At 71.5% G+C, this 56,491-nt stretch carries 53 protein-coding genes and 3 pseudogenes (1 of these 56 running past the window's edge); 32 read left to right on the top strand and 24 right to left on the bottom strand.

What is annotated here, in order from left to right; genetic code table 11:
* Window positions 1-199: 199 nt before the first annotated feature.
* Window positions 200-1,042, top strand: coding sequence for a mycothiol conjugate amidase Mca (mca, locus tag ABZW17_RS15075; protein WP_354813554.1), 843 nt, complete (start codon window positions 200-202; stop codon window positions 1,040-1,042).
* An 87-nt stretch (window positions 1,043-1,129) separates the two neighbouring features.
* On the opposite strand, the gene ABZW17_RS15070 is transcribed toward mca, so the two are convergent.
* From ABZW17_RS15070 to ABZW17_RS15060, 3 genes and pseudogenes are all read right to left on the bottom strand, one after another.
* Window positions 1,130-2,011 carry an IS3 family transposase gene (locus ABZW17_RS15070; protein ID WP_354813552.1) on the bottom strand — a complete coding sequence of 294 codons (882 nt, stop codon included), beginning with the start codon at window positions 2,009-2,011 and terminating at the stop codon, window positions 1,130-1,132.
* Window positions 2,008-2,265, bottom strand: a pseudogene (locus ABZW17_RS15065) (transposase); the annotation flags it as partial. The pseudogene ABZW17_RS15065 and the gene ABZW17_RS15070, both read right to left, overlap by 4 nt.
* A 159-nt stretch (window positions 2,266-2,424) precedes the next feature.
* Window positions 2,425-3,591: a cytochrome P450 gene (locus ABZW17_RS15060; protein ID WP_354813550.1), complete on the bottom strand. Its 1,167-nt coding sequence runs from the start codon at window positions 3,589-3,591 to the stop codon at window positions 2,425-2,427.
* Window positions 3,592-3,644: 53 nt separating this feature from the next.
* Here ABZW17_RS15060 and ABZW17_RS15055 point away from each other — a divergent pair, with 53 nt between their 5' ends.
* The 4 genes from ABZW17_RS15055 (at window position 3,645) to ABZW17_RS15040 (ending at window position 6,769) form a co-directional block, all read left to right on the top strand.
* Window positions 3,645-4,526 carry a DUF5926 family protein gene (locus tag ABZW17_RS15055; protein WP_354813548.1) on the top strand — a complete coding sequence of 294 codons (882 nt, stop codon included), beginning with the start codon at window positions 3,645-3,647 and terminating at the stop codon, window positions 4,524-4,526.
* Window positions 4,527-4,883: 357 nt separating this feature from the next.
* The gene (locus tag ABZW17_RS15050) at window positions 4,884-5,237 is read left to right on the top strand and encodes a DUF952 domain-containing protein (RefSeq protein WP_354813803.1); all 354 of its coding nucleotides are present in this window, start codon (window positions 4,884-4,886) and stop codon (window positions 5,235-5,237) included.
* Between the two features lie 198 nt (window positions 5,238-5,435).
* Window positions 5,436-5,948 carry a SigE family RNA polymerase sigma factor gene (locus ABZW17_RS15045; RefSeq protein WP_354813546.1) on the top strand — a complete coding sequence of 171 codons (513 nt, stop codon included), beginning with the start codon at window positions 5,436-5,438 and terminating at the stop codon, window positions 5,946-5,948.
* Window positions 5,945-6,769, top strand: a complete 825-nt coding sequence (locus ABZW17_RS15040; RefSeq protein WP_354813544.1) for a hypothetical protein — start codon at window positions 5,945-5,947, stop codon at window positions 6,767-6,769. The genes ABZW17_RS15045 and ABZW17_RS15040 overlap by 4 nt, the downstream gene beginning before the upstream one ends.
* Before the next feature lie 73 nt (window positions 6,770-6,842).
* Here ABZW17_RS15040 and ABZW17_RS15035 read toward each other — a convergent pair whose 3' ends face one another.
* The 3 genes from ABZW17_RS15035 to ABZW17_RS15025 form a co-directional block, all read right to left on the bottom strand.
* The gene (locus tag ABZW17_RS15035) at window positions 6,843-7,397 is read right to left on the bottom strand and encodes a ferritin (protein ID WP_354813542.1); all 555 of its coding nucleotides are present in this window, start codon (window positions 7,395-7,397) and stop codon (window positions 6,843-6,845) included.
* 144 nt (window positions 7,398-7,541) lie between these two features.
* On the bottom strand, window positions 7,542-8,729 hold the full coding sequence (locus ABZW17_RS15030; protein WP_354813801.1) for an arginine deiminase: 1,188 nt from the start codon (window positions 8,727-8,729) through the stop codon (window positions 7,542-7,544).
* 41 nt (window positions 8,730-8,770) lie between these two features.
* Complete coding sequence (locus ABZW17_RS15025; protein WP_354813540.1) at window positions 8,771-9,583, bottom strand: CPBP family intramembrane glutamic endopeptidase; 813 nt, start codon at window positions 9,581-9,583, stop codon at window positions 8,771-8,773.
* A gap of 22 nt (window positions 9,584-9,605) precedes the next feature.
* On the opposite strand from ABZW17_RS15025, the gene ABZW17_RS15020 reads away from it, so the two are divergent.
* On the top strand, window positions 9,606-10,067 hold the full coding sequence (locus ABZW17_RS15020; protein ID WP_354813538.1) for a PPOX class F420-dependent oxidoreductase: 462 nt from the start codon (window positions 9,606-9,608) through the stop codon (window positions 10,065-10,067).
* On the opposite strand, the gene ABZW17_RS15015 is transcribed toward ABZW17_RS15020, so the two are convergent.
* A complete protein-coding gene (locus tag ABZW17_RS15015; protein ID WP_354813536.1) occupies window positions 10,059-10,853 on the bottom strand; it encodes a DUF2470 domain-containing protein in 795 nt (264 codons plus the stop codon). The genes ABZW17_RS15020 and ABZW17_RS15015 overlap by 9 nt on opposite strands.
* Window positions 10,854-11,004: 151 nt before the next feature.
* On the opposite strand from ABZW17_RS15015, the gene ABZW17_RS15010 reads away from it, so the two are divergent.
* Window positions 11,005-12,030, top strand: coding sequence for a hypothetical protein (locus ABZW17_RS15010; RefSeq protein ID WP_354813534.1), 1,026 nt, complete (start codon window positions 11,005-11,007; stop codon window positions 12,028-12,030).
* 113 nt (window positions 12,031-12,143) lie between these two features.
* Window positions 12,144-13,358 carry an MFS transporter gene (locus ABZW17_RS15005; protein WP_354813532.1) on the top strand — a complete coding sequence of 405 codons (1,215 nt, stop codon included), beginning with the start codon at window positions 12,144-12,146 and terminating at the stop codon, window positions 13,356-13,358.
* Here the strand turns inward: ABZW17_RS15005 and ABZW17_RS15000 are convergent.
* The 3 genes from ABZW17_RS15000 to ABZW17_RS14990 all read right to left on the bottom strand — a co-directional run bounded on the left by ABZW17_RS15000 (window position 13,355) and on the right by ABZW17_RS14990 (window position 17,167).
* Window positions 13,355-14,092 (bottom strand): hypothetical protein, encoded by a 738-nt coding sequence (locus ABZW17_RS15000; protein WP_354813530.1) that lies wholly within the window; start codon window positions 14,090-14,092, stop codon window positions 13,355-13,357. The genes ABZW17_RS15005 and ABZW17_RS15000 overlap by 4 nt on opposite strands.
* A gap of 13 nt (window positions 14,093-14,105) precedes the next feature.
* The gene (locus ABZW17_RS14995) at window positions 14,106-15,914 is read right to left on the bottom strand and encodes a substrate-binding and VWA domain-containing protein (protein ID WP_354813528.1); all 1,809 of its coding nucleotides are present in this window, start codon (window positions 15,912-15,914) and stop codon (window positions 14,106-14,108) included.
* A gap of 80 nt (window positions 15,915-15,994) precedes the next feature.
* Complete coding sequence (locus tag ABZW17_RS14990; RefSeq protein ID WP_354813526.1) at window positions 15,995-17,167, bottom strand: homogentisate 1,2-dioxygenase domain-containing protein; 1,173 nt, start codon at window positions 17,165-17,167, stop codon at window positions 15,995-15,997.
* Window positions 17,168-17,252: 85 nt separating this feature from the next.
* Between ABZW17_RS14990 and ABZW17_RS14985 the strand changes: the two genes are divergently transcribed.
* Window positions 17,253-18,107, top strand: a complete 855-nt coding sequence (locus tag ABZW17_RS14985) for a hypothetical protein (protein WP_354813799.1) — start codon at window positions 17,253-17,255, stop codon at window positions 18,105-18,107.
* The gene (locus ABZW17_RS14980) at window positions 18,104-18,742 is read left to right on the top strand and encodes a helix-turn-helix domain-containing protein (protein ID WP_354813524.1); all 639 of its coding nucleotides are present in this window, start codon (window positions 18,104-18,106) and stop codon (window positions 18,740-18,742) included. The genes ABZW17_RS14985 and ABZW17_RS14980 overlap by 4 nt, the downstream gene beginning before the upstream one ends.
* Here the strand turns inward: ABZW17_RS14980 and ABZW17_RS14975 are convergent.
* Window positions 18,739-19,404 carry a DUF998 domain-containing protein gene (locus tag ABZW17_RS14975; RefSeq protein ID WP_354813522.1) on the bottom strand — a complete coding sequence of 222 codons (666 nt, stop codon included), beginning with the start codon at window positions 19,402-19,404 and terminating at the stop codon, window positions 18,739-18,741. The genes ABZW17_RS14980 and ABZW17_RS14975 overlap by 4 nt on opposite strands.
* Window positions 19,405-19,460: 56 nt before the next feature.
* Complete coding sequence (locus ABZW17_RS14970) at window positions 19,461-20,048, bottom strand: TMEM165/GDT1 family protein (protein WP_354813797.1); 588 nt, start codon at window positions 20,046-20,048, stop codon at window positions 19,461-19,463.
* A 187-nt stretch (window positions 20,049-20,235) separates the two neighbouring features.
* Here ABZW17_RS14970 and ABZW17_RS14965 point away from each other — a divergent pair, with 187 nt between their 5' ends.
* The 6 genes and pseudogenes from ABZW17_RS14965 to ABZW17_RS14940 form a co-directional block, all read left to right on the top strand.
* Window positions 20,236-21,228, top strand: a complete 993-nt coding sequence (locus ABZW17_RS14965; protein WP_354813520.1) for a S41 family peptidase — start codon at window positions 20,236-20,238, stop codon at window positions 21,226-21,228.
* Window positions 21,229-21,266: 38 nt separating this feature from the next.
* The gene (locus tag ABZW17_RS14960; RefSeq protein ID WP_354813518.1) at window positions 21,267-22,739 is read left to right on the top strand and encodes a cytochrome ubiquinol oxidase subunit I; all 1,473 of its coding nucleotides are present in this window, start codon (window positions 21,267-21,269) and stop codon (window positions 22,737-22,739) included.
* 660 nt (window positions 22,740-23,399) lie between these two features.
* Complete coding sequence (cydB, locus tag ABZW17_RS14955; RefSeq protein ID WP_354813516.1) at window positions 23,400-24,407, top strand: cytochrome d ubiquinol oxidase subunit II; 1,008 nt, start codon at window positions 23,400-23,402, stop codon at window positions 24,405-24,407.
* Window positions 24,404-27,625 (top strand): thiol reductant ABC exporter subunit CydD, encoded by a 3,222-nt coding sequence (gene cydD, locus ABZW17_RS14950; RefSeq protein WP_354813514.1) that lies wholly within the window; start codon window positions 24,404-24,406, stop codon window positions 27,623-27,625. The genes cydB and cydD overlap by 4 nt, the downstream gene beginning before the upstream one ends.
* A gap of 59 nt (window positions 27,626-27,684) precedes the next feature.
* A pseudogene (locus tag ABZW17_RS14945) lies at window positions 27,685-27,873 on the top strand (sensor histidine kinase); the annotation flags it as partial.
* Between the two features lie 408 nt (window positions 27,874-28,281).
* Window positions 28,282-29,211, top strand: a pseudogene (locus ABZW17_RS14940) (histidine kinase); the annotation flags it as partial.
* A 220-nt stretch (window positions 29,212-29,431) separates the two neighbouring features.
* Here the strand turns inward: ABZW17_RS14940 and ABZW17_RS14935 are convergent.
* Window positions 29,432-30,058: a response regulator transcription factor gene (locus ABZW17_RS14935; RefSeq protein ID WP_354813512.1), complete on the bottom strand. Its 627-nt coding sequence runs from the start codon at window positions 30,056-30,058 to the stop codon at window positions 29,432-29,434.
* A gap of 284 nt (window positions 30,059-30,342) precedes the next feature.
* On the opposite strand from ABZW17_RS14935, the gene ABZW17_RS14930 reads away from it, so the two are divergent.
* Window positions 30,343-30,813 carry an excalibur calcium-binding domain-containing protein gene (locus ABZW17_RS14930; protein ID WP_354813510.1) on the top strand — a complete coding sequence of 157 codons (471 nt, stop codon included), beginning with the start codon at window positions 30,343-30,345 and terminating at the stop codon, window positions 30,811-30,813.
* The gene (locus tag ABZW17_RS14925; RefSeq protein ID WP_354813508.1) at window positions 30,810-31,460 is read left to right on the top strand and encodes a class F sortase; all 651 of its coding nucleotides are present in this window, start codon (window positions 30,810-30,812) and stop codon (window positions 31,458-31,460) included. The genes ABZW17_RS14930 and ABZW17_RS14925 overlap by 4 nt, the downstream gene beginning before the upstream one ends.
* On the opposite strand, the gene ABZW17_RS14920 is transcribed toward ABZW17_RS14925, so the two are convergent.
* Together ABZW17_RS14920 and ABZW17_RS14915 are read right to left on the bottom strand one after the other, a co-directional pair.
* On the bottom strand, window positions 31,430-33,706 hold the full coding sequence (locus ABZW17_RS14920) for a helicase-associated domain-containing protein (protein ID WP_354813506.1): 2,277 nt from the start codon (window positions 33,704-33,706) through the stop codon (window positions 31,430-31,432). The genes ABZW17_RS14925 and ABZW17_RS14920 overlap by 31 nt on opposite strands.
* A 14-nt stretch (window positions 33,707-33,720) precedes the next feature.
* Window positions 33,721-34,545 (bottom strand): excalibur calcium-binding domain-containing protein, encoded by an 825-nt coding sequence (locus ABZW17_RS14915; protein WP_354813504.1) that lies wholly within the window; start codon window positions 34,543-34,545, stop codon window positions 33,721-33,723.
* 195 nt (window positions 34,546-34,740) lie between these two features.
* Here ABZW17_RS14915 and ABZW17_RS14910 point away from each other — a divergent pair, with 195 nt between their 5' ends.
* Entirely contained in the window at window positions 34,741-36,105 is a 1,365-nt protein-coding gene (locus ABZW17_RS14910) for a 3'-5' exonuclease (RefSeq protein ID WP_354813502.1), read from the top strand.
* A gap of 225 nt (window positions 36,106-36,330) precedes the next feature.
* On the top strand, window positions 36,331-36,666 hold the full coding sequence (locus ABZW17_RS14905) for a DUF3024 domain-containing protein (protein WP_354813500.1): 336 nt from the start codon (window positions 36,331-36,333) through the stop codon (window positions 36,664-36,666).
* Between the two features lie 4 nt (window positions 36,667-36,670).
* Here ABZW17_RS14905 and ABZW17_RS14900 read toward each other — a convergent pair whose 3' ends face one another.
* Window positions 36,671-36,988, bottom strand: coding sequence for a nucleotide pyrophosphohydrolase (locus ABZW17_RS14900; protein WP_354813498.1), 318 nt, complete (start codon window positions 36,986-36,988; stop codon window positions 36,671-36,673).
* 134 nt (window positions 36,989-37,122) lie between these two features.
* Here ABZW17_RS14900 and ABZW17_RS14895 point away from each other — a divergent pair, with 134 nt between their 5' ends.
* The 3 genes from ABZW17_RS14895 to ABZW17_RS14885 all read left to right on the top strand — a co-directional run bounded on the left by ABZW17_RS14895 (window position 37,123) and on the right by ABZW17_RS14885 (window position 41,128).
* Window positions 37,123-38,043 (top strand): nitrate- and nitrite sensing domain-containing protein, encoded by a 921-nt coding sequence (locus ABZW17_RS14895; protein WP_354813496.1) that lies wholly within the window; start codon window positions 37,123-37,125, stop codon window positions 38,041-38,043.
* Between the two features lie 88 nt (window positions 38,044-38,131).
* On the top strand, window positions 38,132-39,454 hold the full coding sequence (locus ABZW17_RS14890; protein ID WP_354813494.1) for a DUF6880 family protein: 1,323 nt from the start codon (window positions 38,132-38,134) through the stop codon (window positions 39,452-39,454).
* Window positions 39,455-39,619: 165 nt separating this feature from the next.
* Window positions 39,620-41,128 (top strand): hypothetical protein, encoded by a 1,509-nt coding sequence (locus tag ABZW17_RS14885; protein WP_354813492.1) that lies wholly within the window; start codon window positions 39,620-39,622, stop codon window positions 41,126-41,128.
* Between the two features lie 3 nt (window positions 41,129-41,131).
* Here ABZW17_RS14885 and ABZW17_RS14880 read toward each other — a convergent pair whose 3' ends face one another.
* From ABZW17_RS14880 to ABZW17_RS14870, 3 genes are all read right to left on the bottom strand, one after another.
* Window positions 41,132-41,278, bottom strand: a complete 147-nt coding sequence (locus ABZW17_RS14880; protein ID WP_004558578.1) for a hypothetical protein — start codon at window positions 41,276-41,278, stop codon at window positions 41,132-41,134.
* A gap of 269 nt (window positions 41,279-41,547) precedes the next feature.
* Window positions 41,548-42,480 (bottom strand): type I pantothenate kinase, encoded by a 933-nt coding sequence (gene coaA, locus ABZW17_RS14875; protein WP_354813490.1) that lies wholly within the window; start codon window positions 42,478-42,480, stop codon window positions 41,548-41,550.
* A gap of 114 nt (window positions 42,481-42,594) precedes the next feature.
* Window positions 42,595-43,215, bottom strand: coding sequence for a macro domain-containing protein (locus tag ABZW17_RS14870; protein WP_354813488.1), 621 nt, complete (start codon window positions 43,213-43,215; stop codon window positions 42,595-42,597).
* A gap of 98 nt (window positions 43,216-43,313) precedes the next feature.
* Between ABZW17_RS14870 and pheA the strand changes: the two genes are divergently transcribed.
* From pheA to ABZW17_RS14850, 4 genes are all read left to right on the top strand, one after another.
* On the top strand, window positions 43,314-44,225 hold the full coding sequence (gene pheA, locus ABZW17_RS14865) for a prephenate dehydratase (protein ID WP_354813486.1): 912 nt from the start codon (window positions 43,314-43,316) through the stop codon (window positions 44,223-44,225).
* Window positions 44,222-44,839 (top strand): histidine phosphatase family protein, encoded by a 618-nt coding sequence (locus ABZW17_RS14860; RefSeq protein ID WP_354813484.1) that lies wholly within the window; start codon window positions 44,222-44,224, stop codon window positions 44,837-44,839. Before pheA ends, ABZW17_RS14860 begins: the two co-directional genes overlap by 4 nt.
* A gap of 118 nt (window positions 44,840-44,957) precedes the next feature.
* Window positions 44,958-45,605 (top strand): DUF4232 domain-containing protein, encoded by a 648-nt coding sequence (locus ABZW17_RS14855; RefSeq protein ID WP_354813795.1) that lies wholly within the window; start codon window positions 44,958-44,960, stop codon window positions 45,603-45,605.
* 103 nt (window positions 45,606-45,708) lie between these two features.
* Window positions 45,709-46,656: a cold shock domain-containing protein gene (locus tag ABZW17_RS14850; protein WP_354813482.1), complete on the top strand. Its 948-nt coding sequence runs from the start codon at window positions 45,709-45,711 to the stop codon at window positions 46,654-46,656.
* A gap of 48 nt (window positions 46,657-46,704) precedes the next feature.
* On the opposite strand, the gene ABZW17_RS14845 is transcribed toward ABZW17_RS14850, so the two are convergent.
* From ABZW17_RS14845 to ABZW17_RS14830, 4 genes are all read right to left on the bottom strand, one after another.
* Window positions 46,705-47,175, bottom strand: coding sequence for a hypothetical protein (locus ABZW17_RS14845; RefSeq protein WP_354813480.1), 471 nt, complete (start codon window positions 47,173-47,175; stop codon window positions 46,705-46,707).
* Between the two features lie 39 nt (window positions 47,176-47,214).
* Window positions 47,215-48,474 carry an MFS transporter gene (locus ABZW17_RS14840; RefSeq protein ID WP_354813478.1) on the bottom strand — a complete coding sequence of 420 codons (1,260 nt, stop codon included), beginning with the start codon at window positions 48,472-48,474 and terminating at the stop codon, window positions 47,215-47,217.
* A 153-nt stretch (window positions 48,475-48,627) separates the two neighbouring features.
* The gene (locus tag ABZW17_RS14835) at window positions 48,628-48,978 is read right to left on the bottom strand and encodes a metallopeptidase family protein (protein ID WP_354813476.1); all 351 of its coding nucleotides are present in this window, start codon (window positions 48,976-48,978) and stop codon (window positions 48,628-48,630) included.
* On the bottom strand, window positions 48,978-50,006 hold the full coding sequence (locus tag ABZW17_RS14830; protein ID WP_354813474.1) for a septum formation family protein: 1,029 nt from the start codon (window positions 50,004-50,006) through the stop codon (window positions 48,978-48,980). Before ABZW17_RS14830 ends, ABZW17_RS14835 begins: the two co-directional genes overlap by 1 nt.
* Before the next feature lie 94 nt (window positions 50,007-50,100).
* Here ABZW17_RS14830 and ABZW17_RS14825 point away from each other — a divergent pair, with 94 nt between their 5' ends.
* From ABZW17_RS14825 to ABZW17_RS14810, 4 genes are read left to right on the top strand one after another with little or no spacing between them, the layout of a single operon-like run.
* Entirely contained in the window at window positions 50,101-50,700 is a 600-nt protein-coding gene (locus ABZW17_RS14825) for a hypothetical protein (RefSeq protein ID WP_354813472.1), read from the top strand.
* Entirely contained in the window at window positions 50,701-51,867 is a 1,167-nt protein-coding gene (locus ABZW17_RS14820; protein WP_354813470.1) for a glutathionylspermidine synthase family protein, read from the top strand.
* A 45-nt stretch (window positions 51,868-51,912) separates the two neighbouring features.
* Window positions 51,913-52,365: a DUF350 domain-containing protein gene (locus ABZW17_RS14815; RefSeq protein WP_004558566.1), complete on the top strand. Its 453-nt coding sequence runs from the start codon at window positions 51,913-51,915 to the stop codon at window positions 52,363-52,365.
* 23 nt (window positions 52,366-52,388) lie between these two features.
* Window positions 52,389-53,294 (top strand): haloalkane dehalogenase, encoded by a 906-nt coding sequence (locus tag ABZW17_RS14810; RefSeq protein WP_354813468.1) that lies wholly within the window; start codon window positions 52,389-52,391, stop codon window positions 53,292-53,294.
* 640 nt (window positions 53,295-53,934) lie between these two features.
* Here the strand turns inward: ABZW17_RS14810 and ABZW17_RS14805 are convergent.
* On the bottom strand, window positions 53,935-55,227 hold the full coding sequence (locus tag ABZW17_RS14805) for an aspartate aminotransferase family protein (RefSeq protein WP_354813466.1): 1,293 nt from the start codon (window positions 55,225-55,227) through the stop codon (window positions 53,935-53,937).
* 120 nt (window positions 55,228-55,347) lie between these two features.
* Here ABZW17_RS14805 and serS point away from each other — a divergent pair, with 120 nt between their 5' ends.
* Window positions 55,348-56,491 carry the 5' portion of a serine--tRNA ligase gene (gene serS / locus ABZW17_RS14800; RefSeq protein ID WP_354813464.1) on the top strand. 119 nt of this gene lie beyond the right edge of the window, so 1,144 of the gene's 1,263 nt are visible here — the first part of the coding sequence; its start codon is at window positions 55,348-55,350; its stop codon lies beyond the right edge, outside the window.

Below are 56,491 nucleotides of genomic sequence, written 5' to 3'. Positions count from 1 at the left end.
GCGGCCCCGGCTACCGGTCGGCGAGTGTCCCGTCGGCGCTGATGTGGGCCCCCAACCCGCTTTCCCGTGAGGCCTCTGATCACCTCCGCCTCCCGTCCGCGGGCGCCGGTTTGCCGGAGCGGCCCCACTTCCCGGCCAGCGAGGGCTCTGTCGGCACTGGCGCCGACCCCCACGCACTCCTTCCCACGAAAGGCACCCCATGACCCTCCGCCTCTTGAGCGTCCACGCCCACCCGGACGACGAGTCCAGCAAAGGCGCAGCCACCCTGGCGCGCTACGCAGCCGAAGGCGTCGAAGTCCTGGTCGCCACCTGCACCGGCGGCGAACGCGGCGACATCTTGAACCCGGCCATGGACACGGAAGAGACATGGGCGAACCTGCCGTCGATCCGCCGTCGCGAGATGGCCGAGGCCGCAGCGATCCTCGGCGTCCGACAGCGCTTCCTCGGCCTGACCGACTCCGGCCTCCCCGCCGACGGCGACCCACCACCCGACGGCAGTTTCGCGGCCATCCCGCTCCCCGAAGCGGCGGCCCCGCTGGTGGCCCTGATCCGCGAGTTCCGCCCCCACGTGGTGATCACGTACGACGAAACCGGCGGCTACCCCCACCCGGACCACATCCGCACCCACGAGGTGACGGTCGAAGCCTTTTCCGCGGCCGCCGACCCGGCCCGCTACCCCGGCACCGGCGCACCCTGGCGTCCCCAGAAGCTGTACTACCAGGCGGTCCTGAGCCGCGCCTGGTTCGAGGCCCTGCACGAGGCCACCCTCGCCGCCGGGCTGGAGTCGTCCATGGGCGAGGTCCTGACCGAACTCCCACCGGACAAGCTCCCGGTCACCACCCGAATCCGCTGCGAGTCGTTCTTCACCACCCGAGACCAAGCCCTCCTGGCCCACAAAACCCAGGTAGACCCCGCCCACCCGTTTTTCGCCCACTCACGCGAAATCGAGCGCCAGATCTGGCCCCACGAGGACTACCACCTGGCCCACCCCACCCCCGGCCCCACCACCGAAGACAACCTCTTCACCGGAGTAACCCCATGACCCACCCACGTGATGCCCGCCCAATCACGCGAGATGCCCGCGCAATAACGGGTGTGGAGTTGCCCCGGTGGGGCGGACACGGGGTTGTCAGGCAGCCAGGGCCTGACGATAGTGGGTCCGGGCCTCGGCTGGGGTGTTCTGGCCGATGGTTGAGTGCAGCCTCTCGTGGTTGTCGTAGCGCAGCCAGCTGAACACGTCCTGGCGGGCTTGGGCTCTGGTGCGCCAGATGGTGGTGCCGATCTCGGTTTTGAGGGTGGCGAAGAAGGCTTCGGCGACGGCGTTGTCATAGCAGGACCCGACCCGCCCGACCGACCGGCGGATCCGGTGTCCGGCCAGCGCGGTGCGGAACTGGCCGGAGGTGTACTGGACCCCGCGGTCGGAGTGGAACACCGCATCATCGTCGATGAGGCCGCGGGCGGTGGCGAGGTCGATGGCCTGGCAGACCAGGTCGGTGCGCATGTGCTCGGCCATGGCGTGGCCGACGACTTCGCGGGTGTGCAGGTCGATGACGGTGGCCAGGTAGAGCCAGCCTTGGCAGGTGGGCGGGCAGGTGATGTCCCCGACCATCCGCAGTCCCGGCGCCGACGCGGTGAAGTCCCGGCGGATCAAATCGGTCACCGGCGTGGCTGGGCCGGCCGCAGGCCGGGTCAACGCTCGGCGTTTGCGTCGGGTGATCCCGGCCAGGCCGTGTGCGCGCATGAGCCGCTCGACCCGCTTGTGATTCACCATGATCCCGCGGCGGTGCAGCTCCGCGGTCACCCGCGGCACTCCGTAGGCACCGCGGTGCTCGGCATGAATCGAGGCGATCAGCCTGACCAGGTCGTCTTCGGCTTCCGCCCGCCGGGCACGGCCGGCTTCGGCCGCGACCCACTCGTGGAAGCCCTGCCGGCGCAAGCCCAGGAGCTGGCACAACCGCTGCACACCGAACTCGGTGCGGTGTTCGGAGATGAACCGGTAGCGGTAGCTCATCGATCCATCTCGCGCGCAAAATAGGCGGCCGCTTTCCGCAGGATCTCCTTCTCTTTCTGCAGCTCAGCGTCCTGTTTGCGTAACCGCGTCACCTCATCGGTCACCGCCGGATCCTCGACCGGCGGTCCGGTCTCGGCGGTCTGTTTGGCGGTGTTGACCCACGACCGCAGGGTCTCGTGGTTGACCCCGAGTTCGCGGGCGATTTGCCGCAACGGCCGATCACTCGAGTTCACCAGCTCGATCGCGTCGCGACGGAACTGCTCCGGTTACTTCGACCTGCGAGACACCAGGACATCCTCCCTCCAGACCACTGTCTGGAATCAAGGTGTCCGGCCCCAGGGGGCAACTCCACGAGATGCCCGCCCAAGCACACGTGATGCCCCGCCAGTCACGCGAGATCCGTGAGCGACCCCTCAAACGGTGACCCGCAGCTCCCGCAACCCCCGAATAACAAACTCCGGCCGCCGCCGCGGAGTCTCCGCCAACCGCAGGCCCGGCAACTTCTCCGCCAACGCACTCAACGCAGCCCCGATCTCCACCCGAGCGAGAGGAGCACCCACGCAGTAATGAATCCCGAGGCCGAACCCCAAATGAGCGTTGGGCGTGCGCCCGATGTCCAGCCGGTCCGGGGCCTCGAACACTTCCGGGTCGCGGGCTGCCGCACCCAGCAGCGCGCCGATCTTCTGGCCGCGGGAAACCACATATCCACCTATCGACACGTCCTCGGTCGCCGTCCGCTCGAACAGCTGCAGGGGCGCGTCGAACCGGATCAGCTCCTCGACACACGAATCCAGAAGGGCAGGTGAGGCCAGCAGCCGCTCCCACTGGTCCCGGTGCGTGAGCAACGCCGTGATGCCGTTGCCGAGCACGTTGACCGTCGCCTCGTGGCCGGCCATCAGCAGCAGCACCGCGGTGGCCACCAGCTCGTCCGGCGTCAGCTCGCTGCGCAACAGGTCGCTGATGATGTCGTCGCCCAGAGCGTCCGCGCGGGCCGAAGCCACCGAACGGACGTACGAGACGAACTCGGCCGCGGCCCGCTCGGCTGCGTCGCGTCCCTCCGGCGGCAGGCCGTACTCGTACATCTTCACGATCGCGTTGGACAGCTCCACCATCCGCGGCCCGTCGGTGCCCGGGACGCCCAGCAGCTCGGCGATCACCGCGACCGGCAGCGGCTGGGCGAGGTGCTCGAGGAGGTCGGCGCTGCCGTCCGCGGCGATCGCCGCCGCCAGGTTGTCGACCATGTCGGCCGCCAAGGTGGCGACCATCGGGCGCAGCCGCTGGACGTGGCCGCGGCCGAACGCGCCCGCGATCAGGCGGCGGAGGCGCGTGTGGGCCGGTGGCTCGTTCTCCAGGAGCGAGTTGCGGTGCAGCAGGTTGAACGACGCGAACCGCTCCAGCGGCTGGGCGTCCTGCCAGATGCGGCCCAGGCCGCGGTGGCGCAGCACCGCCGACGACGCGGCGTGCGACACCGCGATGGCGATGCCGAGCCCGTCGTGGAAGTGGACTTCGCCTTGGGAACGCAGCGCGGCGAACGCCGGGTACGGGTCGTCCAGGAACACTGGATCGCGGGGGTCGAACACGTCGCGAGACTAACCCTTCGATAGCGTCTGAAGCCGAGCCAGAGGAGGCAGCAGTGGGCAAGGGCGCGCGCAAGAAGGGTCCCAAGCAGGCATCGGACCGCAAGCCGAAGGTGCGCGACGTCTTCGTCGGCCAGCCGTTCGAAGGCCTGGCGGCGGAGCCCGAGCTCATCGCGCTGCGCGAGTTCGTGCCGTCCGCGACGGCCGAGCTCACCCTCGCCGACGGCGGCGAGGTCACCCTCGGGACCGTGCTGCCGATGGCGGCCGCCGCGTTCGTGCGCTCGGACGGCCGGCGCTACCTCGGCCTGCAGGTGCAGACCCGCTCCTCCGACATCAGCCGTGACCTCGGCCGGTCGCTGAAGTGGCTGCTGGATGCCAAGGAGGGTGACGTCCTCGGCGTGCCGGACACGACCACTCCGCCGTCCGCCGACGAGCACGCGCGCCTCCAGGACCTGCTGACCCCCGGCGCCGAACTCGACGTCACGCTGCACCAGGACTTCGGCTGGTGGCTGCCCGAGGACGCGGACGCCACCGGGGACGTCGCCGTCTCGCTCGAGCGCGCGAACGCCGCGATCATGCCCACCGAGCGGCTCGGCGCGGGCGCCTACTGGGTCCTCGCCGGCGAGAAGGCGCACCTGCGCTGGGTCCGGCCGGAGCCGGAGAACCTGCTGCTCCAGGCGCTCGCACGGCTGTCCGCGGCCGGCGAGCTCAGCCTCGGCGAGGGCTCGCGGTACGCGGGTTCGTTCCGGGCGCACGGCCTGCTCGTCCCGGTCTGGGACCTCGACACCGAGGCCCACGCCCGCGAGTGGACGGAGGCGAAGGACGCCCTCGGCACCCGTCTCGAGACGGCCCTGAAGTCCCTCGACGACGAGCCGCTGAACGCCACCGAGCGCCGGGCGCGGGACGGCCTCATCGGCCGCCAGCTCACCCTGCGCTGACCCGGCAGCGCCCCGGCGCCCGCCAGCTGGCCCTGCGCTGAGGCGGGTGCGCTCGGCGGCCCCACCTCGCCGTGCGCTGACCCGGCGTCGCGCTGGCGCCCGCCGGTTCATCGTGCGTTGGCCTCGGCGGCGCTCCGGCGCCCGTCGGCTGACCCTGTGCTGACCGGGAGCGCCTCGGCGCCCCCACCTCGCCGTGCGCTGAGCAGCGCCTCGCCGTCCGGCCGCAGCTGGCGTCGGCGGGCGCCGGACCGTTGGTACGCGCCGGTGGTCCCTCACTCGCTCGATGAGCGTTCAACCAGGCATTATGTGGCGCACGAGACACCGCCGCCGGATCGTGGCGGTGGGACCATTCTCGGCGTGATACTTCACATCTGTGGGGCGGCCGAGTGGGCCGAAGTGCGCGAAGGTGGCGAATACCGGCCGTCTTCGCTGGGGGAAGCCGGGTTCGTTCACTGTTCCGACTTCGGCACGGCGACCCTGCCGGCCAACATCCGCTACCGGGGGCGCACCGATCTGGTGCTGCTCGAAATCGACCCGGCGAAGGTCGGGGCGCCGGTCCGCTGGGAAGACGGTGCGCCGCCGCATCCGGAGGGGATCTGGTTCCCGCACGTCTACGGGCCGATCCCGCACGCTGCCGTTGTCGGCGTGCACGAATTCCGAGAGTCCGAAGGCGGCGGTTTCCGCCTGCCCGACTCGCTCGCCCACCGCTGACGTGGGCAGATCACTACCCGGCCGGGCGATCGCGGATCCGGCCGGGAACGCGGGCAACCTGAGGGGGCTGTGATGCGTGTTGGGGAGGAAGGCAGTTACCCGACCCCGATGGGAGGCGATACGGTGACCGCTGCGGCACCCGTCTACCCCGGGGGAGATACGTGGGTGACCAGCGCAGGCCGAGGGAGGGCCGCGACGTTGCCTGGCGAATTCGTCGACTTCGGCGACTTCGTGCAGGCCACCTTGCCGGGGCTGCTTCGGTACGGTCACGCGCTCACCGGTAACCCGCACGACGCGGCCGACCTGGTGCAGACCGTCCTCGAAAAGATCGGTTCGCGCTGGGCGTACGTCCACGACAAGACCGGCGACCCGCTGGCCTACGTCCGCCGGTCGATGGCGAACGCGCACGTGAGCCGCTGGCGCCGGACGCGTCGCGAGAACCTCGTCGCGGACCTGCCGGACACCAGCCCGCACGTGCCGGACGACCCGTTCGAGCACGAGCCGCTGTGGCGTGCGTTACGAACGCTGCCGCCGAGACAACGGGCCGTCATGGTGCTGCGTTACTACGAAGGTCTCTCGGAAGCCGAGATCGCCGGTGCGCTCGGCGTCACCCAGGGGACCGTGAAGAGCCAGGCCAGCAAGGCGATCGCGTCGCTTCGGATGAAACTGAGGCAGGCCGACGGCGAGGGCGAAGGGAGCGGTGCGGGTTGAACATCTCCGAGGACGAACTGGAGCAGCGCCTGCGCGCGCTCTTCGCCGACGAGCGGCTGGACTTGCCCCCGCCGCCGGACGCCGGCACGGTCATCGTCGACGGTGCGCGGCGGCGTCGCCGCCGTCGCCACGTCGTGCAGGCCGTGGCCGGGGTCGCGGCGGCCGTGGTCGCCGTCTCGGGTGGGCTGACCATGGTCCGGCTCCACACCGAGGACGGCACCGCGGTGATCACCGCCGACGGGACCGGAAGCAGCGTCAAGCCGCCCGAAAACCTCACGCAGGGCCGGCTGCCGGAGCCGTCCACGCCCGGGCCGACCAGCACCCAGAGCATCCAGGTCTCCGCGCCGCCGGGGGCCCCGACGTCACCGCCGCCGCGGCCGTCGGCTTCTTCGTCGCCGTCCGCCCTGGCCGCCGTGACCAGCGGGCCGCTGCTGGCGGCCGACGGCTTCGGCAAGCTCAAGCTCGGCATGTCCGAGGCCGACGTGATCGCGCAGACCGTGACGCTCAGCGACGCGCAGGCCGGCGCGAGCTGCACCGTTTACAAAGCGCAGGGCAACGGCGTCCCGGCGTCCGCGAGCGTCGTCATTTCGAAGGCGGCCGGGCTCGTCGTCGTCACGCCGGACGTGACCGCGCACACCGCCGAAGGCGTCGGCGCCGGGTCGACGAAGGACCAGATCCTCGCGGTCTACCCCGCGGCCAAGGCGGAGCCCGGCGGCGTGGCCGCCCCGGCGAACGCCGCCGCCGACTACCACTTCCGGCTCGGTGAGACCGGGGTCGTGCAGACGAGCCTGATGAGCGTCACCCAGGACTGCGCCGGCTGAAAGCCGGGCGCATGCGGAAACCCGGGCCGTCCACAGGGGGAGGGCCCGGGTTTCCGGCATTCACGTCACGGAGTCAGAGCTTGCCGCCGGCCACCGGGGGCATCTGCGAGTCGGTGCCGTCGTCGCCGACGGACTCGCGGTACAGGTGGTTTTCGACCTCGAACAGGTTGCCGTTCGCGCGCTTGACGACGTTCAGCAGCGTGCTCATCTGCGAGATCTCTTCGACCTGCTCCTTGAGGAACCACTGCGTGAACTGCTCGCCGATGTAGTCCTCTTCGGCCCGCGCGGCCTTCGCCATCGCGGAGATGTCGGCGGCGACCTCCTTCTCCTGCTCGAGCGCGAGCTCGATGAGCTCGGTGACGCCGGAGAAGTCGTTGCGCACCTCCCCGGTGCCGGGGATCTCGACGTGGTGGTCGCGGTCGAGCATGTACTGCACGAGCGCCATCGCGTGGTTGCGCTCTTCGACGGACTGCTTGTAGAAGTGCTTCGCCAGCTGCGGCAGGTCCTCGGCGTCGAACCACACCGCGAGCGCGATGTACTGCTGGGACGCGTTGAACTCGTTGTGGATCTGCGCCTGCAGCAGTTCGTAGAACTTCGAGCGCGGTTCTTTCCTGGTGATGAGGGCCATGCAGACCAGAATAGATCAAGATTGGCGGAATTACCACTCGGCTCTGGTGATCCGCCCCCTATTAGGGTTACCATTCCTAAAGAAGACGAACCTTATTTAAGTAAGCCTTCCCTAAATGCATGTGCAATTTAGGGAAGGCTTAATTCACTTCAGGGGATCGCGCCGCACCGGGCAGGATATGCACCGCGGGCCACCGCGGCCGGAGCCCAGCTCGGAGCCCGCGATCGGCAGCACCTCGATGCCCGCCGCCTCCAGCCGCTCGTTCGTTTCGACGTTCCGCTCGTAGCCGACGACGACGCCCGGCGCCAGGGCGAGCGTGTTGTTGCCGTCGTCCCACTGCTCGCGTTCGGCCGTCACCGGGTCGAGGCCGGTGTCGATGACCCGCAGCCGGTCGATCTCCATCGCCTCGGCCGCGGCCGTCAGGAACGGCGCCGGGCCGGCCACCTTCACACCGCCGTCGCCGGTCGGGCGCAGCGTGAACGCCGTCAGCGAGTCGCGCGCCAGCGGGTACATCACCACGGCGTCGGCGTCGACCATCGTGCACACCGTGTCCAGGTGCATGGTCGCGCGGGACTGCTCGATCGGCACCGCGAGCACGGTGTGCGCGATGCCGTCGGCGAACACCGACCGCGCCAGCGACTCCGCACCCGCCGCCGTCGTCCGCTCGCCGACGCCGATGGCGAGCACGCCCGGCGCCAGCAGCATCACGTCGCCGCCTTCGATCGGCGCCGAATGGGCGCCGTACGCGCGGGCCGCGTGCCGGAAGTACGGGTGGTAGGCGTAGATCAGGTCCAGCACCGCGGTTTCACGGCGGCGCGCGGGCATGGTCAGCGACGAAATCGCCACCCGGTCGGCGATCCACGCCGAGGAATCGCGGGTGAACAGCAGGTTCGGCAGCGGATCGACGGCGAAGTCGTGCGGGTGGTTCATCATCCGCACCAGCGACGCGCCCTCCGCCGACGGCAGCTCCTCGAACGTCATCCCGGCCATCAGCACCTCGGCCAGCCCGGCCGGGGAAACGCCGGAGAGGTGCGACCGCAGGGAGTCGGCCAGGTCGCCGCCGAGCCGCCGGTCGTCGACCGCCGCGTGCACGCCCGCCGCGTGGGCGCGGTCGTCCTCCAGGGCCGTCCGGAGCGCGTCGGCCAGCAGCAGGACGTCGACCCCGCGGCCGCGCAGCACCTCGGCGAACGCGTCGTGCTCGTCCTGGGCCCGGTCGACCCACGGGATCGAGTCGAACAGGAGCTGGTCGTTGTTGCGGGGCGTCAGCCTTTTGAGCTCGTCGCCGGGCCGGTGCAGCAGCACCGCGCGCAGGGGTCCGACTTCGCTGTCCACCCGGGGAGGTGCCGTTTCGTCGATCACCCCCCCAAGCTTAGTCAGGGGAGCCAGGAAACGTGCCCCTTCAGCAGGGCGTATCCGACGAACGACACGAAGTCGAACAGTGTGTGCGCAGCGACCAGTGGCCACAGCCGGTTCGTCTTCTGCCACAGCCGCCCGAACACCAGTCCCATGACGAAGTTCCCGACGAACCCGCCGAACCCCTGGTAGAGGTGGTACGACCCGCGCAGCACCGCGGCGCCGAACACCGCGCTGTTCTCCCGGACACCGAGCTGCCGCAGCCGCGTCAGCAGGTAGCCGATGACCAGGACTTCCTCGGCGAAGGCGTTGCCGAACGCCGAGAGCGTGAGCGAGATCGGCCGCCACCAGGTATCGCCCAAAGTGGACGGTTGCACCGCCAGGCTGAACCCCAGGTGGTAGGAGACGAAGTAGAGCGCCAGGCCGGGGACGCCGATCAGCGCGGCGAGCGCGACGGTCAGCAGCGCGTCACGGCCCGGTGACCGGCGGTCCAGTCCCAGCTGCGCGACCTTGATCCCGGCGCGCCACAGCAGGTACAGCCCGAGCGCGCCCCAGCCGACCAGCTGCGCCGCCGACAGCAGCTGCTTGAGCAGGTCGATCAGGCTCGCCGCGGCCTGCGGGACGTTGAGCTGGGTCTGCTGCTGCGCCAGCGGCACCGGCTGCAGCAGCGAGTCCACAAGGGACAGCAGGCTGCGCACGCCGGACATGCCCAGCGTGATCCCGAAGACGAGCAGCAGCTCGAGCTTGACCGCGCGGCGCTCGGCGGGGTCCTCGATCGTCCCGGGGAACTCGGGGCGGGCCGGGGCCAGCCACGATCGCGCGGTGAACGTCATGTCCGCACGCTACCTTCGGGGTATGCCGAGGAGCATCGCCACCAACGAAACCGTCGACCGCGCCGCGCTCGTCGAGTTCCTGTCCACCCGCCACCGAGCGATCCTGCTGACCACGAAGGCCGACGGCGGCCCGCAGCTCTCGCCGGTCACCTGCGGCGTCGACGCCGAGGGCCGGCTGGTCATCTCGACCTACCCGAAGCGCGCGAAGATCGTGAACATCAAGCGCAACCCGAACGTCTCCGCCTGCATCCTGTCCGACGAGTGGAACGACCAGTGGGTGCAGCTCAACGGCACCGCCGAGGTGCTCGACATCCCGGACTCGGTCGAGCCGCTCGTCGAGTACTTCCGCGCCATCTCCGGCGAACACCCGGACTGGGACGAGTACCGCGAGGCCATGGTCAAGCAGGGCAAGAGCATCATCCGCGTGACGATCGAAAGCTGGGGGCCGATCGCGAAGGGCGGCTTCCCCGCCGAACTAGCCTGACCGCCCGCGCAGGAACGGGCAGCCGACCAGCCGGCGCAGCTCCGACGCGAGCTGCGCCGGGCTGTCGACCGACCGCGAGAACGCCAGCCGGACGTCGTGGTCGCCGGTGTCGGCCTCGACGCGCAGCCGCAGCCCGAACCGGTCGAGCCCGAGCGGGCGGATCCGGCCGCCGCGCAGCTCCGCCGGTAGGTGCTTGGCCAGCTGGCCGACGACGTCGGCGTGGTCGGCTTCGAGGTGCCGCAGCCACTTGGCCTCGTAGTCGTGGAACGGGTCGGGCGGCGCCGCGCTGAACATGTGCGGGCGCAGCGAGTGGGTGCCTTCGGCGTCGGCGAGGACGAGCGAAGCCGGGGTGAGCCGCAGCAGCGTCACGCCGTGGCCGACGTCGAGGAGCCGTTCGTCCGGCCGCGTCTCGGCGATCGCCACCGCCCGCGCGCGGGCCGACACCGGCGACAGCGGCCGCAGCCAGCCGGTGATCCACAGCAGTCCGCGGATGGGTTCGCGCAGGTCGACCGGGGCCTGGTCGGCGAGCTCGACCATCACGGCCAGCTCCCCGCGCTGGGTCTGCTTCGCCGCGCGGACCATCGAGTGGTCGTCGGGGAGCAGCACGCTGACGCTGCCGCTGTGGTGCACGTGGTGCAGGAGCGGCAGGACCCGCTCGCCGTCCAGATCCGCGCGTTCGCACGTCGGCAGCAGCGACGCGGGGCCGTTGCGCGTCGCGATCGTCTTGGCGCGCTCGGCGGGGTTCGGCGCCGGCGGGCGGCGGACGGATGTGGGTGCTTCGGTCACGGCTCACCTCCTACTTAGGTGAGCCTAACCTGAATCGGTCGGTCTGGGTAGTCGTGGCGATCACGTCCGTTCCGCTGAACGACGCATCCGGTAACGCCGGTGCCCACTTTGTCGAAAAGCGGGTAACTACCCGACCCCGTGGGGGTTCCGCGTGCCGATCGTCCCGGTCCCCGAGCGCGTCCGCGCGTTCGAACTCGACCCCGCCATGCCGTCCGGGGCCCTGCCGATCTTCGGCGAGTACCTCGACCGCCTCGGCCGCAACGCCGCCCACCAGCGGCTGCTGTCCTGGTTCTTCCTGGCGTTCGGGGTCGCCCAGTTCTTCACCGGCGCCGGGGTCGTGCTGCCGATCGGGATCCTCGCGCTGGTGGGCTCGGTCGAGGCGTGGTGGCGGTACCGCGCGTACGTCCGTGTGCCGGAGACGCGGCTGAAGCGCGAAGCCTTCCGGCAGGTCGACATCGCCGCCGACGGCCTGGTCGCCGCCGGCCGGTCGGTCGGGGTGCGGCTGCCGGACGGCCGGTGGCTGCGCGTCCGGCTCGACGAGCCGTACCGGCTGCTGCTGGCCGCGCACCGGCGGGTGTGGCTGCTCGGCCGCGGGCCGAAGGTGTTCGTCGGGTTCCCCGGTGTGATGCGGGTCCGTCGCGCCCGGATCTTCGACGCGCCACCGGCGGAGGCGGCGGCGGTGCCCCCGGTGGCGGGCGCGTACTCGCCGCGGCTCGACCCGGTCCTGACGGCCCACCGCCGCCGCATCGCCCGCGACCACCGCGCGCTGGCCGCGTTTCTGCTGGTCCTGGCCGCGTTCGCGGCCGGGGTCCGGCTCGACTTCCCGGCGACGGGCTGGATCGCGTGGACGTTCGCGAGCGGCGCCCTGCTGACCGCGCTGGTCGCGGCGGCCCGATCGGTGGCCTACCACCGCCCGCTCGCGGCGGACCACTGGACGGAGCTGCGCGCCGTCCTGGACGGCCCGGTCCGCATGGGCCCGCGCGGTGCTCGCCTGAGCGGCCTGACGATGCTGGCGGACGGAACGGTGATCGGCTTCCGCATGCCGACGGCAGACCCCTCGATGGCGGCGAACGTCGCGGCCACCGGACGCCTGTGGATCGCGGGCGTCCCGAGGCGCGGCGGAGCGACGGCGGGGGTGCCGGGCTACCCGGTACTGGGCACGGTCTGGCTCGGGTAGCGCGCCCAGTTCGGCCGCCACGCATCGGGCTCTTCGATCGGCCAATGCGCCGGACCGCCGAACAGGCGGAGCGGCTCGTTGCCACGGAGGGCTTTCCTCGCTTTGATCTCCCCGTGATGCGCGGGCGGTCCTTGGGGCCGCGGTTCAGGTGGCTCTGGTCGGCCTACGCCGTGAGTGCGTTCGGGACCTGGCTCGGCTTCGGGGCCTTTCCCCTGCTCGCCATCCTCGTCCTGCACGCCGGGCCGCTCGCCGTCTCCGCGCTCGCCGCCGTCGGGCCGGCCGTGGGGGCTCTCGTGGCCGTTCCGCTCGGGCCGTGGGTCGATCGGCGGCGGAAGCGGCCGGTCATGGTGGGCATGGATCTGGTGCGGTTCGCCGCGCTCGTCAGCGTGCCCGGTGCCTACGCCCTCGGGCTGCTGAGCTTCGCCCAGCTGCTGGTCGTCTCGGTGGTGGTCGCCGCGGCGGACATCACCTTCACCTCGGCCAGCGGCGCCTTCCTCAAGGGGCTGGTGGCGCCCGAGGACCTTCTCCTGGCCAACGGCCGGTTCGAGGCGACGAACTGGACCGCCACCGCGCTCGGGCCACCGCTGGGCGGAGCCGCCTTCGCGGTGCTCGGGCCGGTGACCTCGGTGATCGCCAACGCCGTCAGCTTCCTGCTCTCCGCCCTGGGCATCCGCGCGATCAAGGGCGACGAACCGCGCCCGCGGACCACCGCACCGCTGCGGGCCCGGGACCTCGCCGACGGGTGGCGGCTCCTGCTGACGCACCCCGGCCTGCGGCCGCTGTTCTTCAACGTCCTGCTGTTCAACGGCCTGATCATGGGCACCGAGCCGCTGCTCGCCGTGCTGATGCTGAAGGACCTCGGGTTCGCGCCGTGGCAGTACGGGCTCGCCTTCGCCGTCCCGTGCCTCGGCGGGCTCGCCGGCTCGCGGCTGACCCCGCGGCTCGTCGAGCGGTTCGGGCGCCACCGCGTCCTGGTGACGGCCGGCGCCGCCAGGGCGTGCTGGCTGCTCGCGCTCGCCTTCCTGCCGGCCGGCGCCGCCGGGCTGGGGTACGTCATGGTCGTGGAGCTCGGCATCATCGTCTGCTGCAGCGTGTTCAACCCGGTCCTCGCGACCTACCGCCTCGAACAGCTGCCGGCGGATCGCGTCGCGCGGACGCTGTCGGCGTGGTCGGTCAGCACCAAGGCGTCCATCGCCGCGATGACCGCACTCTGGGGCGTGCTGGCCGGCTTCACCGGGTCACGCGTCGCGATCGGGATCGCCGGGGTCCTCGTGCTGGCGACGCCGTTCCTGCTGCCCCGCCGTGACCGGACGCCGGTGGCCGCCTAGCCCAGCGACTTCCGCGTTGCCTGTTCCGTCTCCAGCACGCCCTGCCGGATGCCCTCCAGCTGGTCGCTCAGCTCGCGCACCGCGCCCGTGTCCACGGCGACGTCGGTCGTCGCCGCCGTCAGCTCCGCGACCCGGGCCACCAGGCTGTCCAGGCCGAGCGCGCCGGACTGGAGCTGGGCCAGCAGCTTGTCCCGGGCGCCGGACAGCCTCGCGTGCACGTCCGCCTGGGCCTGGACCGCCGTCAAGGCCTGCTCGAGGTCGCCGCGGACCTCCGGGTTCGCCGTGCGCAGCTCGCGTTCCAGGCGACGGCGTTCGTGCGCGACGGCGTCCGGGTCGACCCGGGCCAGCGCCTGGCCGGTCGCCGACGCGCGGCCGGCCAGGCGGCGGAGCGTCGACAGCGTCTCCTGCACCACCGGTTCCATGTCCGCGACGCGGTCGGCGAGCGGGCCCGCGGACAGGGAGCCGCTGAGGGAGGCGAACCCGTCCGCCGCCGCCGATGCGCGGCGGAGCCAGTTCTCCTCGGCCGATCCGGCCGTGACGTCGAGGATCCGCACCTCGCGCTGCGGAGGCTCCTTCTCGCGGGTTGCGACCGCCACGCCCGCCCACGCCACCAGGACGGCGGCGCCGACGCCGACCGACGCGACGACCGGCAGCTGCACGGCCCACGCCACCCCGGCCGACGTCGCGGCGAGCAGCAGCCCCCACGGTTCGGCGAGCTCACGGAGGAACTTCATGGCCGCGAGGATCTCAGAAATTCGAGATCACGGAGGTGAAGACCTGGTTGATCGAGTCCGGTTTGGACGAGTCGTACTCCGATCCTTCGGTCGCTTCCGCGATCTGCTTCAGCACGTCCTGGTCGGCGTCCGCGCCGTAGGCGATCGTGAACAGCCGGACCGTCTCCGCGTTGCCCTCCGGCCGCAGCTGGGGCAGCAGGTGGTCGAGGTCGACGCCGCCGGAGTCCTCGTTGCGGCCGTCGGTGAGCACGACGACCGCGTTGATCGCCGCCGGGTCGAGGTGGGCCTTCAGGTACTCGTACGCCGCCAGCGACGAGTCGTACAGCCCGGTGCCCGACTGCGGGGTCAGCCCGCTCAGCCGCATCGCCAGTGTCTCCTTGCCGCTGTTCCCCAGCGGCTGCACCGGGACCAGTTCCTGGTAGTCCTGGTCGCCGTCGAGGTGGGTCGAGAACTGCCAGAGCCCGACCTGGTCACGCGGCACGAACTGGCCGAGCGCGTCGATCGCGGCCTGCTTGGCCAGGTCGATCTTGCTCTTGCCGGTGCCCTTCACCTCGTCGCCCATCGAGCCCGAGACGTCCACGACCAGCAGCACGTTCGCCTTCTTGCGCAGCTCGCCCCAGGTGGCCAGCAGCTTCGACAGCACCGTCGGCGCCGGCGGCCGGATGAAGTTGATCTTCGCGTCCGGCTGGACGCCGTTCGCGGTGGTCGCCTGCGGGCCCGGCTTGCCGTCGAACGACCGGAAGCCGAGCGCGGCGAACTTCGCCTGCGTCTCGTCCATGCGCAGGTAGGCGAGGAAGTCCGCGGCGATCTGCTTGCGCGTCGGGTCGGCCCAGTTCAGCGTGACGAACGGGTGGTCGGAGTTGAGCGTGCCGTCCGCCGGGTAGATCGCGACGATCGGCACCTTCGGCGGCGCGTGCTGGCCGACCTTCGCCGGGTCGTTCGTGGGGTTGCCCTGGTTGTAGCCGATCAGCGAGCTCTCCTCGACGGTCACCGCCGAGATGTAGGACAGCGCCGCGCCGCGGTCGTCGGCCTTCTGCAGGTTCGTCAGGAACGTCAGCGTGTTGTCGCCGTAGTGCACGATCGCCTGCTCGATGTTCGAGACGAACTGCCTGGCCTCGGGCTTTTCGAGCGCGGCCGCGGTGAGGTCGGACGACGTGCCGGTGGCCGCGTAGTAGGCGCCGATGGTGGCGTTCAGGCCCGCGGTGGAGATGTTCGGGTTCGTCTTGCCGAGCCGGAACTTCCCCCACTCCGGGTGGCCGTACTTCGCCCAGCCCGCCGGGTCGGTCGCCAGCGTGGCGAGGTCCTTCCAGCCGATCGGCTTGGCCGGCCAGCCCAGCGCCTCGGCCATCGGCTTCGGCATGGCGACGGTCAGCGGCGAGTTCGCGATCGACTGCGGGTCGCCGTCCGGCACGATCGACGCCGAGTCGCCCTTCGCGTTGACGCGCAGCAGGTTGACCCAGCCGCTCGCGGCCGGCGTCCAGACGTCCGGGCGCGGCCCGTCGGTGGCTTCGTTCCAGCCGTTCGCCAGCGCCTGCATCGCCACGCCGGACGATTTCGACCGCACGACGACGTCGACGCAGTGCCCGGCGACGGTCCGTCCGGAGTAGGCTTTCGCCGCTTCTTGGACTATTCCGACCTTTTCCGGTGAAGAAGCGACGTTGAGCGCGATCGCGTCCGAGTCCGAGCATTTCGGCGCGTCGGCGTCGTCGCTCGAACCGCTGGTCCAGTACCGGATTCCGATGATCAGGGCGATCGCGACCACGATCGCGGCCAGGAACGGGAGAACTTTTCTCTTTCGTCGCGCTGGTTGGGAATTGATCATCACAGCCTCCCCGTTCCGCCACCCGGAAGTTCATTATCCGGGCGCCGGAACGGGGAGGGGACGGTATTTCCGAATCTTGACTATGACTTAGGGCCGCGGCGCGACCACGTCCACGCGTAACCGGGGTCTTCGGACGCGTCGGCGGCCTCGCCGAGCTCCAGCGGCGCGAAGGTGTCGACCATGACCGCGGTCTCGTCGAAGAACTCCGCGCCGATCGACGCCTCCGCCGCGCCCGGCTGCGGGCCGTGCGTGAAGCCGGACGGGTGCAGCGACAGCGAGCCGATCCCGATCCCCGAGCCCTTGCGGGCCTCGTAGTTGCCGCGCACGTAGAACATCAGCTCGTCGGAGTCGACGTTCGCGTGGTTGTACGGCACCGGGATCGAGTCCTCGTGGTAGTCGACCTTCCGCGGGCAGAAGGAGCAGACGACGAAGTTCGGGCCCTCGAACGTCTGGTGCACCGGCGGCGGCTGGTGCACGCGGCCGGTGATCGGCTCGAAGTCGTCGATGTTGAACACCCACGGGTAGAGGCAGCCGTCCCAGCCGACGACGTCGAAGGGGTGCGTCGCGTAGGTGTAGCGGGTCAGGCCGGCGCGGTGCCGCACGAGCACCTCGACGTCTTCGCCGTCTTCGAGCAGCGGCTCCGAAGGCCCGCGGATGTCGCGTTCGCAGTACGGCGAGTGCTCCAGGAACTGCCCCTTCGCCGACAGGTAGCGCTTCGGCGGTCCGATGTGGCCGCGCGCCTCCAGCGTGAAGAGGTTGACCTCGCCGTGGGGGACGACCCGGTAGGTGCACGACGTCGGGATCACGACGTAGTCGCCGTCGCCGACCTCGAGGCGGCCGTAGATCGTCTCGAAGGTCGCGGAGCCGCCGTGGACGTAGAACAGCTCGTCGCCGGCCGCGTTGCGGTACAGCGGGCTGGGCGCGGTGGCCGTGACGAACCCGATGGTCACGTCGTTGTTGCCGAACAGCCGGCGCCGGTCGGTGACCGCGTCGGCCTCGCCGCCGAACTTGAGGTCCCGGGTCTGGAACGCGCGCGGCTTGAGCGGGTGGTTCGGGGTGAGCGACCCGCGGTCCTCCTCGACCGCGACGGCGTCGACGATCGCCGTCGGCAGGCCGCGGTGGTAGAGGAGCGCGGAGTCGGCGGAGAAGCCCTCGACGCCCATCAGCTCCTCGGCGTAGAGCCCGCCGTCCGGCTTGCGGAACGCGGTGTGCCGCTTGTGCGGGATCTCGCCTACTTGCCGGTAGTAAGGCATCGCCGTGCCCTCCAGACGTGTCCGCTGTGCGGACGATTTTGTCCTCATGTCGTACGCTACTAGCGTGTCAGTCGTGTCAAGCGCTGTGGAACTCACGCCCCCCGGCCCCCGTGGAATTCCTCCCCTGTTCGCGAGGCTCGTCGACGACTCGGCGCTGTTCCCTCCGGTCGGTGCGGCCATGCCCGAAGCGCTGCGTGCGCACTTCGCCGGCCGGGAGTCCGAACACGCCGGTGTACTGGGGGTTTTCCTCTGCCAGGCGTCCCGGTTGCCGGAGCTGATCACCGAGCTGATCAAGATCAAGCCGAAGCAGCCGCTGCCGCTTTCGCTGATCATCGACACCGGCCTGGGCGGCGTCCCGAAGGCCATCTCGATCGTCGAGTCGCGCAGTGAGCTGCTCGCGCTCCGGATGGTCGAGATGCCGGCGCCGTCGGACGTCGACGAGGTGTGGCTGGAGCGCGTCTCCGAGTTCGTGCCCGAGGACGTCATCCGGGTGGTCGAGCCGCGGCGCGGCGTCGGCTGGCTCGACGGCGTGCGGAAGGTGATCGAGCACGGCAGCTGGCCGAAGATCCGCTGCGGCGGGCAGGCGGGCGAGAACTTCCCCAGCGTCGACGAGGTGGCGGACTTCCTCGCCGTCGTCAGCGGGTCCACCGGGGCGTCGTTCAAGGCGACGAACAGCCTGCACCGCGCGGTCCGGCACACCGACCCGGACACCGGCTTCCTGCACCACGGCTTCCTGAATCTGCTCGTGGCCTCCGCGCGCAGCCTCGCCGGCGGCGACGTCCGGGGCGCGCTGGAGTCGACCGACGCCCAGGCGCTGGCCGACGAGGCCCGTGCGCTGTCCGGGCCGGCCGCGAAGGCCGTCCGGGAGCTCTTCGCGTCCTACGCGGCGGCGTCGTTCGAGGAGCCGGTCGCCGACCTGGGCGAACTCGGCTTGCTGTGACCAGCCGGGAGGGGTCGCTGACGCTCGACCGCGGCTTGGCGCTGCTGCAGGCCGTGGCCGACGCCGGCGGCGACGCGGCGACCATCTCCGAGCTGGCCGTGGCCATCGGGGCCAGCCGCGCGGCCGTCTACCGGCTGCTCGTGCCCCTGTCGGAGCGCGGGCTGGTCTGGCGCGACGGCACGAAGGTCCGGCTCGGCGTCGGGCTGCTCAGGCTGGCCGGGCAGGTGCTGCCGCAGCTGCGGGACGCGGCCGGCCCGGTGCTGCGCGAGCTGGCCGAGAAGGTCGGGGCGACCGCGCACCTGTCGGTCGCGCAGGGGACGCAAGCGCTTGCGGTGGCCGTCGTCGAACCGTCCTGGACGAGCTTTCACGTCGCCTACCGCGTCGGCAGCCGGCACGCGCTGACGTCCGGCGCGGCCGGCAAGGCGATGACACTGCGGCCCGGCGGCGACGGCTGGGTGACGTCGGCGGGGGAGCTCGAGGCGGGCGCGTCCGGCGTCGCGGCACCGGTGCGCGGGGTGCCGGGCCTGCGGGCGAGCGTCGGCGTCGTCTCGATGGAGCCGCTGAAGGCCGCCGAAGTGGGCCCGCAGGTCGTCGCGGCCGCCACCCGGCTGGCCGACATCCTGCGTACCCCCTAGCGCCGCGAGACCGCCAGCAGCGGCCGGACCATCGTCAGCAGCAGGGCGACGTCGACGCTGAACAGGAGGCGCTCGAACAGGCCCAGGGTGACGTCCTGCTGGGCCGGGCCGAGGACGAGGGTGAGCACGAACCCGGAGAGCACCACGCCGACGCTGGTGAAGCTCGCCGTGGCCAGGCGCCGGATCGTCGTCCGGCGGGGCTCCCAGGGGCAGCGCTCGCGGCCCTTCCGCGTCAGCACGAACGCGGCCGCGGGCAGCGCGACGAACGCCGTCAGCGCGGCGATGTTGTGGACCTGCCCGGCGACGGACCGCGCCTGCCCGTCCGGATCGACCGGCACGAGGCCGCACACCAGCAGCCCGGCCGACCAGACGCCGAGCAGCACGCAGACGGCCGTGGTACCCGGGCGGTGGGCCTTGGCGATGCCGGCGAGGAGCGCGACCGAGCCGAACGAGAGGGCCAGGCACATGACGCTGAACAGGGGAGCGGCGGACGACGTGCCGAGTTTGCCGTAGACGTACTCCGACAGCGTCTGCCAGACCGGGCTGACCTGGCCGGAGAGCCGCAGGTGCAGGTCGATCGAGATGGCCACGGCCAAGCCGATGCCGCCGAGTGCGACCCGGCCGTGCAGCGGCGAGACCGCGTGCGTCTTCGGCATGTTCACCTGGTGCTCCCCCTTTCGTTCCCGAAAGGTTACCGGGTGAACCTGTGAGGCAGCGGTCAGAAGGTCAGCTGGAGCAGGGCGAACGCGGCGAACCCGGCAAAGGCGAACCCGGCGCAGCGCTGGATCAGCTTCGGCTTGATCCGGCTGCGGATCTTCCCGCCGATGAACACGGCGAGCCCTGCGACCACCACGAGCGCGGCGAACGCGCCGACGCCGACGGCGACCGGGTTGCCGATGCGGGCGGCGAGGCTGGCCGTCGCGAGCTGGGAGGCGTCGCCCCACTCGGCGGCGAAGAGCACGCCGAAGGACGTCATCGCGGAGCGGAAGAAGGTCTGCGGAGCCGGGCCGGTGCGCGAAGCGTCTTCGCCTGCTTCGTCGGCTTTGCTGAATCCCTCACGAAGGAGCATGAAAGACCCGAGGCCGAACATCGCGGCGACCACGAGGGAAAGGACGACGTCCGGCAACAGCGTCAACACGCTGCCGAACGCGACCGCTATCACGCATTGCACGGCGAACGCGGCGCACACGCCGGCGAAAACCGGCCAGCCGCGGAAACGGGTGGTCAGCACGAGGGTCGCAACCAGCGTCTTGTCCGGCAGCTCCACGGCGAGGACCAGGCCGAACGCGCTGATCAACGCCACCATGGCGGCAGTCATGAGTATTCTTTCACCCCTTTCACTGCAACGATAAAGGGGAGCATTGGAAAGCCGCAAGCTGATGGCTTCCGCGAAATTGCCGGATCGGCGGCCATGAATCTGACATCAAGGGGCGTCGCAGATATTTTTTCGGCACGCCGAATTTTCGGTTGCGGCCAGGGGTAGGTTGATCGACATGGGGTCACAGGCGCGTGCTGCGCAGGTCGAAGAGGTCATCCGCCGGTTGGAAGGGCACTACGTCTTCCCGGAGGTCGCTGCGAAGCTCGCGAAGGTGCTTCGCGCGCGTCTCGGCGAAGGGGCGTACGCGGACGTCGACGACGCCGAATTCGCGACCCGCGTCACCACGGACCTGCAGTCGGTGAACGACGACCCGCACCTGCGGCTGCGTCACCACGCCGACCCGGTGGCCGAGGACGGTGACGCGGAGCACGCGTCGGAGGACTTCCGGGCCGCGGCCGAGCTGGAGAGCTTCGGGATCGCGTCGGTGCGGCGGCTGCCGGGCAGCGTCGGCTACCTCGACACCACCCTGCTCTACCCGCTCGACCTCGCGGCGTCCGCGATCGCGGCGGCGATGACGCTGGTCGCGCCGGCCGACGCGCTGCTGCTCGACGTGCGGCGCAACCGCGGCGGCACCCCGGACACCAGCGCGTTCCTGCAGAGCTACCTCGTCGACGAGCGGACCCACTACCTCGACATCTACGAGCGCGAGGGCGACCGCGTGACCCAGATGTGGACGCTGCCGCACGTCCCGGGCGCGAAGTTCGGCGGGACCAAGCCGATCTGGGTGCTCACCGGCCCGGCGACGTTCTCCGGCGGCGAAGACCTCGCGTTCTCGCTGCAGCGGCAGGGCCGGGCGAAGACCGTCGGCGAGGCCACGCGCGGCGGCGCGCACCCGCGTGAACAGTTCAAAGTGGACACGTACCTGGACGTGACGGTGTCGATCGCCCGCTCCTACGACCCGGAGACGGGGGAGAACTGGGAGGGCGTCGGCGTGTCGCCGGACGTCCCGGTCGCCGCGGACAAGGCGTTCGAAACGGCGTACGCGCTGGCGCTGGAGCACGTCCTGACGCTGGGGGCCGCCGGGCCGCGGCGCGGCGTCGCGGAAGAGGCGCGGCAGGCACTCGACCGGGTGAAGGACGTTGGTCCCGGGCCGGACGGGACTGTTTGATCTAGCTGCCCGACCAGCACCGGAGCACGCTGGAGGGCGTGGAGGTCCTTGAGCTAGCGCGGTGGCAGTTCGGCATCACCACCGTCTACCACTTCCTGATGGTCCCGCTGACCATCGGGCTGTCGATCCTGGTCGCGGCGATGCAGACCCGCTGGGTCCGCACCGGCGAGCTGCGGCACCTGAAGATGACCAAGTTCTGGGGCAAGCTGCTGCTGGTCAACTTCGCCATGGGCGTGGTGACCGGGATCGTGCAGGAGTTCCAGTTCGGGATGAACTGGAGCGCGTACTCCCGCTTCGTCGGCGACGTCTTCGGCGCGCCGCTCGCGATGGAGGGGCTCGTCGCGTTCTTCGTCGAGTCGACGTTCCTCGGCCTGTGGATCTTCGGCTGGGACCGGCTGCCGAAGAAGGTGCACCTGGCGTGCGCGTGGGCGTTTTCGCTGGCCACGATGGCGTCGGCGTACTTCATCCTGGCCGCGAACTCGTGGATGCAGCACCCGGTGGGCGTGACGTTCGAGAACGGCAAGCCGACCATGAACTCGATCTGGGCGGTGCTGACGAACAACACGGCCCTGGCCGCGATCCCGCACACCCTCGCGGGCGCGTTCTCGGTGGCGGCGGCGTTCCTGGTCGGCGTCGGGGGCTGGCACCTGTGGCGGCGCCGCGGTCACTCGGACGTGTGGCGCTCGTCGGTCCGGCTCGGCGGCTGGGTCGGCGTGGCGGCGTTCGCGGTCCTCGCGATCACCGGCGACGCGCAGGGCAAGCTGATGTTCGAGCAGCAGCCGATGAAGATGGCGTCGGCGGAAGCCCTGTGCCACACGGAACAGCCGGCCAGCTTCTCGATCATCGCGATCGGCGACGTGTCGGGCGCGAACTGCGAGGACGTCAAGACGTTCAACGTGCCCGCGCTGCTGTCGTTCCTGGCGCACAACGACTTCAAGACCGAGGTCAAGGGCGTGGAGAACCTGGTGACGGAGTACCAGGCCAAGTACGGCACGAACTACCCCGACGACCCGGCGCTGGGCTCCCTGGCGGGCAAGCCGATCGACTACGTGCCGAACCTCCCGGTGACGTACTGGGGCTTCCGCATGATGATCGGCTTCGGCGCGGTCTCGGCGGGCATCGGGCTGCTGGCCCTGTGGCTGACCCGCAAGGACCGCATCCCGACCGCCCGCTGGTTCCCCCTGCTGGTCCTGGGCGGCATCGCCACACCGTTCCTGGGCAACAGCGCGGGCTGGATCTTCACGGAGATGGGCCGTCAGCCGTTCGTGGTGGCCCCCAACCCGTCGGGCGTCGACGGCGTGTGGATGTTCACGGCCCAGGCGGTCTCCCGGGTGACGACGGGCGAGGTGTGGACGTCCCTGATCGCCCTGACCACGGTGTACGCGGCCCTGGGCGTGGTGGAGGTGTACCTGATGCGCAAGTACATCCGCGGCGGCATCGAAGGCGTGATGCCCCCACCGAAGAAGGACTCCGACAAGACCGAAGGCGACACGCTCGCCTTCGCGTACTGAGGCGGTCAAGATGACGAATCCGCAGCTCAGCGGCTATGCAGCAGGCCTGGACTCCCCAACCCTTCCCGGCAGGGGTCCGGCCAAGTATTTGTGCTGTTCGGGTGGGTATTCCGAGCAGGGCCCGGGCGGTGTGGCGGAGTGCTTGGGCGATGTTGGAGTGCCCGGCTTGGCGGTGTGCGCTGGTGGCGAGGTTGCGCAGGCCGGCCAGCACGCGGGGTGCGGTGCCGGTGCGGACTCGGGATTGGTCCGCGCCGCGTTGGTGCAGGTAGCGGGCGTGGCCGGTGGTGGCGAGCCAGCCGCTGATCACCTCGTCGAGGAGGTCGCCGCTGACTCGGCCGGCCACGCGCCGCACGGTGGCCTCATCGGGTGCTGCGTAGCGGGCTTGGCGGGGATCGAAGCGAGCGCCCGGCGCGGCCGGCACCGGCCGTGGCGCGTCGGCGGCCCCTGCACCGATCGCGGTGAACGACTGGGCTTCAGCAAAGAAGGCTGCAGCGCAGCCCCCACCCTTCCCGGGGGGCGTCCCCGAACCCAGCGTATCGGCTCGATCACTCTCGCGGGTTACCCACAGCAAATCTGTGGACAACTCGCCCGGATGTGGATAACTCAGGGCCACCGGGTCGTGCAGAGCCGAAAGCGTCCGACCCGTGTGGTAGGTGCCCGATGACCCTCGCAATCGTCTGGTTCGTCGTCATTGCCTTCTTCTGGCTCGGCTACCTCTTCCTCGAAGGCTTCGACTTCGGCGTCGGGATGCTGCTGCCCGTCCTCGCGAAGGACAACACCGAACGGCGCGTCATGGTCAACACCATCGGGCCCGTCTGGGACGGCAACGAGGTCTGGCTCATCGTCGCCGGCGGCGCTATGTTCGCCGCCTTCCCTGCCTGGTACGCCGGGCTTTTCTCGGCCGCCTACCTGCCGCTGCTGCTCGTGCTGCTCGCCCTCATCGGCCGCGGGGTCGCCTTCGAATACCGCGGGAAAGTCGACTCCGAGCGCTGGCGGCGCAACTGGGACCGCGTCATCATGGCCGGCTCGTGGATCCCGCCGCTCGGCGTCGGGCTCATCCTCGCCACCACCGTCCTCGGCCTGCCCCTGGACGCCGACGGCAACCGCGTCGGCTCGGCGTTCGCCGCCGTTCGCTGGGACACGTTGCTCGGCGCGGTCGCCATCGCCGCCTTCTCGATCACCCACGGCGCCGCGTTCCTCGCCCTCAAAACCAGCGGTGACCTGCGGGAACGTGCCCGGAAAATGGCCCTCCGGTTGCTGCCGGCCGCCATGGTGCCGATGGTCGCGTTCCTCTCGGTCGTCCAGTGGCGCGCGGGCACGTTGTGGACACTGCTCTCGTTTGGGATCAGTGCTCTCGCGGCGGTCGTCGCCTGGCTGCGGCTGCGCGCCGACCGGGACGGGCAGGCGTTCGCCGCGCTCGGCGTCGTCATCGCCGGGGCCGCGGTGGTCATGTTCGGGTCGCTCTTCCCGAACGTCCTGCCGTCGACCCTCGACGCCGCCAACACCCTCACCATCGAGGGCGCCGCGTCCAGCCCGTACACGCTGACCGTGATGACCTGGGTGGCCGTCTTCGGCGCGCCCGCCGTGCTGATCTACCAGGGCTGGACCTACTGGGTGTTCCGCAAGCGCATCGGCACCCAGCACATCCCGGTGGTCCACGCCCCATGAGCAAGCTTCCCGGCCGCGCTCCCCTTTCCGCCTCGGAGTCCACAGTGGACTCGGCGCGGCCGGGAACGGGCCCGCTCGGCGCGCTGCCGGCCCTCGTGCCGGCCGTGCGCCGGGCGCTGGCCCTGGTGGGCTTCCTCTCCTTCCTCAACGCCGCCGCGCTGGTGGCACAGGCCTTCCTGCTCGCCGACGTCCTCGCGGCGATCGTCGGAGCAGGTGCCGGGGGACGCACCGCCCAGCTGGCCGCGCTGCTCGCGCTCGTCGCGACGCGCGCCTTGACCGGCTGGGCGGTGCGCACGGTCTCCGCGCGCGCGGCGTCGACCGCCCAACGCGAGTTGCGCACGAAAGCCGTCGACCACGCCCTGCGCCTCGGGCCCGAGTGGATCGCCCGTCGCGGCCACGGCGAGCTCACCGCGCTCACCACCCGCGGCCTCGACGCGCTCGACGCCTACTTCCGCGAGTACCTGCCGGCCCTGGTGACGGCGGCCGTCGTGCCGCTCGGGGCCGGTGCGGCCATCCTGTTCGCCGACTGGCCGTCCGGCGTGATCGTCGCGCTGACCGTGCCGCTGCTGCCGATGTTCGCCATCCTCGTCGGCAAGTTCACCGCCGACCGCGTCGCCGGCGCGACCGACGCGACGCACCGGATGTCCGGACGGCTGCTGGAACTCGTTCGTGTGCTGCCGGTGCTCACCGCGTTCCGCCGCGCCACCGCGCAGGCCGAGACGGTCCGGCAGCTGTCCGAACGCCACCGCCGCGCGACGCTGAAGACGTTGAAGGTCGCCTTTTCCTCGGCGTTTGTGCTCGAACTGGTCGCGACGCTGTCGGTGGCGCTGGTCGCGGTGGTGATCGGCGTCCGGCTCGCCGGCGGCCACCTGCCGCTGGCCATCGGGCTCGGCGTGCTGATCCTCGCGCCGGAGTGCTACCAGCCGCTGCGCGCGGTCGGCGCCGCGTTCCACGCCAGCGAGGACGGCGTCGAAGCGGTCCGGCGCGTCGCCGACCTGCTGGCGCTGCCCGTTCCCGCTGCCGGGACGGCGGTCCCGGCGCCGGGCGAGCTGCGCGTGTCGGCCCTGCGCGTCGCGCGGCGCGGCGGGTTCGCGCCCGACGGCGAGTCGTTCGCGGTCCGGCCCGGCGAGACGGTCTGGCTCCGCGCGCCGAGCGGCGGCGGCAAGTCGACGACGCTCTCGGCGCTGCTCGGTTTCGTCCCGGCGCACGACGGCGCGATCGCGGTTGGCCCGACGAACCTCGCCGACGCCGACCTCGAGCGCTGGCGCGAACAGGTCGCGTGGGTGCCGCAGTCGCCGGTGTTCACCGGCGGGACGGTCCGCGAGGAGGTCGGCTCCGCCGGTGCGGTGCTCGCCGAACTCGGGCTGGCCGGGCTCGCCGACCGGGCGGTTTCGCAACTGTCGCTGGGGCAGCGTCAACGCGTCGCCGTCGCCCGGGCGCTGGTCCGGGTGCAGCGCGGCGCGTGGCTGCTGCTGCTCGACGAGCCGACCGCGCACCTCGACGAGGCCAGCGCCCGCCTGGTGCTCGACGCGGTGCAGCGCGCCGTCGACAACGGCGCCGCGGCGATCATCGCGGCCCACGAGCGCACGGCGGCCGTCGATATGTCGACTGGCGCACCGGTTGTCGCTGAAGTGTCCACAGTGGATGCCGGTGGAACGCCGTTGAAGTGGCGCGCGCTGCTCGACGGGCGGCTGTTCGGCGGCGCCGCGCTGGGCGCGCTCGCGCTGCTGGCGGGGGTGGCGCTGACGGCGACCTCGGGCTGGCTCATCGCCAAGGCGTCCCAGCAGCCGCCGATCCTGACCCTGACGGTCGCGGTCGTCGGCGTCCGGGCGTTCGGCCTGGGCCGCGCGGGGTTGCGGTACGTCGAACGGCTGGTCACGCACGACGCCGCGTTCCGCATCGCCGGCCGCATCCGGCTGCGGCTGTGGAATGCGCTGGTCCGGCTCGGGCCCGCGCGGAGCCTGCGCGCGGGCGAGGGGCAACGGCGGCTGGTCGCCGACGTCGACACCGTGCGCGACCTGCTGCCGCGCGTGGTGTCGCCGCCGCTGGTGGTGGCCCTGGTCGCGGCGGGGGCGATCGCCGTGCAGACGGCGGTGCTGCCCGCGGCCGGCCTGACGCTGGCGGCAGCGGTGGCGCTCGGCCTGTGCGCGCCGTGGGTGGCGTTGCGCGCGGAACGCCGGGCGACGTCGGCCCTCGCGTCGGGCCGTCGCGACGTGGCGACACGGGTTCTGGTGCTGTTCGAGGCGGCGGCCGAGCTGCTGGCGTTCGGCAAGGCCGGCGAGCACCGCCGCGCCCTCGCGGACGCCGACACACGCCTGTCCGCGCAAGCACGTCGGCAGGCTTTCGGTTCGGGAGCGGCGGAAGCACTGGTCACGCTGGTCTGCGGCGCGGCCGCGGTGGTCAGCACGGCGCTGGCGGCCCAGGCGGTCACGGGCGGACGGCTCGACCCGGTCCTGGCGCCGTTGCTGGCGCTGGTGCCGCTCGCATTGGCGGAGGTCCTGGCGTTGCTGCCGCCGGTGGCGCAGCACTGGGACCCGCTGCAGCGCGCTCGCCGCCGTCTCGCCGACGTGCCTGAATCGCCTGCGCCGGCCCGGCCGGGGGCGGGTGTCGAGCTGCGGGGAGCGGACCTCGGCTGGCCGGGCGGACCGTTGGTGCTGCACGGCGTCGACGTGGACCTGCCGCCGGGCACGTACGCGGCGGTGGTGGGGCCGAGCGGGGCGGGCAAGTCGACGCTCGTCGCCGCGCTGCTGGGCTTCCTCGCGCCCCAGCGCGGCTTGGTCTCGGTGCCCGAGAAGGTGGCGTGGGCGCCGCAGGAGCCGATGCTCGCGGCGACGACGGTCGCCGAGAACCTCCGACTCGCCGACCCGTCGGCGACCGAAGGCGAACTGCGCGCGGCCTTGCACGTCGCGGCATTGACCGACGTGTCATTGGAGACGCTGCTCGGCAGCGGCGGCAGTGGGTTGTCCGGCGGCCAGGCGCAGCGCGTGGCGCTGGCGCGGGCGCTGCTCGGGGCGCCCTCGGCGGGTCTCGTGCTGCTGGACGAGCCCACGGCCCACCTGGACGAGCCGACGGCGGCGGCGGTGCGAGGGCACCTGCGGGAGGCGCTGGCGGGCCGGACGGTGGTGCACGTGACGCACCGGGCGGAGGAAGCGGCCGGAGCGGACTTGATCCTCGAGGTTCGCGACGGCCGGGTTGTCACGCGGGTGCCGGTCAAGTGATCGAATCCTGCGGTGTCCTTGCCGCGCCGCCACCGCGCCGCGCGATAATGACGGAACTCATGGATCCGACGCTTGCCGCGCGGGCACTGTCCGCCGCCACCGAAATCACGAGCACCGCCCTGTCCGGCGACGACCCGGGAGCGGTGCTGGACACGGTCGTGGCCAGGGCGGCCGAGCTGGCGGACGCCGACCTGGGCTTGGCGATGGTGAGCACCGAGGACGGCCGCGTGGTGGTGGAGGCGGCGCACTACGCAACATCGGCCCCCGCGGCCCGGCTCGGCGACGCGAACGGCAGCGACGCGCTGACCGCCGGCGGCTCCGCTGAACTACCGGGCAGGCGCACGGGGGCGGCAGGCGAGGCCCTACCCACAGCCGGCGCGAGTGCCACGCACCCCGCCGAGGCACCAGGCGACCCGGGCCCGCGTGGGGCGGCGCCAGGCGAGGCTCTGCCCACGGTTGGCGCAAGTGCCGCGCATACCGCCGGAGCGCCCGGCGACCCGGCGCCGCGCACAGGGGCGGCAGGCGAGGCCCTGCCCGCGGCAGGCGCAAAAGCCGCTCACCCCGCCGAGGCAGCTGGCGACCCGGGCCCACGTGCGGAGACGGCAGGCGCAAGCGCCGCCGCACCGCGTGCCGGGGCAACCGGGGCCGCCGAGTCCCTTCGCGGCCTCTCGCTCCCAGCCGACTCTGCGGCCGGGCGGGTGGCCCGCGGGGGTGAGCCCGTGGCCAGCGCTGACTTCACCGTCGACCCCCGGACCGCGCCCTACGTGCCCGCCGAGCTCCACAGCTATGGGCCCTTTGCCGCTGCGCCGTTCGGCTCTGGTGGCCGGGTTCTCGGGTCGCTCACCGTCTACCGGAAGCGTGGGCGGGAACCCTTCTCCGCCGGGACTGTCGAGATGCTCGTCGCCTTTGCCGCGCAAGCCGGGGTTGTTCTTGCGCTCGCCGAAGGCGCCAACGCGCGTCACCGCGTTGCTCTCTACGAAGAGCGGGAACGCATCGCTCGCGAACTGCACGACGTCATCGTCCAGCGGCTCTACGGTGCCGGGATGCAGCTGGACCGGGTTCGGCGGAACATGCGCAAGCGGTTCGCCCAAGCCGACGGGGCCCGGCTCTCCGATGCCATCGACCAGCTCGACCAGACCATCGAGGAAATCCGGGGGACCGTGCGCGCGCTGCGGTCGCCCGAGCCTCGCCACGACACCGGCACGCCCACCGACCTCGCCGAGTCGGCGCGCGGCGAGGTTCGCATTGCCGGCGAGTTGCTCGGCTACCCGCCGACGCTGGAGCTGTCCGGCGAATTCGCCGACATTCCCGCGGAACGCGCCGACCACATCCGGGCCGCTCTGCGCGAAGCACTGTCCAATGTGGTCCGGCACTCCGGCGCCAGCGAAACCCGCGTGACGCTGACCAGGGACTCCGGCGGCGTCAAACTCCGCGTCCGGGACAACGGTTCCGGCGTTCCCCAAGGCGTCGCCACCCGTGGTCTGCGTCATCTCGCCGAGCGCGCGGACGCCGCGGGCGGGAAGTTCTTCCTGAACTCCTCACCCAGCCTCGGCACACTCGTTGCGTTCGACCTGCCACTCGACTGACCGCACTTCATCCTTCTCGGGTCATCCAGCCTCCCTTCCACGCCCTCGACATGATCTTACCGATTTCTCGAACATATATTCGACTCACGTTCGAGTGAATCTCGGTCCGGAAACACCCTGATCGAGATGGCGGACCGTGACGAGAGGAAGAAAAGATCGCAGCGAACGGCGGATTGCGGACAAGCCCGGCGCGAGCCCAGAGCGAGCCCGGCGCGGGTGGCTACTTCTCGCGCCGCGCGATCCAGGCGGCCGCCTGCGTCCGGCGCTGCATCCCCAGCTTCGCCAGCACCGACGTGACGTAGTTCTTGACCGTCTTCTCCGCCAGGAACAGCCGCTCGGCGATCTCGCGGTTCGACAGGCCCTGGCCGATCAGCTCGAGCACGTCGCGCTCGCGTTCGGTCAGCGTCGCCAGCTCGTCCGTCGGCGGGTGGCGCATCTTGTCCAGCACCCGCGCGGTGCTCACCGGGTCCAGCAGCGACCGGCCGGCCGCGACCTCGCGGACCGCGTTCACCACGTCCTGCCCCCGCACCTGCTTGAGCAGGTAGCCCGCCGCGCCGGCCATGATCGCGCCGACCATCGCCTCTTCGTCGTCGAACGCCGTCAGCATCAGGCAGGCCGGCGGGTTCGGCTTCGACCGCAGTTCGCGGCAGAGCGTGATGCCGTCGCCGTCGCCGAGGCGGACGTCGACCACCGCCACCTCCGGCTCGACGTGCATCGCCATCGCCAGCGCCTCTTCGACGGTGCTCGCCTCGGCGACGACCTCGATGTCGGGCTCGTCGCCGAGGAGGTCGCGGAGCCCGCGGCGGACCAGTTCGTGGTCGTCGACGAGCAGTACCTGGATCGGCATACCCCGAGGTTACGGGTGTGCGGACGCCGCGGTGGCGGCCGGTCGGCGCCGTCACACGTGAAATACCTCAAAGGTGTGACCGCGAACCACGTAACATTCCCGCCGGTATGCATTCCTGGCGCACGAATCCGCAGGTCACGATGGAATCGCCAGAGAATCACGGAACGCGCGGCTCCTGGTGGATCGCTGGCCTTTCCGAAATTCCGGAAACGTCCGTAACGGCCTCGCCGAGGCGGCGATAGTAACGACACATTCGCCCCCGATTCCGTTCGGAAGGAATTCCGTTGTCCCTGTTTCGCCGTGCCCTGACGACGGCCGCCGCCGTCGCCGGGCTCGCCCTCCTCGGCCCCGCTCCCTTCGCCTCCGCCCAGCTCGCGACGCCACTCGCCGGGGACAAAGACTGCTCGGACTTCCAGTACCAGGAAGAGGCCCAAGCGGTTCTCGACGCCACGCCGGGCGACCCCAACGGCCTGGACCGCGACAAGAACGGCATCGCCTGCGAATCGTTGCCGCACCGGCCGCAACAAAGCGCGACCACGTCGACGGCGAAACAGCCCACGCAGACCGCGCCGAAGACGGCCGCGAAAAAGCCCACCACCACCGGTCAGGTCAAGGTCAAGCCGGTCGGCGGCGTCGCCACTGGCGGTGGTGAACCGGAGGACGACGTCCCGGGCATCCTGGTGCTCGGCGGCACCGTGCTCGCCGCGACGGTGTCCGGCGGCATGGTGCTCTACCTGCGCCGGCGTCCGAGTTGAGGCACCCGCGGCTGTGGCCCGCGGTCACGGCGGTCGTCGCTGCACTCGGGGTGGTCGTGGCCGTGGCCCTCGTCCTCGTCCTGGCCCCGAAGGCGCCGGAGGAGATCGCCCCGCCGAGCCCGGCCACCACGAACCCGCCGGGCACCGCGAGCATCGCGCACCCCTCGGCAACGGCCGCCGACGGCCTCCCCGCGGCGAAACCGGCGTCCCTGACCATCCCGGCGATCGGCGTGCGGGCCGACGGCATCAAGGACCTCGGGCTGACTCCGGACGGCGCGCTGGAGGTCCCCGGCGACGCCACGACGGTCGGCTGGTTCACCGGCGCGCCGTCGCCGGGGGAGACCGGCCCGGCGGTGCTGGCCGCGCACGTCGACTACAAGCACGTGCCGGGCGCCTTCTCCCGGCTCAAGGAGCTGCGCCCGGGTGAGCAGGCCGAGGTCGGGCGGGCGGACGGCCGGATCGCGGTCTTCACCGTCTACCGCGTCGAGCACTACCCGAAGGCCGCGTTCCCAACGGACGAGGTGTACGGCGACACGCCCGACGCCGAGCTGCGGCTCATCACCTGCGGCGGGGCCTTCGACCGGGCGAGCGGCAACTACCTCGACAACGTCGTGGCCTACGCCCGGCTGACCGCCGTCGAGACCTGAGCCAGCTCGACCTTCGCCAGCTCGAGCCGGCGGTAGGCGCGCTCACTCACCGACCAGACGTCCAGGACGTCGCCGTCCAGCTCCGGGTAGGCGATCAACAGGTGCTCGCCGCGGTACGCGACTTCCACCGGCAGCCCGGCTTCGAGCTGCCAGCAGAGCTGTTGCTGCTTCGGCGTGAGCCGGCCCGCGTAGCGGTCGCTCATCGCGCGGGCGAGCTGACCGCGCAGCAGGGCCGGGCCGGTCGTGGGCGCGGCCAGCAGCCGTTCGGCGTGGCCGGCCGGATCGGCGGCCGCCTGGTCGCCGGGCTCGGGGTCGCGGACGGCCGCCGTCGGTTCGGGCTGGTCGCGGGTGGGGAGCACGATGCTGCCGTCCGCGGTGTGGCGCGTCGGCGCATAACCGGCTTCGCGCAACGCCTCCAGCGTGCCGGATGCGTCCACAGTGGACGTCAGCACGGTCGGGGCCACCGCGCGCAGGCCGAGCTTGGCCAGCTTGCGGTGCGCGGCGAGTTCGGCCAGCACGGCGGATTCGCCGACGACGACGCTCGCGACGTCGAGCACCTGCGCCTCGCCGTGTCGCCGCGCGACGTCGTTGACCAGGTACACCAGCGGCTGCGGCAGGTCGCCCGCGGCGGCCGAGCGCAGGTCCTCGAGCAGCCCGGCGGCCGTCACGCCCTGGTCGAACGCCCGCCGCACGGACGCCGGGGAGAACCGCCAGCTGGTCGCCGTGCCCTGGGCCTCCCGGTCGGCGGCGCGGTCCAGCAGCGCGGCGAGCCGGGCGTCGGGTGAGCCGGGCACGATCGCGGTCAGGTCCGTGCCGAACAGCGCCGTCGTCCGCGCGCGGGAGACGAGCTCGTCGGTGACGTCGACGAGCCGCTCCGGCTCGAGCAGGGCACGTCCGGCCGAGGTCACCGCGCCGTGCGCGACGATGCCGAGCAGTTCGGCCTGTTCCACGGCGATCCGGACGTCGTCCGCGAAATCGTCCGCCGGCAGCGTCGGCGCGTGCCACCGGGCGAGCTCGGTCAGCGCGTCGAGGCCGGTGATCGCGTCGCCCGGCGCGAGCCGCGCCAGCACCCGCACGAGCAGCCGCCGCAGCAGCGCCTCGACGTCGACCTCGAACTGCGGTGGCGCCGGGTTCCACCAGGTCGCGAGCAGCAGGCGGTACAGCAGGGCGGGCGCGGGCCGGGCGAGGTCCGGGTCCGGCGCGAGCGTGGCCGGCGGCGCCTTCTGGCCGCGGCGCGGCACCGGCGGCTCGTCGGCCACCAGCAGCCCGGCCTGCGAAGCGAGGTCGATGGCCAGCGCGATCTCGGCCGGCGCGCCCCCGGTGTCCTTGGCGATCTTCTTGATCAGCCGCGTCCCGATCGTGCCGTCCTTGAGCAGCGGCAACGGTTGCGCGGCGGCCAGGTCGAGGACCGCCGACACGCGGTCGAGCAGCCGCAGCGCGGCGGCCGAAGCCGTGGACTCCGCCGCGTCGGCCCCGGTGTGCGTGACGGGGTACTCGGGCTCGGCGGGGGTGAACGGCAGCTGGCGGCCGGGGCCGCGCAGCGCGAGCGACACCTCGATCGGCATGGCGATGGTGCCGTAGTAGGTGCTGACCAGGAAACCGTGGTCGAACGCCCAGCCCGCCGGAGCCAGGCCCTGCACCTCGGGAACGCCGTCGGCCATGTCCTGCACCAGCTTGCGGCTCTCGGCGGGCGCGGTGGCGAAGAGCTCGCGGACGCGGTCGCCGTCGCGGAAGAACTGCCCGAGCCCGAGCAGGAGCTGCGCCTTCCGCTCGGTGTCGGGCAGGCCGAGGTTCCGCGACAGCTTCGCCAGCCGGGCCGCGCCGAGTTCTTCGAGCAGGTCCGCGACCGGCCGGCCGAGCCCCTCGGGCGCGAAGCTGTTGCGCTGCAGCAGTTCCGGCAGGCTGACGCCGTCTTCGTCGCGCCACAGCAGGGCGCGCTCGGTCAGGTCGTCCACAAAGGACTCGACGGAAGCGGTGCCGAGCAGCTGGGCGACTTCGCCGACCGGCGCCGGCCGCCGGCCGAGCGCGTAACACAGCTGGACGGCGCGCAGGACCTGCATCAGCGGTGTCGGCAACGCGAGCAGCGCGGCATCGAGGGAGCCGGCGGACGCGAGCCGGGCCGCGACGACGTCGAGCCGTCGCGGCCACGGGTCTTCGAGCACGTCCGGCCGGTGGGCGAGGATTTTCGCGAGCGTGTCCTGGTCGAGGCCCGCGAGCCGGCCGAGCAGTTCGTCGGCGGTGGTCATCGGCCCAGGTTAGATCACCTTTCGCAGGCGACGCCGTCGCCGTCGCGGTCGAGGGCGGACCGGTAGCCCGGTTCGCCGCGGTACAGCGGGGCGGCGCCGGCGGCCTTCGCGGCCGAGCAGTTCGCGTAGTAGACGTTGCTGTGGTCCGGTTCCGGGGCGGGCTCGGTGGTCTTCACCACGGGCGGCGCCGGTTTGGGCGCGGCCTTCGTGGCGGGGGCCGGTGCCTGGGTGGGCTTCGGCGCCGGGGGCACCGCCGGGACCGGGGCGACCGTGGGCGCCGGGGCGTCGATGGTCCCGTTGCACGGCGGCCCCCACAGCCCGCTGACGGCCTGCTTGGCCGTGCTTTCGGTGGCGGCGAGCGCGGGCACGGCGGCGGTTTCCGCGTACTTGAGATATCCCTGCTGAATGGCGAGGGCCGCGTAGTCCTGGCCGTCGGCGAGCGTCAGCGCGATCCCTTGCGCCGTTTCCGCGCCGAGCTTGACGGCCTTGCCGGAAAGCGTCGTGGTGGCCCAGCCGAGCGATTCCGTCCAGTAGCAGCCGGTGCCGGCCGCGGGTGCCGTGACGCCGAGGACGTGCACCGTTCTGCTGCTGCCGTCGCTCCCGTTGACCACGACGGTCGCGCCGTCCGGCACGCCGGCGACGGTGTAGGTGACGACGACGGGCGTCGGCGTCGGGGTCGCGGACGTGCTGGTCGACGGGGGTGCCGACGACGCCGGCGCGGCGGCGGTGGTGAGCTTCGGCTCGGGGGCCTTGCCGAAGATCGCGCCGAGCACGAACAGAACCGTGAAGGCGGCCAGGACGATCTTCAGCCAGTTCGGAAAGCGCTTCTTCGGGTGCATGCGGGATTTTCCTCGTTCCTCGACGGCGACGTGCCGAGGGTGTACTCGGGAAATCTCCTGCCGTTGTTACGCACCGGGCCGTGATGGACCACCATTCGTTATCCGGCGGATTGTTGCCGTCACGATCACGTCACGAACCACGGTTCCGCGGCGAAAAGCTGTCACAACTCCCGGGCCGGGAACGACGCTGCGGGCGTGATCGAATCCCTCCCGCTGCGCGGCCCCGGCGGCCACCCCGCGCACGGCGACTTCACGGCCGTGGACATCCGGACCACCGGCCTGCGTCCCGGGCGCGTCGTCGAGCTCGCCGCGGTGCGGGTGCAGGCCGGCGGTTCGTTCGCGGGCGAGCTGTCGACGCTGGTGAACCCCGGCGTCCCGCCCGGCCCCGCGCTCGTGCACGGCATCACGCGCGACGAACTCGCCGACGCGCCGTCGTTCGGCGAGGTGCTGGGGCCGCTGCTCGACCTGTGCGCCGGCAGCGTGCTCGTGGCGCACGACCCGGCGGTCGTCGACGCGTTCCTCAGCCACGAGATCGGGCTCCTCGGCGTCCGGCTGCCGCCGCTGCCGGGCGTCTCGACGCTGGCGGCCGCGCAGTCGGTGGTGCGGCTGCCGAACTACCGGCCGGCGACCGTGGCGCACGCGCTCGGCGTGCCGGCCCGCCCGGGGCAGTCGGCGTTGTCCGGCGCGCGGGCGGTCGCCCAGCTGGCGACGGCGTTGTTCGGGCGGTACGGCCTGACGTTCGCGGCCCCGCCGGTCCTGCCCGCGCTGCCGCGGTTCGCCGACGGCCGGCTGCTGCCGCGGGCCGAGGCCCTGCCGGCAGAGCCGGGCTGGATGGCCGAGGCCGTCGAACGCATCACGGCTGACGACGCCTACCTGGACCTGCTCGCCGGGGTCGTCGCCGACCAGCACCTTTCACCCGACGAGGTGACAGCCCTGGCCGCGCTCGCGCGCGAGGCCGGGTTGTCCGAGGCACACGTGCGCTCGACGCACGAGCAGCTCGTGACGGCGTTGCGCGAGATAGCGGAACGGGACGGCGTGGTGACCGCGGTCGAAGCGCGCGAGCTGCGCCAGGTGGCGACGGCCCTCGGCGTCGGCACCGCGGGCGACCTGCGGCCGGCCGAAGGCGGGAAGCCTACGCGGGTGCTGGTGCTGGGCACGACCGTCGAGGCGGACCGGCTGCGGGCCCGGGTGCTCGCGGAGGGCGTCCAGCTGGCGAAGAAGCTGACCGGGAGCGTGACGCACCTGGTGGCCGATGCATCGGTGCCGCCGAACGAGCCGCGGCTGGCGCGAGCCGCCGAGCTGGGCGTGGCCGTGCTGGACGTCGGGGTGGCTCCGGTGGCCTTGGGTTTCGAGCCACCGCCCGTGCGGCCGGTGGCGGCCGCGCCGACGTCGAAGCGGCTCGGCGGGCGGGTTCTGATGGGTGTCGGGCTGCTGGTGATGTTCGTCGTGGTGGTGGGGATGTTCGGGGGGACCCCGCTGGCGGGCGGGATCTTCCTGGGCGCGCTCGGCGTCGGTGCCCTGCTCGGCGGGTGGTGGCTGGCCGAGCCCGCGCCGCGCTAGCGTCGGTGCGGTGCCACGACTGATCCACCTCGGTTCATCGACGCCGCGCCCTTCGAGGCCGTGGCGGAGGACGTCGGCGCGATCGCCTGCGACCGATCCGCCGCGCGGGCCGCAGCGGCCGGGCTGCGTCGTCGTGCCGACTGACGGTTGTGCTCCCGATGTCACCTACGCGGCCGTGCTCGCCCACCTGCGCGCCGGTTGAGGCGGTCCGGTTCACTGGACCGCATGGCTATTCCGGAGCTCGCGCTGCGGCAGATCGAACGCTGGTGCACGCAGCGCGTCCCCGAGCACCTGCAGGACCGGATCCGGGTCGAGTGCCGGACGCGGGGGCGCGCGGTGACCATCGTCGAACGCCGGGCGCCGTGGTCGCCGCAGGCCGGGCCGGAGTGGAGTGAACAGAAGATCGCGCAGCTGCGGCTGGACGAGTTCGGGATCTGGTCCGTGTGGTGGGCCGACCGGAACGGGCGGTGGCTGAGCTACCCGGACGCGCCCGTCGCCAGCACGCCGCCCGCGCTGCTCGACGAGATCGACCGGAACCCCGGCGGCGTTTTCTGGGGTTAGCCGGTCAGGCCGGCGGCGGGAAGCGCACCTCGTTCCGGTCGATCTTCGCGTGCGCCGCCGCGGGCAGGTCGACGCCGAGGCGGTCCGCCAGCTGCAGCAGGTACAGCGTCACGTCCGCGATCTCGTCGAGGACCTTCTCCGCCAGCGCCGGATCCTCGCGCCAAGCGTCCGACTCCTCGGGCGTCAGCCACTGGAACAGCGAGGTCAGCTCGCCGACCTCGCCGGAAAGGGCCATCACGAGGTTCTTCGGGGTGTGGTACGGCTCCCAGGCGCGGGCCGCCGCGAAGTCGCGGAGGCGGCCGGTCACGTCGTCGAAGGTCACGGGAGCGATTGTGCTCGGTCGTCACAGTGCGCTAACAGCCGTATGGCGGACTGCCGTTGACCGGTGAATCTCTCACTCAATAGGTTGAACTTCGTCGGGATGCTTGCGGGGCCCCAGGCTGGGAAAGGAACGTCTTGAAGTACCTGCGATCCGTCCGCGGCCGCATGCTGGGCATCGCCTTCGTTCCCGGTGGCGCGCTCGTCCTGGTCGCCGTCGTGATCGCCGTTTTCCTGGTCCACCAGGCGGTCCGGACCCGCGACCTGGCCATGGAGACGGCGTCCGCCGCGGACCGGACGGCCCGGGCGGTGGTCGCCCTGCAGGGGCAGCGGAGCGCCGCCATGGCCGCGCCCGACCGGCGGAGCGCCGCGTACGCGAGTTACACACAGCGGATCGAGTCCGCCATCGCGGGACTGCGCGAATACGCGCGCCACGCCCCGGACGCCGAGTCCGCCTACCAGCAGACCACCGCCGTCGAGCTGCTTTCCGTCGCCGAAGGCATGGACCGCTCCGATTCCCTCGCTCTCGCCGGTCTGGACAACGTGACGCGCGGGTCGTTCACCTCCGCCGTCGCCGCCTACCGGGCCCAGCTGGCCCGCGTCGTCCCGCAGCTCACCGAGAGTGGCCGGATGGCGTACGAGTCGCTCACCCGTAGCGCCGATTGGAGCAGGCTCGCCGCGGCCGAGAACGCTTTCACCGCTGCCGAACCGCTGCCCGTGCCCGAGTCCACGTGGCGCAGCGCCGCTTACGCCGTGTCCGAGCAGCTTTGCCTGCTGTACGCGCAACAGAGCCAGTACGCGGTGCAGCTGACGCTCGACGACGGCCGCCGGACGCTCGCCGGCGCGCTCGCCGCCGGGACGGCGCTGCTGCTGTTCGCCGGGCTCCTGCTGGTCGTCGTGCGGCGGCTGGTGGCGCGGGTGCCGGTGCCGGTCGTCCCGATCATGGTGCCGACCGTCGGCGCGGCCATCCCGCGGCCCCGACACGCACGGTCACGACGGCCGGGCCTGCCGGAGCCGTGGCCGCTGAAAGCCGTGCTCGACGACTTGCGCCGCCGATGAGCCGGTCACTCAAAGTATCCGATTACTCCGAAAAGAGCACGCGGTTGGCCCACACGCGTGCCGACGGCCGTCGGGCACACTGGTGCCCGTGAGTCCCCACTCGGATCTTCGCCCCTACCTGCGCACTTTGGACGCGGAGACGCTGGCGGACCTGCTGCACGCCCAGGCCGAGCGCGATCCCGAACTGCGGCACTCGCTCGAACTGCGCGCGGCCACCCAGTCCGGTGACGTCAGCGAGGCGCACCGGCTGCTGGACACCGCGGTCACCGACGGGAACGCCGAGTACACCGCCAAGGTCGGCGCGGTCCTGGACACGCTGCAGCGCATGCTCGACGCCGGCAGCCGCGCCGACCTGGCCCCGCTGGCCCGGCGCACGGTCGACGACATCAGCGAGGTGCTGGAGCAGACCGGCGACTACACCGGCGACCTCGCCGACCGGCTGGACCGCGCCGTCGAGCTGTACGCCCGCGCGTGCGCCGCCCGGCCGCCGGACCCCGAAAAGCTGGCCGACTGGATCCTCGAGGTCGAGTTCGACGGCCCCGGCCGCCCGGTGATCGATCTCGCCGAGTTCGCGACGGCGCTGGGCGAAACCGGCCTCAAGCGGATCAAGTCCACTGTGGACGACGTGCTCACGGCGAACGGCTCCGGCCACCGCCGTGACGTGGCCGAACGGCTGCGCGAGCAGCTGGCCGAGGTGCTCGGCGACGTCGACGAGCTGGTGGCGATCCTGTCGGCCAAGCCGCCGCGGGTGGACGTCAGCCTCAAGATCGTCCGGGTGCTGCGGGCCGCGGGGCGGCACAGCGAGGCCATCGCGCACGCCGCCCGCGCGCTCACCCACGACAAGCAGCCGCAGCCGGAACCCGAGGACGAGACCTCCCGGCGCCGCAAGGACTTCGACGCCAAACCGGACCGCGAGACGTACGCCGCGCTGCGCGAGGCCGCGACGAAGGACGGGAAGTGGACCGCGCAGCGCCGGGACGCCCTGGCCTGCCTGCGCGAACGCGCCGCCGAGGGCGTCGGGCAGGCGGACGAGCTGGTCCGCGTGCTGCTCGACGACGGCCGTCCGGACGAAGCCTGGCGGGCCTGCGTGCGGTTCGGCGCGTCCGGCGAGCTCAAGCTCGAACTGGCCGAGCAGCGCGCGGCCGAGCACCCGGCCGAGACGATCCCGGTCTTCCGCGAGCAGGTCGACGAACTCATCGAGCGCAAGGACCCGCAGGCGTACCAGGAAGCCGCCCGCCGGCTGAAGCTGTTGCGCACCTTGCACAAGCGCGCCGAGACGCCGGAGGAATTCACGGCGTACCTGGCGTCGCTGGTGGAAAACCACCGGCGGAAAACCCGGCTGATCACGGAAATCCGGGCCGCCAGGATCGCCTTGCCGAAGCCCGTAACCTCCCCGCGCACCCCTCGTTGACCCCGGAGAACCGGTGATACACGTGCACCGGGACATCGTGAGCGCGCCAAGGCGTCGCGGTGGCCCAGTTCCGCCGTCCGGCTCGGCGCCTCCCCGTCGAGCACCCGGCGGGACCCGCGCCAGGGCCACCGCGACCCGCTCGCGGTGAAGTGAAACCATGACGGCATGAGCCCGGTCAGTCGCGCCCGCAAGAAGGCACCGCAGCCCGTCACCCACAGCGTGACCGGCTTGTTCAAGGACATCCTGAACGACTTCTCGGCGCTGGGCGCCGACCCCGAGCCGGTCGACGTCGAACTGCTCGCCTCCGAGGTGCTCGGCCAGTTCCACGACCTGCCCGTCGAGGACGGCGAAGAGCCGCTCGGCCTCGAACTCATCGCCTTCGCGCAGCGCAAGATCACACCGGGTGCCGCCGCGCTGCTGGCCGCGCTGAAGGTCGTCGCCGAGACCGACGTCGAGCGCAAGGCCGCCGACGCCGGCCTGCAGGTCGTCCTCGGCCGCGGCATCCCCGAGCCCGCCTGGGCCGCCGGCCTCGGCCGCGTCACCGCCGGCGAGTGCCGGCGCACCGGGGACGTCTTCGGCGACGAGTCGTCCCTGCTCACCGTCTTTTCTCACGGCGACCAGGCGTACGGCCTGCTCGCGCTGCTCGACTACACCGAGGGCGGCCGGGTCCGGGACCTCGTCGTCATCGACCAGCCCGCCGATGTCCTCGCCGAGATGCAGGAGCAGTCCGACGCCGACCCCGAGCTGGTCGTCTTCGAGGCCGTCGACCCCGCCGAGGCCCACCGCCTGATCGCGGACGGCCTCGCCGCCACCGACCACCTCGACGAGGCCGACGTCAGCGAGGACTACGCCCGCTTCCACGCCGTCGCGCTGACCTGGTGCCGCGCGCTGCCGGAGCCCGCGCTCGTGCCCGAGGTGGCCGAGTGGTCCGACGCCGAGCGCGCCGCCGTCGTCGAGCAGTTCGTCGCGGCGAGCGGTGAAGACGCCGGCGCCGCCCGCGCGATCGGGGCCCTGCTGCTGGAGCACGGCCTGCGCACCGACCCGGGCAACCCGCTGCGCGTCGGGCCGGAGAAGATCGCGCGGTTCCTCGAGGGCCTGCTGGGCGAGGAGTACGAGCTCGGCGCCGACCACGAGGACGCCGTGGAGCCGGTCGTGCTGGCCTGGGTGCAGTGGACCGGCGAGCGGGCGCACCTGACCGAGACCGCGATCGCCGCCCTCGACGAGGCCGTCCAGGACTACCTGAGCGAATACGCCGACGATGACGACTCCCCGCTGGAGCGCTACTTCGCCGACACCAGCGAGCTTTCGCCGACCGAGCTGGCCGACGCGCTGGAGCGGCGGATGTTCGCCGTGCCGACGCTGACCGCGGAAATCGACGACGAAGAAGTCGACCTCGACCCGAACGACCCGGAGCAGCGCCGGGCGCTGGTCATCGCCGAGGCCGACGAGGACGAGGAAGAGCAGCGGCTGATCCTGCGCGCGACCATCGTCGACCAGCTGTGGGACAACGAGCCCGCCGACGTCTGGCAGGCCGCCGAGCGCCTGCAGGAGGGCGAGCTCGACCGCGGCGAGATCTTCGAGCAGCTGATCGACGCGCTGGAAAACAGCCTGCTGGACGCGGAAAACCTCGAATACGACGCCGACGCCTACGTCGAGGCGCTGGCCGAACTCTGACCGTCAGGGGAGGGGTTCCGCGGACTTCGCCTTGCTGCGGCGCTCCTGCAGCCGGTCGTCGAAGTCGACGACGAAGGTCCCGGCCGCCATCGCGATCAGCAGGGCCAGACCCAGCACCGCACCGACCCACGTGAGGATCATCGTGAACATCGTGGGCCTCCTCCCCAGCTCAGAGCCTTTTTCCGGACTCCTTCAGGGTCGCTTTCGCAGCGGTTGCCCGGTATCGGCCAACCGGTTACGCCTGAACGTCCCGCCTCGGCCGAACGGCCGGATTCCGGCGCAGAGAGTCGCCGGGCCGCGACGAATCGTGGCCGCGCACTCGCTCAGCGTGGGAATGCGCGGCATGTGGGTGACGGCCCGCGTAACCGCCTCGTGAGTGGTAAGGCGTGTTAGAACACGCCTTACCACTCACGAGCGGGTCAGAGCTTGCGCAGGCGCACGCGGTTGATGGTGTGGTCGCAGTCCTTGCGCAGCACCAGCGTCGCCCGCGGCCGCGTCGGCTTGATGTTCTCCATCAGGTTCGGCTCGTTGATCGAGTGCCACAGGTGGCGCGCCTCGGCGCGGGCCTCGTCGTCGGGCAGGCCGGCGAAGTGGTGGAAGTGCGACGCCGGGTCCGCGAACGCCGTGTGCCGCAGCTCCAGGAACCGCTCGATGTACCAGCGCTGGATGTCGTCGGTGTGCGCGTCGACGTAGATCGAGAAGTCGAACAGGTCGGACACCATCAGCCGCGGCCCGGGCTGCAGGACGTTCAGGCCCTCGAGGATGAGGATGTCCGGCTGCTGCACCACCTGCTCCTGGCCGGGCAGGATGTCGTAGGCCAGGTGCGAGTACACCGGCGCGGTGACGCGCTCGGCACCCGACTTGACCTCCGTGACGAACCGCAGCAGCGCGCGCCGGTCGTAGCTCTCCGGGAAACCCTTGCGGTGCATGATCCCGCGCCGCATCAGCTCGGCGCGCGGGTACAGGAAGCCGTCGGTGGTGACCAGGTCGACGCGGGGGTGGTCCGGCCAGCGGGCGAGCAGCGTGCGCAGGATGCGGGCGGTGGTCGACTTGCCGACCGCCACGCTCCCGGCGATGCCGATCACGAACGGGACCTTCGTGCCGCGGGAGTCGTCACCGAGGAACGTCGTGGTCGCTTCGTAGAGCCGCTGGCGCGCGGCGACCTGCAGGTTGATCAGGCGGGACAGCGGCAGGTAGACGTCGGCGACCTCGGCCAGGTCGACCTGCTCGCCGAGGCCGCGCAGCCGCAGCAGCTCGGCCGCCGTCAGCGGCAACGGCGTCGAACTTCGCAGTTCTTTCCATTGTTCCCGGTGCAGCTCGACATACGGGCTGAGTTCGCGGACCCGGGTCATCGCACACTCCTCCGGCCGTCGCCTGCACTGGCGGACGTTCACCTGCGTGATTAACGGTAGGGCTTACGGCCGGTGAACGCGCTGTGATGTAGTCCACCCCCTACCAGGGGTTGATCACCGAGGGTGACGATTTCCGAAGACTTCGGCCCACGCCGCGGCGACCTGCCGGGCGCAGATCGCCGGGTCGACGCCGCCGACGCCGGTGCCCAGGCCGGGCATCGCGATCGTGTCGACGAACTCCCGCACCGGGCCGTCGTCGAGCCGGCCGTCGCGCCACGTCAGGAACACCGCGCGGGCGGCGAGGTAGGGGTGGACGGTGTCGGCGGGCAGCCGTTCGCCGGGCTCCCGCATGGTCGGCGCGCTGATCAGCCACGCCGGCTCGGCCTCGCCGGTCGGCACCACCACGGCGTCGCCGATCGGCAGCTCACCGCCGTGGAAGGCCAGGACAGCGCTGCGGACGCTCTGTTCCACGCCGGGGAACGCCCGCGCATAGACGGCGTCGATCCCGCCGCGCATCCAGCCGTAGGAGTTGGCCGGGCTGACCACGGCCTGGGCGACCACGTCGAGCACCGACCCTCGGTGCACCCGGACCCGGCCGGCCAGTTTTTCCGCAGCGGCGATCCAGGCCTCGGCGAGCGGTGCATCGACGGCGCACAGCACCAGTTCCGGTGCGCGGGGGGCGATCGGCGGCTGCGCGCCCTCACGTCCGGTGTGCGTGCCCGATTCGGCGGTCACGGTCCCAGCATCGCAAAAAATGCCACCCGGCGTAACCGGTTCCCGTACCGGCTGTCCGAGTGAATGTCGCCACGGCCAGGCCCCGTAGCCTGGGGGCTGTGTCACGGATCGCATACTTCGGCCCCCGAGGGACCTTCACCGAACAGGCCGCGCGGGTGCTCGCCGCCGCCGGCGAGGAACTGATCCCGGTCGAGACCGTCCGGCTCGCGATGACGGCCGTCCGCGAAGGCCGGGCGGACGCGGCCTGCGTCCCCATCGAGAACTCGGTCGAGGGTGTGGTGCCCGCCACGCTGGACGCGCTCAGCGAGTCGACCCCGCTGGTCGCCGTGGCCGAGACCATCCTGCCGATCCACTTCAGCGTGCTGACCCGGCCCGGGACCGAAGAGATCCGGACCGTCGCCAGCCACCCGCACGCGCTGGCCCAGGTCCGCGAGTGGCTCGAGGCGAACCTGCCGGGCGCCCACCCGGTGGCGTCGTCGTCGACGTCCGCCGCCGCGGTCGGCGTGCTGGAGGGCGACTTCGACGCGGCGGTCTGCGCCCCGGTCGCGAACGAGCACTACCACCTTCGGGTGCTGGCCACCGAGGTCGCCGACGTCACCGACGCCGCGACGCGGTTCCTGCTGGTCCGCGCGCCGGGCGAGCTGCCGGAGCCGACGGGCGCCGACCGGACGTCGGTGGTCGCCGCGGCCGCGAACCGCACCGGCACGCTCGCCGAGCTGCTCACCGAGCTGGCCAGCCGAGGCATCAACCTGACCCGCCTCGACGCCCGGCCGACGCGCAGCAACTTCGGCGAGTACCGCTTCTTCATCGACTTCGAGGGCCACGTGGCCGAGCCGCGGGTGCTCGACGCCCTGACGGCGTTGCGCCGGCACTGCCGCAACCTGCGGTTCCTCGGCTCGCACCCGCGGGCCGACGGGACCCGCACCACGATCGAACCCGGCTTCGGCAACGACGACTTCGTCGAAGCGGCCGTGTGGGCCGACGCGGTTCGCAAGGGAGACCTGGCGTGAGGCTGCTGCTCATCCGCCACGGCCAGACCGACGGGAACGTCCGCGGCGCGCTGGACACCGCCCTGCCCGGCCCGCCGCTGACCGACCTCGGCCGCACGCAGGCCGAAGACCTCGCCGCGCGGCTTTCGGGCGAGCCGATCGTCGCGGTCTACGCGTCCCAGGCGACCCGGGCCCAGCAGACGGCGTCGCCGCTGGCCGCGCGCCTTTCGCTGGACGTCCAGGTCGTCGACGGCGTCCACGAGGTCGTCGCCGGCGACCTCGAAGGCGCGACCGACCACGAGTCCATCCGCACCTACATGGAAACGGTCCGGCGCTGGACGCTCGGCGAGCTGACGCCGTCGCTGCCCGGCGGCGAGAGCGGCACCAGCGTGCGCACGCGGATGCTGGACGCCGTCGGCCGGCTGCGCGCGAAGCACGAGCAGGCCGACCCGGACGGCGTGATCGCCCTGGTCAGCCACGGTGGGGCGATCCGGCTGGCCGGGGAATGGCTGGCCCCGAACGTGCACGCGGACGTGGCCAACGCGGCGCTGATCCCGAACACCGGCCTGGTCGAGCTGGACGCCCGGCCGGACGGCCAGTGGCGCTGCCTCACCTGGGTTGACACGCCACTCTGAATCGTCACGAAAGTGTGATCCCGTCACGTTTCAAACACGTTTGGTGGGGAATTTACGAGGACGACCAACCTGCCCGGAGATCCGCACGTCTACCCCTTAGCACCACATCAGGGAGGCGATTGACATGGTTCGGACCAAGCTCACTCGGTTGTTCCCGGTCGTCGCGGCTTCGGCGGGCGTTCTCGCGCTTTCCGCCTGCGGCAGCGGCGGCACCACGCCGGCGGCGAGCAGCTCGACGCCGTCCTCGACGTCCGCGGCCGAGACCACCACGGTCACCACCGCCACGTCGAGCCCGGCGAGCTCGGCCCCGGCCGCGCCGCCGGTCGCCCAGCCCGCGGACAACGGGCTCTGCAAGGCCGGCGACGTCAAGCTCTCGCTCGGCCAGGGCGACGCGGGCGCCGGGTCGGTGTACCGGCCGCTGCTCATCACCAACGCCAGCTCGAAGCCGTGCACCATCCAGGGCTTCCCCGGGGTGTCCTACGTGGCCGGCAGCGACGGGCACCAGGTCGGCAAGGACGCCTTCCGTGAGGGCAGCAAGGGCGACGCCATCAAGCTGAACCCCGGCCAGACCGCGGCCGCCGACATCCAGTTCGTCAACGTGGGCAACTTCGACCCGGGCACCTGCCAGCCGACGCAGGTCAAGGGCCTGCGGATCTACCTGCCGCAGGAGACCGCGTCGAACTTCGTGCCGGACCAGGGCACCGGCTGCGCCAGCACGAAGATCCCGGGCAACCAGCTCGCGGTGAAGACGGTCCACCCCGCTTGAGACCCGGCCCCGAAACCGCACGCCGGTGGGCCCGGCCCGACGGACCGGAGGCCGGTCAGAGAGACTGGGGGCCAGTGCCCGTCCTCTCGACCTGGAGTCTTCGATGCCGCAAGGGACCGTCCGTTGGTTCGACGCCGAACGGGGTTTCGGCTTCCTCGCGCCCGAGGACGGCTCGCCGGACGTGTTCGTGCACGCCTCCGAGATCGTCGGGGACGGCGGCTCGAAAGTGCTCCGCGAAGGTCAGGCCGTCGTGTTCGAGGCCGGCGAGAACGACCGCGGACCCGAGGCGCGGCGCGTTCGCGTCACCGCCGATGCGGCCACCGGCAGCGCCGTGGGCCTGCTCGGCACCATCAACTGGTACGAGCCGGGCAAGGGGTACGGCTTCGCGTCGCCGGACGGCGGCGGCGCCGACATCTTCGTGCACAGCTCGGCCATCGTGACCGGCGGCGTGGTCGCCGAGGGGCAGCGGGTGGCCTTCCTGATCGTCGAAGGCGAGCGCGGCCCGCAGGCCGGGCACGTGATCCCGCTGGGAGCAGGGGCCGGCTCACCCGCCGCGGCCGGTACCGCGGACGGTGCCGACGGCACGGTGGCCTGGTACGACGAGGACAAGGGCTTCGGCTTCATCAACCCCGACTCCGGCGCCGGGGACGTCTTCGTGCACGCCCGGGCCCTGGCCGAGGGGCTGACGTGGCTCGCGGAGGGCGACCGCGTCGCCTACGAGGTGGCCAGTGGGGACAAGGGCCCGCAGGCCCGCGACGTGCACCTGGTCCGGGGCGCCGAGCCCCAGGCGGCGCCGCAGCGGCCGGCACCTGCCGCGGCCGCAGGGCCGGCGGCGCGGGACGTGCCCGTACGAGGCGGCGAGGGCGTCGTCGCGCGCTACGACGACGACCGCGGCTTCGGCTTCATCACCCCGGATGCGGGCGGCGACGATCTCTTCGCCCACGCGTCCGTGATCATGGGGTCGGAGCCGCTGCGGAAGGGTGACCGGGTCCGGTACGCGGTGCGTCAGAGCGACCGGGGCCCGCAGGCCGACCGCGTCGAACGCCTCTGAAGCGGCGGCCCCACCGATGGCCGATCGCTTCCCGGCGAGAGACCAGGTCTAGATGCGGGCGCAGATCTCCTGCGCCTGAGCCAGGTGCCGCTGGCCGGAGATGTCGTTGAAGTGCAGGCTGAGCACCATCCGGCTGACGCCGTCGATGTGGTCGGCCAGCGGCTGGTAGTTCGCGTTGACCTGGGCGGCGGCCGCGGACAGCTCGCGCGCCGCCATCATCCGGTGCAGCCGCTCGGAGGTGAGGCCGGGCGTCAGCGCCGGCTGGCGGTCCTGGCTCGTGTCGGGCAGCTCGCCCACCCGGTCGAGCGCCTGGCACGCCGCGACGGCGTCGTCAAGCGCGCCGGCGTGCACGCCGGACAGGCCCCACAACAGGCCGAGCACGCTGCCGCCGAGCACGAACCCGGCCACCGCGCACAGCACGAGCAGCCGCCGGGACGGGGCCGGCGGCGAGGGCTCGGCCGCAGACTCGTCGAAGTCGGGATCGGCGTCGGTGCCGGTCCCCGGGTCCACGGTGCGCATGACTGCCTCCTCACCACCTGGGTGAGGAGATATTTCAGCTCACAATCCCGGATCGTGGTGCGCCCAAGCCGCGGCTGAGTCCGATTTGTCACCGAGGGCGAACCGTCGCAGCGCCGCGAAGGCGAACGCGGCGATCGCCAGCATGGCCACGCCGGAGACGGCGAACGTCCGGGCGGCCGTGCCGAGCCGCTCGGTCAGCACCCCGCCGAGCAGCGCGCCCAGCGGGATCGCGCCCCAGACGACCGTGCGCCACACCCCGAGCACCCGGCCGAGCAGCTCGCCGGGCACCAGCGTGTGCCGGGCCGTCGCGAGCACGACGTTGACCGCCACCACCGCGGCCGCGAACAGGGCGAACAGCGCCGCGCTCACGACCGGCGAGCGCACCAGGCCCATCCCGCCGAAGCCGATCCCGCAGCAGACGATCCCGCCGACGACGACGGGGAGCCGGCCCGCCGCCCGCACCAGCCGCGGGGCGACGCCGGCGCCGAGCAGGCCGCCGATCCCACCGGCGAACGCGAAGAACCCGAAGGTCGCGTCGGACAGGTGGAGGTCCTGCAGCGCGTACAGCACCAGCTGCGCCTGCGCGAGCTCGCTGACCAGGCTGAGCAGCCCGGCGACGACGACCAGCCGCAGCAGCAGCGGGTGCCCGCGCAGCCAGCGCAGGCCCGCGCCCAGCTCGGTGCGCAGCGGCCGGGCCGGTGTCTCCGCCTGGCCGCGGTAGGTGCCCGCCAGCCCGAGCAGCACTGCGGCGGCGATCGCGAACCCAGCCGAGTTGAGGACGAAGGGGAAGGCGGCGAAGAGCGCGAACGTCAGGCTGCCGACCGGGCCGCCGAGGAACGTCTGGCCGACGATCTCGCACGCCTGCAGCTTGCTGTTGGCCGCGTCGAGCGAACCGCCGCCGACGACCGCCGGGATCAGCGCGTTCGCCGCGCTGTCCGCGATCGTCTCGGCCGTGCCGATGATCAACGCGACCAGGTAGACCAGCCAGATCGTCATACCGCCGGCGGCGACGAGCCCGGCCAGCACGCCGACGGCGACCGCGCGGGCGGTGTTGGCGACGATCATCGCGCGCCGCCGGTCGATCCGGTCGACCAGCGCGCCGGCGACGGCGGCGAACAGCAGCCAGGGCAGGAACTGGGTGGCGGACAGCCCGGCGATCAGCACCGGGTCGCGGGTCAGGGTCGTCGCCAGCAGGGGCAGGGCCACCTTGCCGATGCCGTCCCCCAGGTGGGACGCTGCGCTCGACGTCAGCAGCCACCCGAGTCTTCGGCCGCCGCCGTCGTTCCGGGCCTCGTCCATGGTGCCTCCCCCGCGCGACTCGGCTACGAGGATAACGGCGGCGATGGCTGCGCGTGGTCACGTTGTCACTACTAGTGAAACTCGTGACGGTTTCGTGCGGGAAGTGCGGAAATCGGTGGAACGTGCGGGCGGAACCGGGGAATCCGCGCCGGATCAGCCCCAGCCGAGCTCGTGCAGCCGGGCGTCGTCGATGCCGAAGTGGTGGCCCAGCTCGTGCACGACGGTGATCAGGACCTCCTCGACGACCTCGTCCTCGTCCTCGCACATGGCCAGGATCGGCTGCCGGTAGATCGAGATCCGGTCGGGCAGCACCCCGCCGTACGACGAGGTCCGCTCGGTCAGTGCGATCCCGTGGTAGAGCCCGAGGATGTCCGGTGCCTCGTCGTTGAACTCCTCGACGAGCACGACGACGTTGTCCATCGCCTTCGCGAACTCGGGCGGCACCGCGTCCAGGGCCTCGGAGACCAGCTCCTCGAACCGCTCGCGGCTCATCTCGACGGGCATCAGCTGCTCGGCTTCGTCGACGGCGGTGCGGAGCTGGACGTGGCCGGGCCGCCGCCACCGTCCGACGGCTGGCCGCCGTCCTGGGGCTGGCCGCCGTCCGGGCCGCCCGGCGCGGCCTTGACGCTGCCGGTCACCGCCTGCAGGCCGCTCTTGTCCGGCAGCGCCGACGCGACCTTGCAGTTGACCTTCGTCGAGCCGGCGTCCCAGCTCTCCTGCTCCCGCAGGTCCCAGGTCAGGATCAGCTTCTTCGCGTCGAGGTCGGCGCCGCCGGTGTAGTCGGCCGCCGCCTTGGTGCACTCGGTGTCGAGCCAGGCCTTCTGGTCGTCCTGCGAGGGGTAGGTCTCCTTGAACTTCGTCTTGAGGTCGAGGGTGGCGATGATCTCGTACGAGTGCGGCTTCGCGCAGTCGATCGGGTCGCCGACGCCCTTGCCGAGCAGCGCCAGGCAGGTGCCGGGCTCGAAGACCAGCGACTGGTCCTGGTCCTTCGCCGGCCCGGTCGTCGGCAGCAGCTTGCCGCCGGGGCCGGCCCACTGCAGGCCGCACCGCAGCTGGCGGTCGCCGTCGTCCCACTGCGACGGCGTCGGGCGCAGGAGGTTGGTGGTCAGCTTGCCGTACGGGTCGAGCTTGTGCCCGAGGTACGGCTTGACGTCCGCGGTGCACTTCTGCTGCGCGATCTGCTGCCACTGGTCCAGCGACGGCACGGGCGCACCCGCCGGGAACTGGGCGCCGATGTCGACCAGCGCGGTCACCTCGAACAGGTGCGGCTGGGTGCAGGCGACCTTGCGCGCGTCGCTCGCGTCGGGGTTGTCCCAGGTCAGGCAGGTGCCCGGCGGCGAATGGAACGCCTCTTCGGCGGCCGGGGAGAGCTTGCCGGCGCCACCGCCGGCCCCGCCGGTGATGCCGTCGCTCCAGGAGAAGACGACGCTGAGGGCGAGCGCGATGAGCGCGCCCGCGAAGATCCCGCCCATCACGACGCGGGTACGCAGCGTCTGCGTGGCGGTGGGGAACCGATCGGCGCTGGGAGACATCGCAGTCCATGATGCCCGCGCCGCGCGCGACGTGCGCGATCCGGGTGGTTAGGGTGGGTCACGGGTTCGTGGTGGCCGGGATTACGGAGCGCACATGACGCAGGACAACAACACTGGGGACCAGCCGCCCCCCGAGCCGCCGAAGCGCGGCTCGATGAGATTCCAGGACTCGAACACCCAGCCGAAGCAGCCCTCGCTGGCCGAGCAGCGGGCGCGCCGGCAGGCGCTGGCCGACGAGGAACGCGACGAGGAGCTGGCCCGCCAGGCCGACGCCAAGGCGGCCACGCGGCGCAAGATCCTCATCGGCAGCGGCGTCACGGTCGGCCTCGTCGGCCTGGTCGCGACGTTCTACACGGTCGCGAAGCCGGAAGGTGACGTCACCGCGGTCTGCACCGACTCGAACGGCGTCGTCCAGAACGACGACTACTGCGACGACAGCTACGTCAGCAGCCACGGCGGCTACCACAGCGGCGGCTTCCTGTTCCTGCCGATCCCGGGCGGCGGCTACAACAGCTACCGCTACAACTACGGCGGCACCGGCGTGATCGGGCAGCGCGTGTCCGGCGGTTCGTACGACGCGCCGTCGGCCCGCACCAACGTCAACACCAAGTCCGGCAAGTCCGTCCAGCGCGGCGGGTTCGGCATCAGCGGCAAGAGCGGCACCGGCGGCAGCGGCAAGAGCGGGGGATCGTAGGTGTACCGGGACCGGCGTGAGCCGCGGCGAGACTGGCAGCGGATCGTCGAAGAGCAGGGGCTCGTCTACGGCACGCCGGCCCGCGACAGCAGCGGCCGCGTGCGGCCGTACTGGGACGAGTCGGTGCACTACGTCTTCGACATGGACGAGGTCCTCTCCCTGGAGGCCGACGTCGAACTGCTGCACTCGATGTGCCTGGAGGCCGTCGACAACGTCGTGACCACCGAGGGCTACCGGCGGTTCGGCATCCCCGAGTGGGTGTGGCCGCACATCGCCGAGTCGTGGAAGCGGCAGGACCCGCACGTCTACGGCCGGTTCGACCTGCGCTACGACGGCAAGTCGCCGGCGAAGCTGCTGGAGTACAACGCGGACACGCCGACGACGCTGCTCGAGGCGTCGCTGCTGCAGTGGCACTGGAAGACCGACGTCTTCCCGGACGACGACCAGTGGAACTCGATCCACGAGAAGCTCGTCGAGCGGTGGGCGTTCCTGCAGGACAAGCTGCCCTCGAACGAGCTGCACTTCACCTGGTCGGCGGCCGATCCGTCGGGTGAGGACAACGTCACGACGGCGTACCTGCAGGAGACGGCGGCCGAGGCCGGCCTCGACACGGTGGGCCTGGCGATCGAGGAGATCGGCTGGGACCCGGTGCTCAAGCGGTTCGTCGACCTCGAAGAGTCGCAGATGGCGACGGTGCTGAAGCTGTACCCGTGGGAGTGGGTGGTCGACGAGGAGTTCGGCCGCCACGCCGTCGAGTCGCTACCGCGGACGCTGTGGATCGAGCCGCTCTGGAAGATGATCCTCTCCAACAAGACGCTGCTGGCGATCCTGTGGGAGAACTACCCGGGCCACCCGAACCTGCTGCCCGCGTTCGCCGACGACCCCGGCCTGCTCACCGAGTACGTCCGCAAGCCGAAGCTGGGCCGCGAGGGCGCGAACGTCCAGATCGTCGCGACCGGCTACGAGACCCAGACCGACGGCGTCTACGGCGCGGAAGGTTTCGTCTACCAGGCGTTCGACCCGCTGCCCGAGTTCGACGGCTACCGGCCGGCGCTGGGCGCGTGGATCGTCGGCGACAGCTCCGCCGGCCTGGGCATCCGGGAGACCGGCGGCCTGGTCACCGACGACGGTGCGGCATTTGTCCCACACCGCATCGTCGAGTCGTGATAGAACACCGTCGCTGATCAGCTCTTTTCCCCTGGGAGACAACTCGTGAACACGACCCTTGCGCTGTCCGACACGTTCGGCTCCGACCTCGTGCGGGGGATCGGCGCGATCCTGCTGTACGGCGTGGTCGGCCTGCTGCTGATGTTCGCCGGCTTCTACGCGATCGACTGGACCACGCCGGGCAAGCTGTCGAAGCTGGTGACCCAGGGCCTGCCGAACGCAGTGATCGTGACGGCGTCCGGGATGCTCTCGATGGCGTTCATCGTGGTCGTGGCGATCTTCAACTCGGCCAGCGACCTCACCGAGGGCCTGATCACGTCGCTGGTCTACGGCCTGCTGGGGATCGCGGTCCAGGTCATCGCGGTCCGGTTGCTGGAGTGGGCGACCCGCATCGACGTGGCCTCGACGATCGAGAGCGAGAAGTTCGCCCCGGTGAGCATCGTGGTCGCGGCGGCGCACATCGGCCTGGGCCTCGTGGTGGCGGTCGGCATTTCCTGACGTTCGCCACTAGCGTGGGGTCCGTGCGCCTGCTGAGGACACCGGAAGACCGGTTCACGGACCTGCCCGACTTTCCCTTCGAGCCGCGCTACGCGGACCTCGCCGACCCCGACGGCGGCGTGATCAGAGTGGGTTACGTGGAGGCGGGCCCGGCGGACGGCCCGGTGGTGCTGTTGTTGCACGGCGAGCCGAGCTGGTCGTACCTGTACCGGAAAATGCTGCCGGTACTGGCAACGGCCGGCCTCCGCGCGATCGCGCCGGACCTGGTCGGCTTCGGCCGCTCCGACAAGCCGGGCGACCTGACGGACCACTCGTACGCCCGCCACGTGGAGTGGATGCGCGCGTTCGCGTTCGACGCACTGGACCTGCGGGACGTGACACTGGTCGGCCAGGACTGGGGCGGCCTGATCGGCCTGCGGATGGTGGCGGAGTCGCCATCACGGTTCTCGCGAGTGGTGGCGGCGAACACCGGTTTGCCAACGGGCGACGTCGACATGCCGCCGGCATGGCACGCGTTTCGTTCGGCGGTGGAGAAGGCCCCGGTGCTGGACATCGGGCGGTTCGTGCAGTCGGGGTGCGCGGCGCCGCTGCCGGACGAGGTGCGCGCGGCTTACGACGCACCGTTCCCGAACGAGATGTACAAGGCGGGGCCGCGGGCGATGCCATCCCTGGTGCCGTACCGGCCGGACGACCCGGCGTCCTCGGCGAACCGGGATGCGTGGAAGACGTTGACGGAGCTGGAGATCCCGTTTTTGGTGGCGTTTTCGGACGGGGACCCGATCACCGGGGGGATGGCGCCGATCTTGCGGCGGGCGATGCGCGGGGCGCAGGGGGTGGAGCACCCGGTGATCGCGGGGGCGGGCCATTTCCTGCAGGAGGACGCCGGTGAGGAGCTGGCGGAGCACGTGGCGCGGTTCGTGCGGGGGTGAGCAGCCCCCGTTTTCCACGCTAGCGGAGGGGACCGACGGAATCGGCGGCCTCGGATGGGGTTGTCCACAGGTGCGGTTGGGTGCCGGGGGGTTGTGCATAGCCGCAGGCGGATCGGTGGCCGGCAGCGGGAGCCGACCGGACCGCCCCCGCACGAAACCGGCAGCCGGCAACGCAAGGCAACCAACGACGTCACCAGGCCTCCCCCGCCCCTCATCCCAGCTGTCTCTTCAGTCGGCGGTCGGGTTTGTCAAGGCATCTTTCCCGCCTTGACAAACCCGGGCGGCGACTGAAAATCCCACCGGAGGGGCGGGGGAGGTCGGACCCGTACCCTGCTACGGCAGAGCTGAGCCGCGGCAAAAAGACAAAGCCTCTGCCGCGGCGGATCTTTGAAGCCGCGGCAGAATCAAAAGCGTCCTCGCCGGACAGGCAGGCTCCGGGATGACCCTTGGACCCGCTGTCCCTTCACCTTTGAGAGGTGGGCCGCTGGGTGGTCATCCCGTCGCCTGATTGAGGCCTATCACTTTGAGCCGGGCCCGCAACCTCACGCTCTCACCCCTGGCCTGGTCTGCATGTTGCGGGCCCGGCTCAAAGTGATTTGACGGCCTCAGGCGACGGGATGACCACCCAGCTCCTTCATGGTCAAGACAGCGCTGCGTGTGTTGCCTCCAGTGCGTCCACCAAGATGTCCAAGCCCTCCTGGGCCTCTTCTGCCGTCAGCGTCATCGGGGGGCCCAGGCGCAGTACGTTGCCGTGGAGGCCGCCCTTGCCGATCAGCAAGCCGCGGTTCTTTGTCTCCTCCAGCATCCTGGCTGCGGCTGGGATGTTGGGTTCCGTTGTTCCCGGTTTGATCAGCTCGACTCCGATCATCAGGCCCTTGCCGCGGACCTCGGCCACCAGTGGTGACGAAGCGGCACGAAGGCCTGACAGCAGCTGTGCCCCCCTGGCCGCGCAGTTTGCCTGGAGGTTGTGGTCCTTGATGTAGTCCAGGACCGCCGTTGCGCCCGCCATCGAGACCGGGTTGCCGCCGAATGTCGAGAACGACTGGGCCTGGAAGCAGTCCAGCACGTCTCCTCGGGCCACTACGCCGCCCACCGCCAGGCCGTTGCCCAGGCCCTTGGCGAACGTCATCATGTCCGGTGTCACGCCGTGGGCGTCGATGCCCCAGAAGTGCTCGCCCGTTCGGCCCCAGCCCGTCTGGACCTCGTCCGAGACGAACAGCACCCCGTACTCGTCCAAGACCTCCTTCATCGCCCGGAACAGGCCGTCCGGGGGCAGGCTGAAGCCGCCGACGCCCTGGATCGGCTCCGCGATCAAACACGCCACGTCGCCCGCTGTTGCCGTGTCCAGGACGTCCACCAGGTCCGCCACGCATGCGTCGATGTACGCCGCGTCCGACAAGTCCCTGAACGGGCTTCGGTACCGGTAGCCGCCGTGGACGTAGTTGACCTTCACCGGGCTCAGGGCCGAGGCCGACCAGCCGCGGTTGCCCGTGATCGCCACCGTTCCGAACGAACGGCCGTGGTAGCTGTTGCGCATCGCCAGGACCTGGTTGCTGCGGCGGTACTGCGTGGCCAGCATCAGCGCCGTGTCGTTGGCCTCGCTGCCCGAATTGGTGAAGAACACCTTCGCGTCCGGGATGTTCGACAGCTTCGCGATCCGCTCGGCCAGCTCGACCTGGGAGCGGATCAAGTACAACGTCGACGTGTGGAGGATGCCCGTGTCGAGCTGCTTGCGGACCGCGTCGCCGATCTCGGCGACGTCGTAGCCCATCGAGTTGGTCAGCACCCCGGCGAAGAAGTCGAGGTAGGTGCGCCCCTGGGAGTCCGTCATCCGGCGGTCGTGCGCGTGCACGATCTCGATCGGCTCCTCGTAGAGCAGGGACATCCAGGACGGCATGACTGCGCGGTGCCGGGCGAGCAGCTCGTCGGTCATCGGGGCGCCTCCTCCGGTGTTTCCCTGGAGTATGAGGACGCCGTGAACAGCGCTTCAACGATCAGACTGTCGGGATAACCCAGTAGGGCCGCACAGTCTGTACGGACTACCCTCTGTCCCGTGATTGACCCCAGGACTCTGCGCGAAGACCCGGAAGCCGTGCGCGCGTCGCAGCGCGCTCGTGGTGAGGACGAGGGAGTGGTCGACAAGCTGCTCTCGCTCGACACCCGGCGCCGGTCTTCCATCGCGGCCGCCGACAAGCTGCGCAACGAGCAGAAGCTCCTGGGCAAGCAGATCCCGAAGGCGCCGCCGGCGGAGAAGCAGCAGCTGCTGGCCACCGCCAAGGACCTCGCCGCGCAGGTCAAGGCGGCCGAGGCGGAGCAGAACACCGCGTCGGAGGAGTTCGACACGCTGTTCCGGACCGTGCCGAACCTCGTTCACCCGAGCGCGCCGGTCGGCGGTGAGGACGACTTCACCGTCCTCAAGCACGTCGGCGAGCCGACGAAGCTCGGCTTCGCGCCGAAGGACCACCTCGAGCTGCTCGAAGCGCTCGGCGGCGTCGACATGGAACGCGGCGCGAAGGTGTCGGGCTCGCGGTTCTACTTCCTCACCGGCGTCGGCGCGCAGCTGCAGCTAGGCCTGCTCAACATGGCCATCGCGCAGGCGCTCGAGAACGGCTTCACGCCGATGATCACGCCGTCGCTCGTGCGCCCGGAGATCATGGCCGGCACCGGCTTCCTCGGGCAGCATTCGAGCGAGATCTACCACCTCGAGGACGACGACCTGTACCTCGTCGGGACGTCGGAGGTGCCGCTCGCCGGCTACCACGCCGACGAGATCCTCGACCTGAACGACGGCCCGAACCGCTACGCGGGCTGGTCGTCCTGCTACCGGCGCGAGGCCGGCTCGTACGGCAAGGACACCCGCGGCATCATCCGCGTCCACCAGTTCGACAAGGTCGAGATGTTCGTCTACGCCAAGCCGGCCGACGCCGAGGCGGAGCACGAGCGGCTGCTGGGCTGGGAAGAGCAGATGCTCGCCAAGATCGAGGTGCCCTACCGGGTGATCGACACCGCGACCGGCGACCTCGGCACGTCCGCCCACCGCAAGTTCGACTGCGAGGCGTGGATCCCGACCCAGGAGACCTACCGCGAGCTGACCTCGACGTCCAACTGCACGACGTTCCAGGCCCGCCGCCTCTCGGTCCGCTACCGCGACGAGAACGGCAAGCCGCAGATCGCCGCGACGCTCAACGGCACCCTGG

The organism is Amycolatopsis sp. NPDC004625 (assembly GCF_040609695.1).
Classification (GTDB): Bacteria; Actinomycetota; Actinomycetes; order Mycobacteriales; family Pseudonocardiaceae; genus Amycolatopsis.
This window is presented reverse-complemented; position numbering and strand designations above follow the sequence as displayed.

Coding starts and splice junctions, on each gene's coding strand:
- mca (WP_354813554.1), top strand. CDS start 200: ATGACCCTCCGCCTCTTGAGCGTCCACGCCCACCCGGACGACGAGTCC.
- ABZW17_RS15070 (WP_354813552.1), bottom strand. CDS start 2,011: ATGAGCTACCGCTACCGGTTCATCTCCGAACACCGCACCGAGTTCGGT.
- ABZW17_RS15035 (WP_354813542.1), bottom strand. CDS start 7,397: ATGGCCCTCATCACCAGGAAAGAACCGCGCTCGAAGTTCTACGAACTG.
- ABZW17_RS15025 (WP_354813540.1), bottom strand. CDS start 9,583: ATGACGTTCACCGCGCGATCGTGGCTGGCCCCGGCCCGCCCCGAGTTC.
- ABZW17_RS15020 (WP_354813538.1), top strand. CDS start 9,606: ATGCCGAGGAGCATCGCCACCAACGAAACCGTCGACCGCGCCGCGCTC.
- ABZW17_RS15000 (WP_354813530.1), bottom strand. CDS start 14,092: ATGAAGTTCCTCCGTGAGCTCGCCGAACCGTGGGGGCTGCTGCTCGCC.
- ABZW17_RS14995 (WP_354813528.1), bottom strand. CDS start 15,914: ATGATCAATTCCCAACCAGCGCGACGAAAGAGAAAAGTTCTCCCGTTC.
- ABZW17_RS14990 (WP_354813526.1), bottom strand. CDS start 17,167: ATGCCTTACTACCGGCAAGTAGGCGAGATCCCGCACAAGCGGCACACC.
- ABZW17_RS14970 (WP_354813797.1), bottom strand. CDS start 20,048: ATGGTGGCGTTGATCAGCGCGTTCGGCCTGGTCCTCGCCGTGGAGCTG.
- ABZW17_RS14965 (WP_354813520.1), top strand. CDS start 20,236: ATGGGGTCACAGGCGCGTGCTGCGCAGGTCGAAGAGGTCATCCGCCGG.
- cydB (WP_354813516.1), top strand. CDS start 23,400: ATGACCCTCGCAATCGTCTGGTTCGTCGTCATTGCCTTCTTCTGGCTC.
- cydD (WP_354813514.1), top strand. CDS start 24,404: ATGAGCAAGCTTCCCGGCCGCGCTCCCCTTTCCGCCTCGGAGTCCACA.
- ABZW17_RS14935 (WP_354813512.1), bottom strand. CDS start 30,058: ATGCCGATCCAGGTACTGCTCGTCGACGACCACGAACTGGTCCGCCGC.
- ABZW17_RS14920 (WP_354813506.1), bottom strand. CDS start 33,706: ATGACCACCGCCGACGAACTGCTCGGCCGGCTCGCGGGCCTCGACCAG.
- ABZW17_RS14915 (WP_354813504.1), bottom strand. CDS start 34,545: ATGCACCCGAAGAAGCGCTTTCCGAACTGGCTGAAGATCGTCCTGGCC.
- ABZW17_RS14905 (WP_354813500.1), top strand. CDS start 36,331: ATGGCTATTCCGGAGCTCGCGCTGCGGCAGATCGAACGCTGGTGCACG.
- ABZW17_RS14885 (WP_354813492.1), top strand. CDS start 39,620: ATGAGCCCGGTCAGTCGCGCCCGCAAGAAGGCACCGCAGCCCGTCACC.
- ABZW17_RS14880 (WP_004558578.1), bottom strand. CDS start 41,278: ATGTTCACGATGATCCTCACGTGGGTCGGTGCGGTGCTGGGTCTGGCC.
- coaA (WP_354813490.1), bottom strand. CDS start 42,480: ATGACCCGGGTCCGCGAACTCAGCCCGTATGTCGAGCTGCACCGGGAA.
- ABZW17_RS14850 (WP_354813482.1), top strand. CDS start 45,709: ATGCCGCAAGGGACCGTCCGTTGGTTCGACGCCGAACGGGGTTTCGGC.
- ABZW17_RS14845 (WP_354813480.1), bottom strand. CDS start 47,175: ATGCGCACCGTGGACCCGGGGACCGGCACCGACGCCGATCCCGACTTC.
- ABZW17_RS14840 (WP_354813478.1), bottom strand. CDS start 48,474: ATGGACGAGGCCCGGAACGACGGCGGCGGCCGAAGACTCGGGTGGCTG.
- ABZW17_RS14835 (WP_354813476.1), bottom strand. CDS start 48,978: ATGCCCGTCGAGATGAGCCGCGAGCGGTTCGAGGAGCTGGTCTCCGAG.
- ABZW17_RS14830 (WP_354813474.1), bottom strand. CDS start 50,006: ATGTCTCCCAGCGCCGATCGGTTCCCCACCGCCACGCAGACGCTGCGT.
- ABZW17_RS14825 (WP_354813472.1), top strand. CDS start 50,101: ATGACGCAGGACAACAACACTGGGGACCAGCCGCCCCCCGAGCCGCCG.
- ABZW17_RS14805 (WP_354813466.1), bottom strand. CDS start 55,227: ATGACCGACGAGCTGCTCGCCCGGCACCGCGCAGTCATGCCGTCCTGG.